This is a genomic window from Rhodoplanes azumiensis, assembly GCF_042682915.1.
Lineage (GTDB): Bacteria > Pseudomonadota > Alphaproteobacteria > Rhizobiales > Xanthobacteraceae > Rhodoplanes > Rhodoplanes azumiensis.
On the sequence record NZ_JBHUIW010000024.1, the window covers coordinates 1 to 57671 of the forward strand.

At 70.9% G+C, this 57671-nt stretch carries 40 protein-coding genes (1 of these 40 running past the window's edge); 15 read left to right on the forward strand and 25 right to left on the reverse strand.

What is annotated here, in order from left to right; translation table 11 throughout:
• Positions 1-196 precede the first annotated feature (196 nt).
• Entirely contained in the window at positions 197-1414 is a 1218-nt protein-coding gene (locus ACFSOX_RS18335; RefSeq protein WP_378479265.1) for an AI-2E family transporter, read from the forward strand.
• Between the two features lie 152 nt (positions 1415-1566).
• On the opposite strand, the gene ACFSOX_RS18340 is transcribed toward ACFSOX_RS18335, so the two are convergent.
• Positions 1567-2742 (reverse strand): vWA domain-containing protein, encoded by a 1176-nt coding sequence (locus ACFSOX_RS18340; RefSeq protein ID WP_378479266.1) that lies wholly within the window; start codon positions 2740-2742, stop codon positions 1567-1569.
• Positions 2743-3043: 301 nt separating this feature from the next.
• Between ACFSOX_RS18340 and ACFSOX_RS18345 the strand changes: the two genes are divergently transcribed.
• From ACFSOX_RS18345 to ACFSOX_RS18355, 3 genes are all read left to right on the forward strand, one after another.
• Entirely contained in the window at positions 3044-5221 is a 2178-nt protein-coding gene (locus ACFSOX_RS18345; protein ID WP_378479267.1) for an SGNH/GDSL hydrolase family protein, read from the forward strand.
• Between the two features lie 358 nt (positions 5222-5579).
• Positions 5580-7583 (forward strand): FAD-dependent oxidoreductase, encoded by a 2004-nt coding sequence (locus tag ACFSOX_RS18350; RefSeq protein WP_378479268.1) that lies wholly within the window; start codon positions 5580-5582, stop codon positions 7581-7583.
• The gene (locus tag ACFSOX_RS18355) at positions 7580-9469 is read left to right on the forward strand and encodes a [FeFe] hydrogenase, group A (protein WP_378479269.1); all 1890 of its coding nucleotides are present in this window, start codon (positions 7580-7582) and stop codon (positions 9467-9469) included. The genes ACFSOX_RS18350 and ACFSOX_RS18355 overlap by 4 nt, the downstream gene beginning before the upstream one ends.
• A gap of 30 nt (positions 9470-9499) precedes the next feature.
• Here ACFSOX_RS18355 and ACFSOX_RS18360 read toward each other — a convergent pair whose 3' ends face one another.
• The gene (locus ACFSOX_RS18360; protein ID WP_378479270.1) at positions 9500-12499 is read right to left on the reverse strand and encodes an autotransporter outer membrane beta-barrel domain-containing protein; all 3000 of its coding nucleotides are present in this window, start codon (positions 12497-12499) and stop codon (positions 9500-9502) included.
• A gap of 305 nt (positions 12500-12804) precedes the next feature.
• Entirely contained in the window at positions 12805-13860 is a 1056-nt protein-coding gene (locus ACFSOX_RS18365) for an NAD(P)/FAD-dependent oxidoreductase (RefSeq protein WP_378479271.1), read from the reverse strand.
• A gap of 169 nt (positions 13861-14029) precedes the next feature.
• Here ACFSOX_RS18365 and ACFSOX_RS18370 point away from each other — a divergent pair, with 169 nt between their 5' ends.
• Positions 14030-14491: an acyl-CoA thioesterase gene (locus tag ACFSOX_RS18370; protein WP_378479272.1), complete on the forward strand. Its 462-nt coding sequence runs from the start codon at positions 14030-14032 to the stop codon at positions 14489-14491.
• 171 nt (positions 14492-14662) lie between these two features.
• Here the strand turns inward: ACFSOX_RS18370 and ACFSOX_RS18375 are convergent, their stop codons facing one another.
• The 3 genes from ACFSOX_RS18375 to ACFSOX_RS18385 form a co-directional block, all read right to left on the reverse strand.
• Positions 14663-14983 carry a 2Fe-2S iron-sulfur cluster-binding protein gene (locus tag ACFSOX_RS18375; RefSeq protein ID WP_378479273.1) on the reverse strand — a complete coding sequence of 107 codons (321 nt, stop codon included), beginning with the start codon at positions 14981-14983 and terminating at the stop codon, positions 14663-14665.
• A gap of 401 nt (positions 14984-15384) precedes the next feature.
• Positions 15385-15783, reverse strand: coding sequence for an Hpt domain-containing protein (locus ACFSOX_RS18380; RefSeq protein ID WP_378479274.1), 399 nt, complete (start codon positions 15781-15783; stop codon positions 15385-15387).
• A 254-nt stretch (positions 15784-16037) separates the two neighbouring features.
• Positions 16038-16181 (reverse strand): hypothetical protein, encoded by a 144-nt coding sequence (locus ACFSOX_RS18385; RefSeq protein ID WP_378479275.1) that lies wholly within the window; start codon positions 16179-16181, stop codon positions 16038-16040.
• A gap of 651 nt (positions 16182-16832) precedes the next feature.
• On the opposite strand from ACFSOX_RS18385, the gene ACFSOX_RS18390 reads away from it, so the two are divergent.
• A complete protein-coding gene (locus tag ACFSOX_RS18390; protein ID WP_378479276.1) occupies positions 16833-23231 on the forward strand; it encodes an apolipoprotein A-IV repeat region-like domain-containing protein in 6399 nt (2132 codons plus the stop codon).
• A 445-nt stretch (positions 23232-23676) separates the two neighbouring features.
• Here ACFSOX_RS18390 and ACFSOX_RS18395 read toward each other — a convergent pair whose 3' ends face one another.
• The 3 genes from ACFSOX_RS18395 to ACFSOX_RS18405 form a co-directional block, all read right to left on the reverse strand.
• Positions 23677-24525, reverse strand: a complete 849-nt coding sequence (locus tag ACFSOX_RS18395) for an MlaD family protein (protein WP_378479277.1) — start codon at positions 24523-24525, stop codon at positions 23677-23679.
• A 91-nt stretch (positions 24526-24616) separates the two neighbouring features.
• Positions 24617-25399, reverse strand: a complete 783-nt coding sequence (locus tag ACFSOX_RS18400; protein ID WP_378479278.1) for an ABC transporter ATP-binding protein — start codon at positions 25397-25399, stop codon at positions 24617-24619.
• A 151-nt stretch (positions 25400-25550) separates the two neighbouring features.
• Complete coding sequence (locus tag ACFSOX_RS18405; RefSeq protein WP_378479279.1) at positions 25551-26693, reverse strand: ABC transporter permease; 1143 nt, start codon at positions 26691-26693, stop codon at positions 25551-25553.
• A gap of 109 nt (positions 26694-26802) precedes the next feature.
• Between ACFSOX_RS18405 and dgcA the strand changes: the two genes are divergently transcribed.
• Entirely contained in the window at positions 26803-27786 is a 984-nt protein-coding gene (dgcA, locus tag ACFSOX_RS18410) for an N-acetyl-D-Glu racemase DgcA (RefSeq protein ID WP_378479280.1), read from the forward strand.
• 85 nt (positions 27787-27871) lie between these two features.
• Complete coding sequence (locus ACFSOX_RS18415) at positions 27872-28423, forward strand: hypothetical protein (protein ID WP_378479281.1); 552 nt, start codon at positions 27872-27874, stop codon at positions 28421-28423.
• Here ACFSOX_RS18415 and ACFSOX_RS18420 read toward each other — a convergent pair.
• Positions 28360-29454, reverse strand: a complete 1095-nt coding sequence (locus tag ACFSOX_RS18420; protein ID WP_378479282.1) for an MFS transporter — start codon at positions 29452-29454, stop codon at positions 28360-28362. The genes ACFSOX_RS18415 and ACFSOX_RS18420 overlap by 64 nt on opposite strands.
• Before the next feature lie 261 nt (positions 29455-29715).
• On the opposite strand from ACFSOX_RS18420, the gene ACFSOX_RS18425 reads away from it, so the two are divergent.
• The gene (locus tag ACFSOX_RS18425; protein ID WP_378479283.1) at positions 29716-32649 is read left to right on the forward strand and encodes a hypothetical protein; all 2934 of its coding nucleotides are present in this window, start codon (positions 29716-29718) and stop codon (positions 32647-32649) included.
• A gap of 168 nt (positions 32650-32817) precedes the next feature.
• Here ACFSOX_RS18425 and ACFSOX_RS18430 read toward each other — a convergent pair whose 3' ends face one another.
• From ACFSOX_RS18430 to ACFSOX_RS18440, 3 genes are all read right to left on the reverse strand, one after another.
• Complete coding sequence (locus ACFSOX_RS18430; RefSeq protein ID WP_378479284.1) at positions 32818-33813, reverse strand: threonine ammonia-lyase; 996 nt, start codon at positions 33811-33813, stop codon at positions 32818-32820.
• A gap of 185 nt (positions 33814-33998) precedes the next feature.
• Entirely contained in the window at positions 33999-34688 is a 690-nt protein-coding gene (locus ACFSOX_RS18435) for a class I SAM-dependent methyltransferase (protein WP_378479285.1), read from the reverse strand.
• Positions 34689-34858: 170 nt separating this feature from the next.
• Entirely contained in the window at positions 34859-35656 is a 798-nt protein-coding gene (locus ACFSOX_RS18440; RefSeq protein WP_378479286.1) for a UDP-2,3-diacylglucosamine diphosphatase, read from the reverse strand.
• A gap of 158 nt (positions 35657-35814) precedes the next feature.
• Between ACFSOX_RS18440 and ACFSOX_RS18445 the strand changes: the two genes are divergently transcribed.
• Together ACFSOX_RS18445 and ACFSOX_RS18450 are read left to right on the forward strand one after the other, a co-directional pair.
• A complete protein-coding gene (locus ACFSOX_RS18445; protein WP_378479287.1) occupies positions 35815-36945 on the forward strand; it encodes a ceramide glucosyltransferase in 1131 nt (376 codons plus the stop codon).
• Positions 36946-37402: 457 nt separating this feature from the next.
• Positions 37403-38182 (forward strand): SDR family oxidoreductase, encoded by a 780-nt coding sequence (locus ACFSOX_RS18450; protein ID WP_378479288.1) that lies wholly within the window; start codon positions 37403-37405, stop codon positions 38180-38182.
• 196 nt (positions 38183-38378) lie between these two features.
• Here the strand turns inward: ACFSOX_RS18450 and ACFSOX_RS18455 are convergent, their stop codons facing one another.
• The 6 genes from ACFSOX_RS18455 to thiM form a co-directional block, all read right to left on the reverse strand.
• The gene (locus ACFSOX_RS18455; RefSeq protein ID WP_378479289.1) at positions 38379-39608 is read right to left on the reverse strand and encodes a LeuA family protein; all 1230 of its coding nucleotides are present in this window, start codon (positions 39606-39608) and stop codon (positions 38379-38381) included.
• A 347-nt stretch (positions 39609-39955) separates the two neighbouring features.
• Positions 39956-40822 carry a fumarylacetoacetate hydrolase family protein gene (locus tag ACFSOX_RS18460; protein WP_378479290.1) on the reverse strand — a complete coding sequence of 289 codons (867 nt, stop codon included), beginning with the start codon at positions 40820-40822 and terminating at the stop codon, positions 39956-39958.
• 162 nt (positions 40823-40984) lie between these two features.
• Entirely contained in the window at positions 40985-42061 is a 1077-nt protein-coding gene (locus tag ACFSOX_RS18465; protein WP_378479291.1) for a TRAP transporter substrate-binding protein, read from the reverse strand.
• A 299-nt stretch (positions 42062-42360) separates the two neighbouring features.
• Positions 42361-43206 carry a bifunctional hydroxymethylpyrimidine kinase/phosphomethylpyrimidine kinase gene (gene thiD / locus ACFSOX_RS18470; protein WP_378479292.1) on the reverse strand — a complete coding sequence of 282 codons (846 nt, stop codon included), beginning with the start codon at positions 43204-43206 and terminating at the stop codon, positions 42361-42363.
• On the reverse strand, positions 43203-43862 hold the full coding sequence (gene thiE / locus ACFSOX_RS18475; protein ID WP_378479293.1) for a thiamine phosphate synthase: 660 nt from the start codon (positions 43860-43862) through the stop codon (positions 43203-43205). Before thiE ends, thiD begins: the two co-directional genes overlap by 4 nt.
• Positions 43863-44612 (reverse strand): hydroxyethylthiazole kinase, encoded by a 750-nt coding sequence (gene thiM, locus ACFSOX_RS18480; protein ID WP_378479294.1) that lies wholly within the window; start codon positions 44610-44612, stop codon positions 43863-43865.
• A 327-nt stretch (positions 44613-44939) separates the two neighbouring features.
• On the opposite strand from thiM, the gene ACFSOX_RS18485 reads away from it, so the two are divergent.
• The gene (locus ACFSOX_RS18485; protein WP_378479295.1) at positions 44940-45176 is read left to right on the forward strand and encodes an Lrp/AsnC ligand binding domain-containing protein; all 237 of its coding nucleotides are present in this window, start codon (positions 44940-44942) and stop codon (positions 45174-45176) included.
• Positions 45177-45188: 12 nt separating this feature from the next.
• Here the strand turns inward: ACFSOX_RS18485 and ACFSOX_RS18490 are convergent, their stop codons facing one another.
• The 4 genes from ACFSOX_RS18490 to ACFSOX_RS18505 form a co-directional block, all read right to left on the reverse strand.
• Positions 45189-46133 carry a DMT family transporter gene (locus ACFSOX_RS18490; RefSeq protein ID WP_378479296.1) on the reverse strand — a complete coding sequence of 315 codons (945 nt, stop codon included), beginning with the start codon at positions 46131-46133 and terminating at the stop codon, positions 45189-45191.
• Between the two features lie 452 nt (positions 46134-46585).
• Positions 46586-47506: a c-type cytochrome gene (locus ACFSOX_RS18495; protein WP_378479297.1), complete on the reverse strand. Its 921-nt coding sequence runs from the start codon at positions 47504-47506 to the stop codon at positions 46586-46588.
• Positions 47507-47512: 6 nt separating this feature from the next.
• Positions 47513-47965 carry a c-type cytochrome gene (locus ACFSOX_RS18500; RefSeq protein ID WP_378479298.1) on the reverse strand — a complete coding sequence of 151 codons (453 nt, stop codon included), beginning with the start codon at positions 47963-47965 and terminating at the stop codon, positions 47513-47515.
• 222 nt (positions 47966-48187) lie between these two features.
• Positions 48188-50491: a xanthine dehydrogenase family protein molybdopterin-binding subunit gene (locus tag ACFSOX_RS18505; RefSeq protein ID WP_378479299.1), complete on the reverse strand. Its 2304-nt coding sequence runs from the start codon at positions 50489-50491 to the stop codon at positions 48188-48190.
• A 119-nt stretch (positions 50492-50610) separates the two neighbouring features.
• Between ACFSOX_RS18505 and ACFSOX_RS18510 the strand changes: the two genes are divergently transcribed.
• Complete coding sequence (locus ACFSOX_RS18510; protein ID WP_378479300.1) at positions 50611-50958, forward strand: hypothetical protein; 348 nt, start codon at positions 50611-50613, stop codon at positions 50956-50958.
• Between the two features lie 191 nt (positions 50959-51149).
• Here ACFSOX_RS18510 and ACFSOX_RS18515 read toward each other — a convergent pair whose 3' ends face one another.
• Together ACFSOX_RS18515 and ACFSOX_RS18520 are read right to left on the reverse strand one after the other, a co-directional pair.
• Entirely contained in the window at positions 51150-54332 is a 3183-nt protein-coding gene (locus tag ACFSOX_RS18515; protein ID WP_378479301.1) for an efflux RND transporter permease subunit, read from the reverse strand.
• 10 nt (positions 54333-54342) lie between these two features.
• Entirely contained in the window at positions 54343-55536 is a 1194-nt protein-coding gene (locus ACFSOX_RS18520; RefSeq protein ID WP_378479302.1) for an efflux RND transporter periplasmic adaptor subunit, read from the reverse strand.
• 417 nt (positions 55537-55953) lie between these two features.
• Here ACFSOX_RS18520 and ACFSOX_RS18525 point away from each other — a divergent pair, with 417 nt between their 5' ends.
• The gene (locus ACFSOX_RS18525; RefSeq protein ID WP_378479303.1) at positions 55954-56871 is read left to right on the forward strand and encodes a S1C family serine protease; all 918 of its coding nucleotides are present in this window, start codon (positions 55954-55956) and stop codon (positions 56869-56871) included.
• A 208-nt stretch (positions 56872-57079) separates the two neighbouring features.
• On the forward strand, positions 57080-57671 hold the start of the coding sequence (locus ACFSOX_RS18530; RefSeq protein ID WP_378479304.1) for an ankyrin repeat domain-containing protein. 1241 nt of this gene lie beyond the right edge of the window; 592 of the gene's 1833 nt are visible here — the first part of the coding sequence; its start codon is at positions 57080-57082; its stop codon lies off the right edge, out of view.

The window sequence follows — 57671 nt, forward strand, 5'->3', positions numbered from 1 at the left end:
CACCCGCCCAGGGAATCCCCCGGCGATTCAGCCACACCGAAAACCGCTCTAGATCGCGGCCGCGCCGCTCCGGCAACGGGCGTTTGCGGGTCGTCCGACATGCCGGAGACTGCCGGATGCGGTGCACTGTGAGGTCGGCTATTCTCGCGCCGCCGCCGCGATCGTCGCGCCGGCAACGCGACCGACGAGCCCCCCGATGACGACCCCGAAGGATCCCGCCCACCCGGACGCCTCCAAGGAGGTGCTGGCCGCCAAGCTCGCCTCGACGGCCAGCCTGATCGAGCGGATGACGGCGCTCGCCGTCTTCGTCGCACTCCTGCTCGGCGTGTTCCTGGTGGTGAAGCCGTTCATCACCGGCATCCTGTTCGGCGGCATTCTCGCCATCGCGACCTGGCCGTTGCGCGACCTGCTGGTGCGGCACGGCTCGTCGACCGTGCTGGCCGCGAGCCTCCTGCTGCTCGCCGCCATCGCCACCATCGGGCTACCCGCCGTCTTCCTCGCGCCCGGCCTCGCCGAGCGGCTGGTGAAGGGGCTGCAGCAGGCACAGACCTATTTCGCCGGGATGCCGGAGCTGCCGACTTGGCTCGCCAACATCCCGTTCGTCGACGAGCCGATCCGCCGCATCTGGACCGACCTCGCCGATCCGAGCAGCATCGTCCAGGAGGTGTTCAAGTCCTACTCGGCCGAGCTGCAGCGGGCGCTCGTCGAGATCGCCAAGGCGTTCGCCGACGGCATCTTCCAGGTGCTGGTGTCGCTCGCGGTGGCGACGCTGCTGTGGCTGCAGGGCGACACCATCGGCCACGCCATCCGCGACGTGACGGTGCGGCTCGGCGGCGACACGGCCGGCGCGGCACTCGACACCGCGGCCGACTCGGTGCGCGGCGTCGCCTACGGCATCGTCGGCACGGCCGCCATCCAGGCCGGGCTGATGACCTTCGGGCTGCTGCTCGCCGGGGTGCCGGGCGCCGCCGTGCTCGGCTTCGTCTCGATGCTGATCGCGCTCAGCCAGTTCGGCATCCTGCTCGCGATCATCTGGGGCGGCGCCGGCTGGTGGCTGTTCACGCTCGGCCACACCGGCTGGGCGATCTTCATCATCGCCTGGGGCATCATGGTCTCGACCGTCGACAACGTGATCCGGCCCTGGCTGGTGAGCTTCGGCGCGGCGCTCCCGCTCACGCTGATCATCTTCGGCGTGCTCGGCGGCTTCCTCGCCTTCGGCTTCCTCGGCCTGTTCATCGGCCCGACGCTCTTGGGCGTCTTCGTCAATCTGCTCGATGCCTGGCGCCGCGCCACCGCCCCGCCGACGACGCCCGCCACGGTTCCGCCCTCCGGCCCCTCCGCGCTCGCCCAGGGCATCGGCACGGCCGTGCCGACCACGGCCGCGACGAAGGACGCGCTGGCGCCGGGGGAGTGAGGAGAGCGCACTCCGGGGAGCGGCTCTCCCCGTCGTGGCCGGGCCGGCCGAAGGCCGTGACCCGGCCATCCATCCCTTCACAAGAACGCTTGTCGCGAAACGGATGGATACGCGGGTCTTCGCCCGCGCATGACGAAAGATGCGGCGGTTCGCTACCGCACCAGCTCCCGCATCGCCCTGTCCAATCCCTCCAACGTCAGCGGGAACATGCGGCCGCCCATCAGCTGGCGGATCATGCGGATGGAGGACGTGTACTCCCACTGGTCCTCGGGCACCGGGTTGAGCCAGACGCAGGCCGGGTAGGTGCGGGTGACGCGGTCGAGCCAGACCTGGCCGGCCTCCTCGTTCATGTGCTCGACCGAGCCGCCCGGAGTCACGATCTCGTAGGGGCTCATCGAGGCGTCGCCGACGAAGATCACCTTGTAGTCGTGCGGATAGGTGTGCAGCACGTCGAAGGTCGGCGTGGCGTGGTCCCAGCGCCGCTTGTTCTCCTTCCACACGCGCTCGTACAGGCAGTTGTGGAAGTAGTAGTGTTCGAGGTGCTTGAACTCGAGCCGCGCGGCCGAGAACAGCTCCTCGGTCAGCGAGATGTGCCAGTCCATCGAGCCGCCGACGTCGAAGAAGGCCAGAACCTTCACGGCGTTGTGGCGCTCGGGCCGCATGTGGATGTCGAGATAGCCCTTGTGCGCCGTGCCCTTGATGGTGCCGTCGAGATCGAGCTCCTCGGGCGCGCCGGTGCGCGCGAATTTTCGCAGCCGCCGCAGCGCGATCTTGATGTTGCGGGTGCCGAGCTCGACCGTGTCGTCGAGATCCTTGAACTCGCGCCTGTCCCACACCTTCACGGCGCGAAAGTTGCGGTTGGTCTCCTGGCCGATACGGATGCCTTCGGGATTGTAGCCGTAGGCGCCGAACGGCGAGGTGCCGCCGGTGCCGATCCACTTGTTGCCGCCCTGGTGGCGGCCCTTCTGCTCGGCGAGGCGCTGCTTGATCGTCTCCAGGAGCTTGTCGAGCCCGCCCAGCGCCTCGATCTGCGCCTTCTCCTCGTCGGTGAGGTATTTCTCGGCGAGCGTCTTGAGCCAGTCGGCCGGGATCTCGGCCGTGATCGCCTCGGCCGTGCTCTCGAAGCCCTTGAACACGGTGCCGAACACGCGATCGAACTTGTCCAGGTTGCGCTCGTCCTTCACCAGGAGCGCGCGGGCCAGATAGTAGAAGTCCTCGACCTTGCGGCCCGCGAGGTCGGCGTCCATCGCCTCCATCAGGGTCAGATACTCGCGCAGCGTCACCGGCAGCCCGGCGCTCTTGAGCGCGTGGAAGAAGCTGATGAACATCGGGCTCTCCGGCCGGGACGACGGGCCACGTCGTCCCTGGCGGTGTGGATGGCGCAGTATAACGCCCGCCGGCGACCGGTCGAGCCGCGACCGCCCGACCGCCGCAGCCCCGGCGGCGCAGCCCCGGCCGGCGCAGGCTCGGAGGCGCAGGCTCGGAGGCGCAGGCTCGGAGGCGAGCCGGACCTGGCGTCTCGACCCGACGATTCGTCCCACCGGTCACGCTTTTGCCCTGTTGTCGCCGCGCCGCCGTATAGAACGAGGGCGAGGCCTGAGCCGGGCGGGCGGCCGACGGGAGACGACGATGCGGTGGTGCGACGGAACGGCGACGGGAGCACGTGCGGCAACGCTGGCGGCTGTCCTCGCGGCGGTGCTGCTCCAGCCGGTGAACGCCCAGACGCCGCTCCAGCTGCCGACGTCCGGCGGCGAGTCGGGGCGGCCCTCGATCACGGTCCATCCCGACCCGAACGCCGCGCCGGCCGTCGCGCCCGCGCCGCTGCCGGAGCCGGCGATCGGCGCGACCATCGACTGGCAGGTGAAGAACCGGTTCCGCCTGTTCCGCGACGAGAAGGATTTCCTGCGCCACGTCACGGCGGCGGCCGGGCGCAGCGTGCTGGCGACCGAGCAGGCGCTCGCCGCCGAGACGGACGGGCGCGGCTGGGCGCGCGACACCGTGGTGCGGCTGTGCACCGACGCGGCCGGGCGGGTCGCCGACGAGTGCCTGCGCGACGGCGTGCGCGAGTCGTATCTCGCCCCGGCCGATCATCGCGTCGAGGCGCGGCTCGCCGGCGCCGTCGATCCGGCCGCCCGATGCACCTGGACGTTCGAGGACGGCGACTCGCTGCCGCGCAGCGTGACGGCGCCGTGCGCCGAGCCGGTGAATCTGCGCGTGGTGTTCGGCAAGCCGACCATCGCGGTGGTCGACATCGTGGCACCCGACGCGGCGACCTCCGGCCAGCCGCCGCGCCGCGCCACCACGGAGATCCTCGTCCAGGATCTGCTGATCGCCGGGCTCGGCGACTCGATCGCCTCGGGCGAGGGCAATCCGGACCGCCCCGTGGTGCTGTCCGACGAGGGCTTCTGCTTCCGCCGCTTCGGCGGCGGCGGCCGCAACGAGTTCTTCCGGCCGGGCCGGCAGGGCTTCAAGGGCGACAAGGCCTGCGAGTCGGGCGGCGGCAGCGCCGGCAGCGACGGCGACCGCGCCGAATGGGCGCGCCTCTCGGCGCGCTGGATGAGCGCGCCCTGTCACCGCTCGCTCTACGGCTATCAGCTCCGCGCCGCGTTGGCGCTGGCGGTCGAAAACCCGCGCATCGCCGTCACGTTCCTGCCGCTCGCCTGCACGGGCGCCACGATCGAGACCGGCCTGTTCGCCGGCCAGCCGTCGCGCGAGCTCAACTGCGGCACCAGCGGCTCGGCCTCCTGCCCGCGCCAGATGCCGGGCCAGATCGCGCAGCTCCGCGACCTCCTCGCCAAGGCCCGGAAGGCGCACCCGCAGCGCGGCCTCGATCTCGTGTTCCTCACCGTCGGAGCGAACGACGTCGATTTCTCCGGGCTGGTCGCCGACGTGATCATCGACGCCTCGGCCGAGCGCACGCTGTTCCGCCGCGCCGGCGTGATCGGCAGCGTCGAAGGCGCGCAGCGCGCCATCGACACGACGCTGCCGACCGGCTTCCACCGGCTGCGTTCCGCCCTCAAGCCGCTGCTCGGCGGCAGCCTCGACCGCCTCGTCTATGTCTCCTACGGTCATCCGGCGCTGGCCCCGCAGGGCGGCGCCTGCCCGACCAGCCGCGACGGCTTCGACGTGCATCCGGCCTTCGGGGTCGACGGCGACCGGCTCGCCCGCATCTCGCAGTTCGTCGAGCGCGGCTTCTTCCCGCGCCTGAAGGCGCTCGCGACCTGCACGGGCGGCGTCGCCTGCGCCGACCCGACCCGCGACCGCATGACCTTCGTCGACGCCCACCAGCCCGTGTTCGCCGACCACGGATTCTGCGCCCGCTCGGCCGAGGATCCGCCGTTCGACCGGGACTGCTTCGCCACCGACGGGACGAGCTTCGCGACCAGTCCGGTCGAAGGTGCGACCGCCCCGCTGACCTGCGCGGCGCGCCCTGCCGACTTCCGTCCCTATGCCCCGCGGGCGCGCTGGATCCGCACGGCGAACGACAGCTATTTCGCCGCCATGACGTTCCCGGAGGGGGTGTCGCCGACCATGCAGCCGAGCGACCTGCACGACGCCACCTGGGGCGTGCTCTCCGCCGTCTACGGCGGCGCCGTCCATCCGACTGCCGAGGGCCATGCCGCCATGGCCGACGCCGCCCTGCCGGCCGCCCGCACGGTGCTGGGCCTGCCGCAGCCGGACACGACGATCACGGCCGAGCCGCTGCCGCCCGCCCTGCCCGCTTCGGGCGCAGCCGGTCAAGCCGGTCCCTTGCCCGTCGCTCCGGTGCCGCAGACGGCCGGCTCGGGCGCCCTGCCCGGACGCTGACGGTCCACGCGCATCGGCGCACGCAACGACCGCCCGAGAAGGTCGGCGCGTCACGAAACTGTCGTGCCAAGTCGGGCGCGGGCGCATGCTCCGGCCGCATGGCCGCTCCTGCAACGCGGCCTTGCGGACGGCACGACTTGTCGCGCCGCGAGTCGCCCGGCACGTTTCAGCGCACCCCCAAAACGTCCCGGAAGCGGACGACCGCTCCATCGTGCGAGCCTGTGACCCGGCCCGCCGCGACCGTTAGGTCGCGCGAGGACGACCGCGGGTTCCACCGGATACTTCGGACGGATCGGTGGAGTACGATGGCCATGGCCGGCGCACCCCCGCTCTCCGACCCCAGACAGTGTGGGCAGCCATGACCGAGGTCAGCTACGGCGTCTGGGACGGCATCGTCTTCGACAATCGCGACGGTGCCTCCCCGTTTCCGGCGAGCGGTTTTCCCGAGCTCGCCAACGTCGACGATTTCGATCCGAAGAATCGCATCAGGGCCTTCTTCGGCGACCGCGGCTTCTTCATCTTCGACCCGACCGTCAGCCTCGTCGACGCGCTGTGGCGCCAGATGGTCGAGGCCGCCGACCAGTCCTGCGGCAAGTGCACGCCCTGCCGGATGGGCACCGTGCTGGTGCGCGACGCGCTCGACGCGCTGCGCCAGGGCCGGCCGAGCCCGCTCGGCCTCGCCGAGATCGAGCGGCTCGCCGAGCAGATGACCGCCACCTCCATGTGCGGCCTCGGCCAGACCTGCGCGAGCGCGCTGCTCGACGCGCTGCGCGGCTTCCGCGACGTGATCGAGGCCGAGATCGCCCGCGGACCGCAGCCCGAGCAGCACGGCATGGCCTACATGACGGCGCCCTGCATCGAGGCCTGCCCGTCGCGCATCAACGTGCCGCGCTACATCGACTACATCCGCGACGGCAAGCCCGAGCACTCGCTCGGCGTCATCCTGCAGAAATACCCGATGGCGGCGACCTGCGGGCGCGTCTGCGTGCGCTTCTGCGAGATGGCGTGCCGGCGCAAGTTCGTCGACGAGGCGGTCGGCATCAAGACGCTCAAGCGCTATGTCGCCGACCAGCAGACGGGATCGCGCGCCCTCACCTTCGGGCGCGAGCTGATCGCCCAGCCGCTCGGTGCCGACATGCGGGTCGCCGTGGTCGGCGCCGGCCCGGCCGGCGTCTCCTGCGCCTATCATCTGCTGCTGCACGGCTATCACGTCGACATTCTCGAGGCGATGGGCGAGGCCGGCGGCATGGCGGCGATCGGCATCCCGTCCTACCGCCTGCCCAAGTCGGTTCTGCGCAAGGAGACCGACATCATCACCGAGCTCGGCGGCCGCTTCCTGTTCAACCGCGCGCTCGGCCGCGACTTCACCATCGACGACCTGTTCGCCCGCGGCTACCGCGCCGTGTTCCTCGCCATCGGCTGCCAGCAGGGCATCCGGCTCGGCGTCCAGGACGAGGATCCCTCGATGCCCGGCTACAAGTCCGGCATCGGCTTTCTTCTGGAGGTGCACGACCACGTCGCCGGGCTGAAGACCGTGTCGCTGTCGGGCGAGGTGATCGTGGTCGGCGGCGGCAACGTCGCCATGGACTGCGCCCGCTCGGCGCTGCGCATGGGCGCCGACAAGGTCCACGTCGTCTATCGTCGCACCCGCGAGGACATGCCCGCCGACAGCGAGGAGGTCGAGGCGGCGATCGCCGAGGGCGTCGTCTTCCACTTCCTCACCAACCCGGTCCGCATCGTCTCGGCGGACGGCCGCATCACCGGGGTCGAGCTCGCCACCATGCGCCAGACCGAGCCCGACCGGCACGGCCGCCGCGGCGTCGAGGCGGTGCCCGGCACCGAGCGCGTGATGCCCTGCGTGACCCTCATCGCGGCGATCGGCCAGCAGGTCGTCAAGGGCGCCCTGACGGCGGACGACGGCATCGCCTTCGACCGCTGGAACTGCGTCGCGATCGACACGTTCGACCTCTCCACGTCGCGCCCGGGCGTGTTCGCCGGCGGCGACTGCGCGTCGGGTCCGTCCACCCTCATCCACGCGATGGCGAACGGCCTGAAGGCCGCCCGCTCGATCGACGACTGGATCCAGAAGGGCCACACCTGCTTCCAGGCGCGCACGCGCATGCGCCAGATTCTCAACGACAACAAGATGCTCGCCGACGACGCCGTCGAGGTGCCGGTGAAGCCGCAATACCGCGTCCACCATCCCGAGCTCGACCCGACCGTGCGCAAATTGATGTTCGAGGAGGTCGAGCAGACGATCAGCCCCGAGCAGGCCTATCGCGAGGCCAAGCGCTGCATGCGCTGCTATCGCACCTACTCGGTGATCACCGAGCGCGCGATTCCCGAAGGAGCCTCGCCATGAGCACGACCGACACGGCTCCAGCCGACATGGCTCCAGCCGACATGGCTCCGACCGGAGTGCCCGCCGCCGATGCCGCGCCCCTGACCGCGACCATCAACGGCAAGGCCGTGACGGGCCGGCCCGGCGAGACGATCCTGGAATGTGCGCGCCGCAACGGCGTCTACATCCCGACGCTGTGCGAGCTGCACGACATCGACCACGCGCCCGGCACCTGCCGGGTCTGCCTGGTCGAGATCAAGATGCCGCACGCCGACAAGACGCATCTGGTCGCCTCCTGCACGACGCCGCTGCAGGACGGGCTCGCCGTCAACACCCGCACGCCGCAGCTGCGCGAGATGCAGCGCCTGCAGGTCGAGCTTCTGCTCGCCGACCACGACCAGGACTGCGCCACCTGCATCCGCCACGGCAAGTGCGACCTGCAGGACGTCGCCCAGTTCGTCGGCCTGCGGCAGAATCGCTTCTTCGATCCGGCCCGCGTCGCCGCGCGGCCGATCGACGAGTCCTCGCCCGCCCTGATCCGCAACATGAAGCGCTGCATCCGCTGCCAGCGCTGCATCGCGATCTGTCGCGACGGCCAGGGTGTCGACGCGCTCATCCAGATCAACAGCGGCCTCGACACCGCGGTCGGGCTGCGCCACGGCCTGACCCAGAAGAACTCGGCCTGCGTCACCTGCGGGCAGTGCGTCCTGGTCTGCCCGACCGGCGCGCTCGGCGAGCGCGACGAGACCGACCGGGCGCTCGAGATGATGTACGATCCCGAGCTGATCACGGTGGTGCAGTTCGCCCCCGCCGTGCGGGTCGGCTTCGGCGAGGAGTTCGGCCTGCCCCCCGGCACCAATGTCGAGGGCCAGATCATCACGGCGCTCAAGCAGCTCGGCGCCTCGATCGTGCTCGACACCAACTGGGGCGCCGACCTCGTGATCATGGAGGAAGGCACCGAGCTCCTGCACCGGCTCAAGGAGAGGAAGAGGCCGACCTTCTCGTCCTGCTGCCCGGCCTGGATCAACTTCGTCGAGCGGCACTATCCCGACATCATGCCGTCCCTGTCGTCGACCAAGTCGCCGCAGCAATGCGTCGGCGCGCTCGCCAAGACCTACCTGCCGGAGAAGATGGGCATCGATCCGGCGCGCGTCCGCGTCATCTCGATCATGCCCTGCATCGCCAAGAAGGACGAGATCGTCCGCCGCCAGCTGGTCCACGACGGCGTGCCGGAGGTCGACGTCGTGCTCTCCACCCGCGAGTTCGCCCGCCTGCTGCAGCGCGAGCGCATCGACCTCAAGACACTGCCGCCGTCGACCTTCGACAATCCCTACATGAGCGAATATTCGGGTGCCGGCGCGATCTTCGGCACCACGGGCGGCGTCATGGAGGCGGCGATTCGCACCATGTACTACGTGGTCAACGGCCGCGAGCTGGAGCATGTCGAGATCGAGCAGCTGCGCGGCTTCGAGGGCGTGCGCACCGCGACCGTGGAGCTCGGCGGCGACATCGGCGCCGTCAAGATCGCCATGTGCCACGGGCTGAAACCCACCCGCCAGATCGTCGAGCAGGTGCGCTCCGGCAATTCCGATCTCGACTTCGTCGAGATCATGGCCTGCCCGGGCGGCTGCGTCGACGGCGGCGGCACGCTGCGCTCCAAGAAGGCCTATCTGCCGCATGCGCTCAAGCGCCGCGAGACGCTGTTCGGCATCGACAAGAATCGGGCGGTACGCCAGTCGCACCGCAACGAGCAGGTCCAGGCGCTCTATCGCGACTATCTCGGCGCGCCGAACTCCGAGAAGGCGCACCACCTGCTCCACACCTATTATACCGACCGCAAGATCGAGATGACCCAGACGGTCCGCGAGGTGTGGGCCGACATCAAGATGACCGGCAAGGTGTACTGACGTGGACGGAGCCGCGGCGCGGGCGGCGGCTCACCACACCACCGCCACCGAGCCCATGCCGCCGTAGATCTGCGTGCCGGCCGCGAACTGGCCGTCGAAGCTGCCCCGCAACGTGACGCCGCGGAAAACCTTCAGCTCGGCGCCGGCGGAGACGAGGGCGGAGTCGCCCGGCAGCGTCGCGCCGAACACCGTGAAGCCGGAGCCGGCGAGATTGACGAAGCTCGCGTCGAGCGCCCGCTCGGTGGTGAACTCGTGCGCCCAGGCGAGCCGCCCGCGCACCGTCAAGGCCGCGTCGGCGGAGCGCCAGGCGGCGGCGTCGAAGCGAGCGCCGAGCTCGCTGCGGGTCGCCGTCGCGGTCGTCTCGGCATAGCGCAGCGCGAAACCGGCGAGGCCCGACGCATCGGCTTCGGCATAGCTCGGCGTGTGGAAGGCCTGCACCCGCATCGCCGCGAACGGCGTGATCCCGATCCCGCTGGTCGCCACGGTGCGCCAGCCCGCCTCGACCCGACCGCCGACGGCGTGGCCGGAGTAATCGCCGAGCAGACGGTCGGCGACGCCGGGCAGCGCGACGAGGCGGTCGGTGCGCACATCGTGCCAGCCATACGAGACCGCACCCGACACATAGGCCGGACCGGCCCGCCAGCTCCCGTAGCCACCGAGCTGCAGCGTGTCGGCGCGGCCCGAGCCGAGCCCGCCGAGCGAGAACGACGTCTCGCCGCCCGCCAGCGCGACGCCGAGCACCGCGTCGGGCGAGACCCGGTAATCGGCCCCGCTGGCGAGCCCCCAGTTGCGCGCGCCGAGATCGTGGCTGCCGATCGCCGCGCGACCTCCATGGGTCGCGTCGGCTCCGAAGGCACCGGCCCAGAGCCGCCAGCGCGGGCCGACATCCGGCACCAGCGGCGCCTTCACGGCGCGGTCGATCGCCGCGGCGCCCGCCCCGCGCGCGGCTCCGGCCGGCGGCGCCGACGCATAGGCGAGCGCCGGACCGCCGTGCGCCGGACCGCCCGCGGCGCGCGAGCCGGCGAACGGGTCGAGCATCAGCTCGAGAAACTGGTCGGTCTGGCGGAACCCCGCGGTCGCCGCGCCGGTCGCGATCTCGCCGGAGAGCTGGGTCAGCGCATAAGGGATCGACGGCGCGCCGAGCACGGTAGCGAACAGGCCGCCGAGCCCGGGCCCGGTGTTGTAGGCGCGGTCGAGGGTGCGGCCGACCTGCCGCTGGTTCTCGTTCAATCCCGCGAGGCCGGCGAGCGCTAGTTCGATGTCGAGCACCACGTCGTTGCCGACGATGCCCACCACGGCCTTGTACCAGGGCGGCAGCCCGGCCGACGACATCCCGGAGAACGACCCCGTCAGACCGCCGGCGGCAGTGAGGATCGTATAGTGGCGCGCCGCCGTTTCGCCCGGCAGCAGCGTGATCGCGACCGTTCCGGCGAGCGCCGCCGTGCCGGTGACGCGGGTGAAATCGGACGCCGTCGACGACAGCTCCACCGCATAGACGCTGCCCGATCCGAAGGTGAGGTTGCCGGCGATCGTGACGGTGCCGATCGAGTTGCCGGGCGCGAGCGTCCCCTCGATGGTGGCCGAGGGCAGCGCACCGGTGCCGCCGATCGCCGCCCCGTCGGCGACGACCAGGCCGCTCGACGAGGCGATCGAGCCGTTGACGATCAGGGTGCCGCCCGTCACCAGGGTCGAGCCCGTGTAGGTGTTGATGCCGGCGAGCGTCAGCGTGCCGGTGCCGACCTTTTCCAATGAGCCCGGCCCCGGCGTGCCGCAGCCGCAAGCCGAGTAGTCGGCGATCCGGCCCGTCACGGTGGTCGACTGGTCGTTGCCGCCGACCACCAGGGTGTTGCCGCCGCCGATGTAATAACGGCCGCTGCCGGCGATCGAGCCGGCCGTGACGCGGCCGTTGCCGTCCGGTCCGGTGGTGCCGCCGAAGTCGACGACGCCGGTCCCGTTGGTGACGAAGGCGGCGAGCCCGCCGGTCGCGAAGTCGTAGAAGTCGGTGCGGCCGCCCGAGTTGGTGACGATGGTCGCGCTGCCGGCCGTGCTCCAGGCGTTGAAGACCGTCTCGCCGCCGGAGTTGTTGACGATCGTGGCGTTGCCGGCGGTCGTGTGCGACCAGAACAGCGTCGTGCCGCCGTCGTTGACGATCCGGGCCGAGCCTGCCGACGTCGTCTCGGTGCCGTAACCGAGCCCGAAGCTCGTGAATCCGATCGCCTGGTTGGTGATGGTGGCGGAGCCGGCGGTCGCGTCGCCCGTGAAGGCGAGCTGGCCCCACTGGCTGTTGGTGATGGTCGCATTGCCGGCCGTGCTCGTGTCGCCGAACTGCAGGCCGGAGTATTGCGTGTTGGTGATGGTGGCGGTGCCGGCCGTGGTGGACGCCGCGAACAGCATGGTGCCGTAGTTGGTGTTGGTGATGGTCGCCGCGCCGGCCGTGGCGGTGCCGTAGAACTGAAGGAGCGAGCCGTCGTTGGTGATGGTCGCGCTGCCGGCGCTGCTCGCCCCGGTGAAGCTGAGCGTGCTGCTGGAGGAATTGACGATGGTGGCGCTGCCGGCCGTGCTGCCGTGGTCGAAGGTGAGCGCCCCGGTGAAGAGGTTGTAGGTCGCGTCGCCGGCGCTGCTCGCGTTCTGGAACACGATCAGGCCGCCGCCGAACACGTCGAAGGTCTGAACGGCCGACGAGTTGTTGACGACCCCGGCGCCCGTGATGTCGAACCCGGCCATCACGTTGATCAGGTAGGCCGGCGCGTCGCCGGTGAAGACGATCGTCTCGATCGAGGAGGCGACGTCGACGACGGCGACGGTGTTCGGGGTGTTCGGGAAGGTCGCCGTGGCGGTCGGCACCCCCGCGGTCCAGTTTGCCGGGTCGCTCCAGTTCGCGGTGGTGCTGGACGCCCCCGTCCAGTCGGCGTTCTGAGCGCGCGCCGCCGCCGGCAGCACCAGCAGCGCCGTGCCGGCGAGCAGCGCCGCTGCGCGGCGCTTGGCGAGGACGTGCGGTCCGGAGCGGCTCCGATCCCGCGTCTCGATCACGCTGACCGTCGCGCCCGGCGACTCCTTTGGCTCACGATCCACACCACGCCCCCCGTGACGCAGGGCGGATGCACGGCCCGCCCCACATCGCGGCCGGGCGCCCTAGCCCGACCGCGCTATACGGGTCATTACGGACCAAAATCGCCGATAAGCACAACTGGGGAAAAATGGGTGGACCGCCACGTCCCGCCGGAATCGCGCCGCGCGTGTCGTCACGACAACACATCTCGGCGACGAGCAGGATCGTCGCACCAATCAAAAAAATACCGATACGTCACAGAACGTTATACCGCCGGGGGACGACGTCAGCTCACCCCGAGCTTCTTCTGCAGGCTGGTCGAGGAGGTGGTGTACTGGAACACCACCCGCTTGTCCGGGAACACATAGCGGGCGGCGGCCTGGGCCATCAGGGCGCCCTCGTGGAAGCCGGAGAGGATCAGCTTCAGCTTGCCCGGATAGGTGTTGATGTCGCCGATGGCGAACAGGCCAGGCTGGCTGGTCTCGAACTTCTCCGTGTCGACGGCGACCAGCCCGTCCTTCAGCTCGACGCCCCAGGTCGCGACCGGGCCGAGCTTCATGGTCAGCCCGAAGAACGGCAGCATCGCCTCGCACAGCACCTCGATCATGCGGCCATCGGCGGTCTTCACCAGCGCCGCCTCCAGCGCCCCGCCCTCCCCGGCCAGGTCCATCACCTGGCCGATGATCAGGTCCATCTTCCGGTCGGCGACGAGCGCCCGCATCTTGTCGACCGTGGCGGGCGCCGCCCGGAACTCGTCGCGCCGGTGCACGAGCGTGATGCGATGGGCGATCGGATGCAGGGCGACGACCCAGTCGAGGGCGGAATCGCCGCCGCCGACGATCATCAGCCGCTTGTCGCGGAACGCCTCCATTTTTCGCACGGCGTAGAAGACCGCGGAGTCCTCGAACGCCTCGATGCCCTTGATGGGCGGCCGCTTGGGCTGGAACGAGCCGCCGCCGGCGGCGATCACCACGACCTTGGCCTCGAACACGGTGCCGCGGTCGGTGGTGCAGCGGAACAGCGGGTCGCCGATCCTCTCCACCGTCTCGACCATCTCGCCGAGCGTGAAGGCGGGACCGAACGGGGCGATCTGCTCCATCAGCGCATCGACGAGGCCCTGGCCGGTGATCCGCGGCACTGCCGGGATGTCGTAGATCGGCTTCTCCGGATAAAGCTCGGCGCACTGGCCGCCGACCTTGGGCAGGACGTCGACCACATGCGCCTTGATGTCGAGAAGCCCCAGCTCGAACACGGCGAACAGGCCACAGGGGCCGGCGCCGATGATCAGCGCGTCGGTCTTGATCGGGTCGGTCGGGATCGGATCGGTCAGCGGATCGCTCATGGTGCCTTCGATGCGGCGGACGGGGGATGTGCCGGCGCGCGGCGCCGCGCAGACCACGGCTGCGCGCGGGCGGCTTGCGGCGCGCCCGGCGGCGCCGCACAACAGGTCGCCGCGACCGCGGTGGCTCGGGGTCCGAGCCTGTAAGCCACCCCCGTGAGGACTGCAACCCGTGACCGACGAGAGGACCGCGCGCCGGCGCCAGCCGCCCCGGCCGGACGATTTCCCCCACCGGGTCGTCCACACGATCAGGTTCCGCGACCTCGACGCGCAGAACCACGTCAACAACGCCGTCTTCCTCACCTTCTTCGAGGGCGGCCGGGTGCCGCTGCTGCGCGATCCCCGCTACGGGCTGTGGGTCGAGGGCGCGGCCTATGTGCAGGCCAACCTGACCATCGACTACCTGGCGGAGATTCACTATCCGGGCGAGGTGGTGATCGGCACCCGCGTGGCGCGGGTGGGGACAAGCTCGCTCATCTTCGATCAGGCGGTGTTCAACACGGACCGCTGCGCCGGTCTCGCCCAGTCGACCCTGGTGCTGATCGACCGGGAATCGCGAAAACCACGGCCGTTCCCGCAGGACATCGTCACGCGCCTGCGCGCCGGCGGCGGTGCCGTGCCCGAGGTGGGGTGAGACCGGTCGCGACCGAGCATTGCGCCGTCATTCCGCGGCGCGGCGAAGCGGCGAATCCGGAATCCAACCGCAAGCTCCGTCGTCTCGGCTGGATTCCAGGTTCGGCGCGAAGCCTGTGCTCGGGCGGCGCGAAGTGCCGACCCGAGTGCGTCGCCCCGGAACGACCGAAATTCACGCCTGCCGCTCGGGCGTCTGCACCACGAGGCCGTCGAGCTCGTCGCGGACCTTGATCTGGCAGGACAGGCGCGAGTTCGGCCGCACGTCGTAGCCGAAGTCGAGCATGTCCTCCTCCATGGCGGTCGGCGGGCCGACGATCTCGCGCCACGCCTCGTCGACATAGACGTGGCAGGTGGCGCAGGCGCAGGCGCCGCCGCATTCGGCGTCGATGCCGGGCACGCCGTTCTTGATGGCGGCCTCCATCACGGTCGCGCCGGGTTGGGCCTCGACCGTGCGGGACGATCCGGTGAAGCTGACGAAGGTGATCTTGGCCATCGGGAGTGTGGGACGCTTTGAAATGGTCGTTCGGGGGTTCGAGATCGGCCCGGCGCGGCGCCGGACCGGAGGCTGTGCTGGACGCCCTCTATAGAGTCTCCGGAGAACCGAGTCTCGGGCGATGGTCGAAGTGGCCTCCGTCGGTGCCGAACACCGAGCGGCCGCGGACCGTCGCGAAGCCCCGTCGCGAAGCCCCGTCGCGAAGAGTCGTCGCGAAGAGCCGCAATCCGGCCCCGCAGAATCAGATGGCCCCGGCTTTGGACCGGGGCCACTGTCGGCCGGACGATTGTGAGGGGGGGAGGGGGGCTCGTCCAGCTTCCGACTCGACATGGGGGCGGCGGCGCAGTTTGCAAGGAGCAGGCGAAGCTTCGCCCTGCCCCGCTTCACTCTGACGCACGATTTCACTCGGCTGCACGATCCTGGCGCAGCCGGGCGATCGCGGCGCGGGCCTCGGACCCGGCCCGATCCATGGCGGCGAGCGGACCGTCGACCGCCGCGCCGGTCGCGACGGCCGCCTCGATCGCCTCGGCCGCCGTCACGATGGCCCAGGCGCCGACCCCGCGGGCCGATCCTTTCAGCGTGTGGGCGAGGGTCGCCATCGCGGCCGGCGGGGCCGCGTCCATGCGGGCGACCAGGAGCGCGATCTGCTGGTCGAACAGGTCGAGCACCTCGGCCTGCAGGCGGGCGTCGCCGAGCGTCATCCGGAACAGGTGCGCGAGATCGATCGGCATCGCATCCGGATCCGCCGCCGGCAGCGGCAACGACACGGCGGGAGGCTCGACGAGGAAATGGCTGTGCATGGAACGCCCCGGTCTTGGTTCGACGCCCGACCTTGTTGTCGCGCACTGTGGCCGGCCGACCGTCACTCCCGGGTAAACGCGAACGCACGCGGGCGCCTGCGTGGCGCCCCCGCAACAGGTGGATTCACGAGCATCATCAATGGTGGATTAACCCGGCGTCGCGACATGCACCGGGACGCACCGATCGCCGAGACGCAACGATCCCTCGCGCCGGCGCGCGTCCTCCGCACCGGACGGTGCCGAGCCGCCTCGGCTCAGGCCTTCGGCGGCTCGCGGCCGATCGCCCGCCAGCCCGCCTCGGTGAGCCGGCAAACCAGCCAGTCGGGCTTGAGCGGGTTGTCGAACCACGGCCTCGCCCAGCCGTGGGCCACACAGGCCTCGACGGTCTTGCGCGGCACGGCGCGGCCGTCCCGGTCGAAAAGCGGGAGTTTTCCACCCGGCTCGTTAACGCCTCGTTCGAGATAGCGGCGCTGCGGATCGGTCGGCCGCAGAGCCGCCGCATTGTCGCCCCCAAGATGAAGCGGCTGGTCCAGGGGGAGGTGGTCGTCCGGGAGATGGTCGTCCGTGCGACGGTCGTCCGTGCGACGGGGCCGAGCGGGCATGGCTGCTGGCATGGGCGCACCCGTTAACGATGATTAAAAAAGGGTTACCGAACTTGGTTTCCCTGGGGCTTCCACCTCTCTAGGATAGTCACACCACGGGCGGGAATCCCAGCGGCATCGTCAGTCCCGCCTGCGGCAGCGTGTCCGAGACGGCGTGCGGTGGCACGCCCCGGGCACCTTATCCACAGGGCCTCAGTCCTGTTCAGCGTAGCTTGCGAGGCGACGAGCGACATGGCGAACACTCCGAAAAAGGCCAAGGATCCGACAGAAGTTGCTCTGTCGGCCATTCAGGAGGCCCTGAATGTGGGCGGCCCCGGGCCGGCCCCGTCCCCTGCTTCGGACTCTCCCGCGATCCAACCCGACGACCGGCGCGACCGTTCGCCGCCGCCTTCGCTCGCGCCCGAGCCGCTGCCGCCGCCCGGCTTCCAGGATCCAATCGCCCGCCGGATGGACGAGCCGCTCACCGTCCCGGCCAACGACGACCGCGAGACCATCGGCCAGGTATTGCAGTCGCTGCAGCGCCGTCCGGCCCGCACACCCTACCTGGCGGCCGGCCTGTTCAGTGCCGCCTGGGCGATCTCGGCGCTCGGCCTCGTCCTCGCCTACTCGGCCGAGATCGGCGTGCTGATGAGCCAGGGGGCCGTCGCCGTCCCGCTGGTGTTCGGCATCGTCTCCGGCATCGCCGCGCCGATCGTCTTCTTCTTCGTGCTCGCCAACATGGTGTCGCGTTCGCAGGAGCTGCGCATCGTCGCCCAGGCGATGGCGCGCGCCGCCATGCGGTTCGCCGAGCCGGAGAGCGTCGCCTACGACAGCGTCGTGAACGTCGGCCAGGCGATCCGCCGCGAAGTCGCCGCCATGGGCGACGGCGTCGAGCGCGCCATCGCCCGCGCGGTCGAGCTCGAGACCCTGGTCAACAACGAGGTCGCCGCGCTCGAGCGCGCCTACAACGACAACGAGGTGCGCATCCGCAACCTGCTCGACGGCATCGCCCAGCAGCGCGAGACGCTGGTCGGCGAGGCCGAACAGGTGCGCAACGCCATCTCCAACGTCCATCTCGACCTGTCGCACGACATCTTCACGGTCTCCGAGGTGGTGGGCGAGCGCTTCAACGAGGTGGCGGGCCGCATCACCCGGGCGCTGGCCGACAAGGGCGAACACATCACGCTGGCGCTCGGCACCGCCGGCGACTCGATGATCGCGGCGCTCGCCGAGCGCGGCGGCGACCTCCTGGAGCGCCTGGAGCGCACCAGCGACGAGGCGACCCGCGCCATCGAGGCGGTCAGCGATCGCCTCGCCGACAGCCTCAACATCAAGACCGGCCACCTCAACGACGCCATCGTCGAGATCGCCGACAACATGCAGGACATGCTGGGCGGCCGCCTCGACAGCGTCGCCGACGAGTTCGCCCAGAAGACCATCTCGCTCGTCGAGCTGATGGAGAACCGGTCGCGCGAGATCACCGCCATGGTGATGGAGCACACCGACACCATCTCGGGCACGCTGGTCGACACCTCGAGCCAGATCGCCGAGACCATCGCGGCCCGCGTCGACGAGGTGAACAACACCCTCAAGGCGACCGGCGACTCGATCGTCCTCGACCTCAGCCTGCGCGGCGGCGACATCGTCTCCAAGCTGGAGGAGACCGGCACGGCCATCACCGACACGCTCGACCAGCGCGGCGGTGAGATCGTCGCCCGCCTGGAGGAGACCGGCAGCACCATCACGGTGACGCTGGAGGAGCGCGGCGAGACCTTCACGCGCACCCTCACCGACAGCGCCCATGCGCTGGCCGAGGCGGTCGGCACCCGCGGCGACGAGGTGCGCGAGCTGCTCGCCGCGCGCCTGCGCGCCTTCGAGGAGATCCTCACCACCGGCAGCGGCGAGCTCGCCGAGCAGCTCGGCTCGCGCGGCGACCAGGTCCGCGACATGCTGTCCGAGCGCCTGCGCGCCTTCGAGGAGATGTTCACGACCGGCGGCAGCGAGCTCGCCGAGCGCATCGGCCGCGACAGCGCCACGCTGGCCAGCCTGATCACCCGCCACCTCGCCGAGTTCGACCGCACCGTGAAGACCTACGGCGGCGATCTCGTCGAGCGCATCGGCGAGCGCACCCAGGAGATCAACGAGACCCTCAAGGTCTATCTCGACGGCTTCGACACCCGCGTCGGTGCCAAGTCGACCGAGGTCGCCGACCTCCTGGAGACCCGCCTGATGCGGTTCCAGGACGCGCTCGACCAGCGCACCCTGACGATCGGCGAGACGCTGACGACCCGCGTCGCCGACATCAGCAAGACGGTGGGCGAGAGCAGCAAGGAGGTCGTCGCCGCGCTCGATCGGCGCGTCGAGGCGATCACCGGCCTGATCAACGCCGGCGGCCAGCAGTTCATCGACGCCGTCGGCGGCAAGATGAGCGAGATCGACGGCACGCTCGCCACCCGCTCGAACGAGGTCGCGACCGCGCTCGACGGCCGCATCGCGCGGCTGGAGGAGCTGCTCGTCACCCGCGCCGCCACGCTCAGCGGCGAGATCGAGAGCCGCAGCCAGGCGGCCGCCGAGCTGCTGCTCGGCCGCGCCGAGAGCCTGACCGCCTCGGTCGAGGCACGCAGCAAGGCCGCCGCCGAGGAGATGCTGGCGCGGGCCGAGAGCCTGACCAGCGAGGTCGAGACGCGCAGCAAGGCGGTCGTCGACGCGCTGGTCGATCGCACCCAGGCGGTCACCCACGAGATCGAGATGCGGACCCGCTCGGCCGCCGACACCCTGCTCGGCCGCGTCGAGACGCTCTCGTCCGACATCGAGACGCGCAGCACCGCCGCCATCGAGGGGCTGGTCGGCCGCCTCGGCACCGCCACGGCCGACATCGAGACGCGCACCCGCTCGGTCACCGACCTGCTGGTCGATCGCGCCGCGACCGTGACGCAGGAGATCGAGACCCGCACCCTGTCGGCCGCCGACCTGCTGGTCGGCCGGCTCGGCACCGCCACGGCCGACATCGAGACGCGCGGCAACGCCGTCGCCGACACGCTCGTCGCCCGCATCGGGGCCGCGACCGTCGACATGGAGACCCGCACCGGTGCCATCGCCGACCAGCTGCTCGGCCGCGCCGACATGGTGACGACCGACATCGAGGTCCGCACCCGGGCCGCCGCCGACCGCCTGGTCGAGCGCACCGCCGCGGTGGCGAGCGACATCGAGCAGACCGCCGGCACGGCGGCCGAGGGCTTCGCGGCCCGCATCGACCGCCTCGCCGCCGAGATCGAGGGCCGTAGCAGCGCGTCGGCCTCCTTCCTGCTCGACCGGTTCGACGGCTTCGCCCGCGACATCGAGGTGCGCAGCAACACCGCCGCGTCGTTCCTCGGCGAGCGGATGGACACCTTCGGCAGCGAGCTGGAGGCGCGCTCCGGCACCATCGTGACGGCGCTCGCCGAGCGGGCCCAGACGGTGGCCCATACGGTCGAGAGCCGCACCGGTACGGCCGCCTCGCTGCTGGTCGAGCACGCCGAGCGTGCCACTCGCGCCCTGGAGGAGCGCAGCACCGCCGCCACCGAGCTGCTGACCAGCCGCTTCGAGACCGCCACGCGCGACGTCGAGGCCCGCAGCAACGCCGCCACCGAGACGCTGGCGACGCGGCTCGAGCAGGCGACCCGCGAGATCGAGCATCGCAGCCGCGAGGCGACCGCGACCCTCGCCGGCCGCATCGAGGCGCTCGCCGAGGCCGTCAAGGTCAACACCATGGAGGCCGAGATCGCGCTCGAGCGGCTCGGCGAGACGACCGCCAACACGGTCCGCAGCAGCGCGGCCGACGCCGAGAGCAGCATCCTGCGCGCCTCCGGCGTGTCGACCGACCAGCTCCGCACCGTGGTGAGCGACATCCAGGAGCTGCTCGCCACCGTGTCGTCCGGCGTCGCCGGCACCCTCAAGCAGGACGCCGTCGATCTCGAGCGGCTCCTGACGACCACCTCGTCCAACGTCAGCGGCGTGCTCAAGCAGGACGCCGCCGAGATCGAGCGGCTGCTGCGCTCGCTGTCGTCCGGCGTCTCGGCGACGCTGCGCCAGGACGCCGCCGAGGTCGAGCGTTCGCTGTCGACCGTCACGGACGGCATCACCAAGACGCTGCGGCACGACGCCGGCGAGTTCGAGCGCAGCCTGACGGCGCTGTCGACCGGCATCTCGAGCCGCTTGCGTCAGGACACGGCCGAGGTCGAGCAGGCCCTCACCGGCCTGTCGAACGAGGTCAGCGGAACGCTGCGGTCCGACGCCGCCGAGGTCGAGCGCTCGCTCACCGCGGTGACGACCAATCTCGGCGAAACGCTCAAGCGCAGCGCCGCCGAGGTGCAGCAGTCGCTGACCGGGCTGTCGAACGAGGTCGCCGCGACCTTCGTCGGCAAGGCCGACGAGATCGCCGGCGCCATCGAGAAGCGCTCCGGCGAGCTCAACCGCGTGCTCGACGAGAAGAGCAGCGGCCTGCTCTCCGCCATGACGGCGAAGAGCAGCGAGTTCACGGCCGGCATGGGCCGGGTCACCGACCACGCCGTGAAGTCCATCGAGGCGAAGGCCTTCGCCTTCACCCAGACCATGATGGACAACTCCAACGAGCTCGCCCGCGTCATCACCGAGGCCAGCACCAAGGCCACCGACACGGTCAACAAGAGCCTCAAGGATCTGCAGGAGACGTCGCGCGTCGCCGTCACCGACTCGGCCGCGGCGCTGACCAAGCGCATGCAGGATTGGCAGGAGATCACCCGCTCGACCGTCGCCCAGTCGGCCACCGGCCTGACCCAGAAGCTGCAGGAGCTGCAGGAGGTCACCCGCACCACGGTCGCCCAGTCGACCACGGCGCTGGTTCAGAAGGCGCAGGAGCTGCAGGAGGCGACCAAGAGCGTGGTGGCACAATCCACCGCCGCCCTCGCGCAGGCGACGCAGGAGATGCAGAAGGCCGCGACCGCCACGGTGGCGCAGTCGACCGCGACCCTCACCCAGAAGACCCAGGAGCTGCAGGACACCACCACACGCCTGGTCGGCCAGTCCGGCAACGTCCTGTCGGCACGCGCCCAGGAGCTGCAGGCGGCGACCCGGCTCGCCGTCGAGCAGTCGACCGAGTCGATCCTCGGCCGCATCGAGGAGCTGCAGAAGGTCTCGCAGGAGGCGATCGACCAGTCGAAGCAGACCGCCGTCGCCACCGTCTCCGAGATCCTCGAGACGCACGGCATGCTGCGCTCCGACACGACCGCGCTGTTCGAGCGGCTGCGCGAGGCGAACGGCCTGATCCAGGAGGTGCTGGGCGGCGCCCAGGACAATCTCGGCGCCATCGAGCAGGGCCTGTCGGCGCGGGTGACCGAGTTCGTCACCACGATGAACGAGCTGCTCGCCCGCACCAACCAGACCACCGACCGGGTGAACGAGCATATCGGCACGTTCCAGGACATCTCCGGCCGCGTCATGAGCGAGCTCGGCGAGATCGTCACCCAGTTCGACAGCCACGGCCGGTCGCTCACCGACATGGTCGAGCTGATCGAGGGCTCGAACCGGCGCAGTGAAGAGGTGCTGTCCGAGCGGCGGGCCGAGCTCGAGAGCATCGTCACGACGCTCGACGGCCGCACCGAGGATCTCGACCTGCGCCTCAAGCGCTTCTCGGATCTGCTCGAGGAGTCGCTCGGCGCCGCCGAGGGCCGGGCCCGCGACATCGCCCGCATCGTCGCCGAGGCCTCGTCGCAGGGCGCCCGCGCCATCGCCGAGAACCACGAGCGCGTCCGCTCGACGGCCGAGGAGGAGCGCCAGCGCACCGCCGAGAGCCTGCGCGGCGTCTACGAGCAGGCCTCGAACGAGGCGCACGCCCTGTTCCGGCAGACCGCCAACGAAGCCGAGTCGATGCTGCAGACGGCGACCGAGCGCTTCACCGAGGTGCTGTCGAACATGAAGCACATGACGGCGGAGATGCAGCGGGAGCTGGAGGGCACCCGGCAGGAGCTGCGCCGCGGCATCCTCGAGCTGCCGCAGGAGACCGCCGAGAGCGCGGCCCAGATGCGGCGCGTCATCGTCGACCAGATCGAGGCCCTGGCGGAGCTCAACCGCATCGTCGCCCGTCACGGCCGCACCCTCGACACCACCGCGGCCGAGCCGGCCCGGCGGGTCTATCGCGAGGAGCCCGAGCTCGCCGTCGCATCGGGCGGCGGTGGCCGCAGCCAGCCGGTCGCCCGTGGCCCGATGCGCGAGCCGCCGCAGGCGCCCCGGGCCGAGGCGCCGATGGGTCCGCCCGCGCCGCCCCCTGCCCCGCCGCAGGCGCCGGTCGCGCGGCGTCCGGTCGAGCGCATGCCGGCCCCCGAGCCGCAGAGCCCGGCGCCGCCCACCGCCCCGACCAACGGCGGCCGCGGGGGCTGGCTCTCCGACCTCCTGAGCCGCGCCTCGCAGGACGACGACGACGACCAGCCGCTGCGCCGTGGCGGTGACGGTCGGCCGCAGCCTCCGGCGTCGCGGGGACCGGCCCCGGCCGACGACCGGGCGACCCGCTACACGATCGAGTCCCTCGACGCGCTGTCGGTCGACATCGCCCGGATGATCGATCACGACGCCGCGGCCGAGCTGTGGGATCGCTACAATCGCGGCGAGCGCAACGTGTTCACGCGCCGGCTCTACACCCTGCAGGGCCAGAAGACCTTCGACGAGATCCGCAATCGCTACCGGGCCGACCGGGAGTTCAAGCAGACTGTCGACCGCTACGTCGGCGAGTTCGAGCGGCTGCTCGAGGAGGTCTCGCGCAACGATCGCGGCCAGGTCGTCGCCCGCACCTACCTGACCTCGGAGACCGGCAAGGTCTACACCATGCTGGCCCACGCGGCCGGCCGGTTCGACTGAGCCGCACGACCGGACACGAACGAGAGGCGTCCGAACAGTCGTGACAAGCGACAGGACGACAGGCGGCGCCCCCGGGCGCCGCCTTTTTTCGTGCGGTCATGGCGACGGCGATGGGATCGGCACGCTCCCGTGCCCCGAAAACGGGGCAGTGTCCCCTCGGTCGGGCACGCGCGCCGGCCCGACCCGTCAGACGACGGTGACCAAGGACTCCTCGACCAGCATCTTTCACCTCTCCCGGGCAGAAGCCTCTGCAGACGTGCTCGGTCGTCCCGGGGCGGCGCGCCGGCGCCGAGCCCCGGATCCCGTCGCCCCGGTCCTTCGTGAATCATGGTCGCCGGTCGTATGGATCCCGGGCTCCCGAACCTTCGGTTCGCGCCCCGGGATGACGGATCATGCGCTGCGCGCCGCACCGACCCGACGGCGATCGTCGTCGGGTCGCCCGGCCCTACCGCGTGGCGCGTCGGCCGGCGGGCTCCGCGGGAGCGCCGCCGAACAGGAGGCGGCTCGGGTTCTGGTCGATGTTCTTGACCGCCTGCTCGAGCGTCGAGATGGCGCGGCGGCCGTCGACCGCCAGACGCTCCCATTCGCGCAGGCCGGTCTGGCTGAACCGCGTCAGGCCGCTCGACATCTGGCTGATGTTCTTGTCGAGATTGTCGGCGAGCGTGCGGATCGAGCGGGCCGCGGCGGCGACGTCCTCGAGCTTGCCCTCGGCGCCGGTCATCACCGATTCGGCCTTCGCCACGATGCGGTCGATGCGCTCGGAATTGTCGGCGAGCGTCTGGGTGAACGACTCCATGTTCCGCAGCGTGTTGCGGAACGACGCCTCGTTGTCGGCGACGAGCGAATCGAGCCGGCGCAGCACGCTGCGCGCCGCCGAGGTGACGTCCTGCCCGGCCGTGAGGTCGGCACGCAGGATCGGCGGGTCGAGCACCGGCGCGGTCGCCGAGCCGCCGCGCAGCGACACCGAGGCGAAACCAGTGAGGCCCTGGAAGTCGAGCCCGACCTGGGTGTCGGTCCGCAGCGTCACGGCGCGGTCGACCGCGATGCCGACGATCACCTGGCGGGGCGCGTCGGGATCGATGCGCACCGTGGTCACGTCCCCCACCCGGATGCCGTTGAACAGCACCCAGGAGCCGGGCCGCAGGCCCGAGACCGCGCCCTCGAACACGACGTCGTAGCGCTTGCGGTCGAGGCCGCCGGGCGGTGCGCTGAACCAGTAGACGAACGTGAAGGCGCCGACCACCACGGCCAGCGTGAACAGTCCGACCAGGATGTAGTTCGCTCGCGTTTCCATCGTCGACCTGCCCGCCCTCGAACCCGCCCGTCCCCGAACCTGTAGCCGTCGTCGCCCCGACCGCGGCGCACGCCGCGACATTCGTCGCCGGTCAGGCGACCGCGGCGGCGGCGCCGACCCGTGACCGCACGCCCCGGAAGTAGGACCGGATCCACGGATGATCCGACGCCAGCATGGCATCCATCGGGCCGACCGCGACGACGGTGCGGTCGGCCAGCACGGCGATCCGGTCACAGACCGCGTGCAGGCTGTCGAGATCGTGGGTTACCATGAAAACCGTGAGCCCCAAAGTCTGCTGCAGGGTCTTGATCAGGTTGTCGAACTCCGCAGCCCCGATGGGATCGAGCCCGGCCGTCGGCTCGTCCAGGAAGACGATCTCCGGATCGAGCGCCAGCGCGCGGGCGAGCGCGACGCGCTTGATCATGCCGCCCGACAGCTCGGACGGGATCTTGTCACAGACGCTCGCGTCGAGGCCGACCATCTCCAGCTTGGCGATCGCCACCTCGTCCATCAGGCGGCGCGACAGCGCGAGATGCTCGCGCATCGGGAACTGGACGTTCTGCAGCACGGTCAGCGAGGAGAACAGCGCCCCCTGCTGGAACAAGACGCCCCAGCGCCGCTCCAGGGCGCGCCGCGCCCGCGCGCCGAGCCGCGCCGGATCCTCGCCGAACACCGCGATGGTACCGGAGCGCCGCGGCAGCAGGCCGACGATGGTGCGCAGCAGCACCGACTTGCCGATGCCCGACGCGCCGACGCAGCCGAGGATCTCGCCGCGCGCCACGTCGAGCGACACGCCGTCCAGCACGGTCGCGTCGCCGAACCCGCTGACCAGGTCGCGCACGCCGATGACGATCTCGCTTGCGGGCGCCAGCATGGTCACGCTCCCGCCGGGCCCTGGTCATTCCGGGACGGCGCGCCAGCGCCGGACCCGGAATCCAGCCAGCACATCCGAGATCGTTGGTGGATTCCGGGTTCACGGGCTGCCGCCCGTGCCCCGGAACGACTGGTGGGGTCTGCCAGCATGGTCACATCCCGATCGTCGCGAAGAAGACGGCGAACAAGCCGTCGAGCCCGATCATCAGGAAGATCGACTTCACCACCGAGGCGGTGGTGTGCAGGCCGAGCGACTCGGTCGAGCCCTTCACCTGCAGGCCCTCGACGCTGGCGACGACGCCGATGACCAACGCCATGAACGGCGCCTTGATCATGCCGACCGCGAAGTCGTCGAGCGAGATGGCATCGTGCAGGCGCGACAGGAACACGTCGGGGCTCATGCCGCCGTAGAGCCAGCAGACCAGGAAGGCGCCGTAGAGCGCCGCCATCGAGCCGATGAAGCTCAACGCCGGCAGCGCGATCACCAGGGCGGCGACGCGCGGCAGCACCAGGATCTCCAAAGGGTCGAAGCCCATGGTGCGCAGCGCGTCGGTCTCCTCGCGCATCCGCATGGCGCCGAGCTCGGCCGTGTAGGCGCTGCCCGAGCGGCCCGCCACCATGATGGCGGTCATCAGCACGCCGATCTCGCGCAACACCAGGATGCCGACCATGTCGACCACATAGGTGTCGACGCCGAAGCGGCGAAAGTGAAACAGCCCCTGCTGCGCGATGATGCAGCCGATCAGGAAGGTCATCAGCAGGATCACCGGCACGGCGCGCCAGCCGACCCGGTCGAGATGATGCACCGTGGAGGTGAGGCGGAACGTCCACGGCATCGCGGCGGTGCGCAGCGCGACGACGGCCAGCTCGCCAAGCATCTGGACGATCAGCAGGAGGTCGCGGATCAGGCCGACGACCGTCTCGCCGAGCCGGGCCAAGGCCTCGGCGATCGGGTTCGGTCGTCCCCGCGCCGGCGGCGTGCGGTTCGCCGTGCGGACCACGTCGACCAGGGTGCGATAGCGCGGCGGCAGGTCGACGACGGCCGCCTCGCGGCCGGTCGCGTCGAGGCTGCGCACCAGCCGCTCCAAGAGCCACGCCCCGAAGGTGTCGAGCCGCTCGATGCCGCCCATGCGGATCTCGACGCAGCGGCTCTCGGCCGGCACGCCACGGGCGCGACGCAGCGCGCTCTCGACCAGGCGCTCGAGATCGCCGGCCCGGTCCGCCGTCCACGATCCGGCGGCGGCGAGCTCGAGCCGCCCGTCTGTGACGCTGGCATCGAGCAGGCGGTCGCTCATCGTAGGCTCCGGGGGTGCGATACGGGATCCTCCCGATTCGCCGCCCCTGATACTTGACACCGCAGCGCCGGCCTGTCGAGGTCCGACCGAACCGCATCGGGGCCGTTTCATGGCATTGAAACTCTCTGCAACATCAGAAACTTGGCCGATTGCCGGGAGGTTCGCGATCAGCCGCGGGGCGAAGACCGAGGCGTGCGTCGTCGTCGCCTGCGTGTCGGACGGGACACACCTCGGACGCGGCGAATGTGTCCCCTACCCGCGCTACGGCGAGAGCGCCGAGAGCGTGCTGTCGGCGGTCACGGCGATGGCGCCGGCCCTGAACGCCGGCCTCGATCGGACGGCACTCCGGGCAAAAATGCCGGCGGGAGCCGCCCGCAACGCGATCGACTGCGCCCTGATCGACCTCGACGCGAAGCGCGCCGGCGTGCCGGCCCATGTGCTGCTCGGCTTGCCGGGGCCGCAGCCGCTCCTCACCGCCTACACGATCTCGCTCGGCACGCCCGACGCGATGGCCGCCGCGGCGGCGGCCGCGGCGCACCGTCCGCTCCTCAAGGTGAAGCTCGGCGGCGCGGACGATCCGGCCCGCATCGCCGCGGTGCGGGCCGCGGCGCCGGCCGCGACCCTGATCGTCGACGCCAACGAAGGGTGGACGCCGGCCGATCTCGAATCGAACCTCGCCGCCTGCGCGGCGGCCGGCGTGCAGCTCGTCGAGCAGCCGCTGCCGGCCGCGGACGACGCGGCGCTCGCCGCCGTGCCGCATGCGGTGCCGATCTGCGCCGACGAGAGCGTGCACGACCGCGGAACGCTGGCGCAGCTCCGCGACCGCTACGACGCCGTCAACATCAAGCTCGACAAGACCGGCGGCCTCACCGAGGCGCTCGCCGTCGCGGCCGAAGCGCGCGCGCTCGGCTTCGAGATCATGGTCGGCTGCATGGTGTCGACCTCGCTCGCCATCGCGCCGGCGGTGCTCCTCGCCCAGGGCGCCCGCTTCGTCGACCTCGACGGACCGCTCCTGCTTGTGGACGACAGGCCACACGGACTGACCTTCGACGGCAGCATTCTCCATCCCGCTACCGACGTGTTGTGGGGCTGAGACTTTCCGGATTGAGGGAACAATCCTCCGCAGGTACGAATCCTGCAAGGCCGGTCGGGGGACGGCTCTCACGGGGGATTGGAGCATGCGGATCGCAACCTTGTGCCTCGGCGCGTCGCTCGCCGTCGGAGCAATCGTGCCCGCCGCCGCCGACGTGCTGATCAGGTCCGACACGGGCGGCATGATCGGTGACTACGTGACGCGCTGGCAGCGCGTCCGTGAGAGCGGTGAGCGAGTCGTGATCGACGGCACCTGCCTGTCCGCCTGCACCATCGTGGTCGGCATGATCCCGCGCGACCGGATCTGCGCGACCCGCAACGCGGCGCTCGGCTTCCATGCCGCCTGGCTGCCCGACCAGGCCGGTCGCCGAGTGACCAGCCCGGTCGCGACCCGGGCGCTGTGGGGCCTCTATCCGGGCAGCGTGCGGCGCTGGATCGCGCGGCGCGGCGGCCTCACCCCGACCATGCTGATGATGCGCGGCCGTGATCTCGCCGCCGTGGTGCCGCCCTGCGAAGGCACCGCTCGGCGCGTGGCGTCGGCGCCGCGGTCGGCCGGCAATGCGCCGCCGCGCAGCTATCGCCGGGCCAGCAGGGCGATCGCGACACCGGCCGTCGCCGAAGCCGCCATGGCCAGATAGGCGAAGCTGCCGAAAGCCGTCACCAGGAGCCCGGAGGTGCCCATCGTCACGGCGAAGACGACCGAGACGACGCTCGCATAGTCGCCCTGGGCGGTGGCGCCGCGGTGCTCCTCGGCGAGGAAGTGCATGGCGCCGAGATGCGCGGCGCCGAACGACAGCGCGTGCAGGCCCTGCAGCCCCGGCAGCAGCACAGCCGGCGGGTCGAACGCCATCACGGTCCAGCGCAGCACCGCGCCGGCACCGCCGAGCATCAAGAGGTCGACCGGGCGCAGCCGCGCCGCGACCCGCCCGGAGACGGCGAACAGCACGATCTCGGCCACCACGCCGATCGCCCACAAGCCGCCGATCTCGAGCCCGTCGAGGCCCTTGGCGGCCCATTGCAGGCTGGCGAAGCCGTGCAGCACCGCGTGGCTCGCCTGGATGAGGCTCGCCGCCACCACGACGGCGACGAAACGCGGCGAGCGCCACGGGTTCGGCCGATCCGCCGCCGGGCCGACACCGTCGGGATGCGGCAGGAGCGGCCGCAACAGGCTCGCCGTCACGGCAGCCGCCACCAGGGCGGCGGCGAGCGACCACACCACGTTGGGCGGCCCGAGCCGCTCCAGGAGCAAGCCGCCGGCCAGGTTGGCGACGATGAAGCTCGCCGAGCCCCACAGGCGCACCGGGCCATAGGCACGGCCGCGCTCCGCCAGGCCCCTCAACGCGAAGGTGTCGGCGAAGGGCAGGATCAGCGCCTGGGTCAGCGACGCGACCGCATAGGCGACCAGGATCGCCGAGAAGCCGCGGGACTGCTCGAGCAGCACGAAGGAGGCGACCGTCACCCAGCAGGCGGCGATCAGCGGCCCCTTCAGCCAGCCATGCCGGTCGGCCAGCCGGGTGGTGAGCGGCACCACCACGGGCCGGGTCGCCATGGCGAGCGCCAGGACGAGGCCGATCTCGCGGGCATCGAGCCCGCGATCGGCGAGCCACACCGGGAGGAACGGGAGCTGGATGCCGGCGAAGACGAAATAGGCGGCATAGAAGGCGCCCATGCGCCGGGCGAATCCGTCGTCCGGCAAAGTCCTGTTAAGTAAAGGCATCTCGCGGATTGCGCTCCGGTGGCGAGTCGGGCAGAGCTTTAGATCGCGGTCGCCGACGTGAAAACCGGTTTCGCATCCGGCTCCGCGCAACGCTCCGCCCCGGGACTCGACGCCCGCGGGCGATGTCGGTTCTTGCCGGTCCGTTCCTTGCCGGTCCGCCCCGTCAAGGGCCGGCATCGGCCTCGCCGGTTCGACGAGTTCCGATCGCACCGGGTGACCATGTCCGACGCGCTCTCCGCCTACCCACCGAACCCGGATCCCGATCCGGCCGAGCCGCCGTCGCCGGACGAGATCGAGTATTCGGCGATCGCGGCGGCGCTGGCGGAGACGCGGCGTGGCCGCTGGTTCCTGGAGGAGCACGCGCGCCGGACCCGGCTGGAGGAGATGGATCTCCTCGCCCTCATCCTCGGCCGCATCGAGGTCGCGGTCGCCGACTTCCGCGACGAGACGGTCGCCAAGCTCGCCGAGCCCGTCGTGCCGCCGGCGCTCCTCGACGCCCTGCCGCAGGCGCTCGGCCGCATCGAGGAGCGGCTCGCCGCCCTGCCCGTCCCGCCGGCCGACCGCACCGACGAGGTGCTGGGCGCCCTCGAGCGCGTGCAGGAGGCGGTGGCGGCGCGCCCCGAGCCGGCCCCGACCGTCGACCCCGAGGCCGTTGCGGCGGCGCTCGCCCGCATCGAGGCGGCGATCGCCGAGCAGAAGTTCCCCGAGCCGGAGATCCGCGCCGAGGATCTGTTTCCGCTGCCGCGCATCGAGGCGGCGCTGGGCGATCTGCACGCCACGCTCGCCGCGCAAAAGAGTCCCGAGCCCGAGGTGCGGGCCGAAGACCTCGCCCCGCTCGGGCGGATCGAGGCGGCGTTGGCGGAGCTGCGGGCCGCGGTCGCCGCGCAAAAGAGTCCCGAGCCCGAGGTTCGCGCCGAAGACCTCGCCCCGCTCGGGCGGATCGAGGCGGCGTTGGCGGAGCTGCGAGCCGCGGTCGCCGCGCGGACGATTCCCGAACCCGAGGTTCGCGCCGAAGACCTCGCCCCGCTCGGGCGGATCGAGGCGGCGTTGGCGGAGCTGCGAGCCGCGGTCGCCGCGCGGACGATTCCCGAACCCGAGGTTCGCGCCGAAGACCTCGCCCCGCTCGGGCGGATCGAGGCGGCGTTGGCGGAGCTGCGGGCCGCGGTCGCCGCGATCGCCGCACAGACCATTCCGGAACCCGAGGTCCGGGTCGCGGACCTCGCCCCGCTGGCGCGGATCGAGTCCGCGCTCGACGACCTGCAGGCGTTCCTCACCGCCCCGCGGGCCGAGGAACCGCCCGCTCACCCCGCCGACACCGCGCCGCTCGCCCGGATCGAGGCGACGCTCGTCGCCTTGCACGGCGCCGTTCAGACGGCGCTCGCCGAGCCACGCCCGGCACCGCCGCTGCCGGCGGTGAGCCCCGAGGATCTCGCGCCGCTCGCCCGGATCGAGGCGGCGGTCGCCGAGCTGCAGTCCGCGGTCGCCGGCCGGAAGGCGACCGAACGGACGATCGGGCCCGACGATCTCGCGCCGCTCAGGCGAATCGAGACGACGGTCGAGGCCCTGCACGCCGCGGTGCCGCCGACCGGCTGGACCGACGACCTCGTCACGGCGCTAGGGCGGATCGAGAAGGCGCTCTCCGAGGAGCGCGCCCCGCCGGCCCTCACTGGAATTCTTGAGGATCTGGTCGCCGCGCTCACCCGCATCGAGGCCGTGGTGATGCGCGAGCCGGACGCCGAGGGCGCCGCCGCGCGGGTGCGCAAGGAGGTGTTCGCCGCCGTCGACCGCATGGAGAGCCTGGTCGAGGCGACACTCGGCCCACTCCGCAAGTCGCCGGTCGTCTCGGAGATCCGTGCCGAGCTCGTCTCGCTCGCCGGTGCCGTCGCGAGCGTCGGCACCACGGTCGCGGCGCTCTCCAGCGAGCCCGGCCGCGCCGCCGCGCAGACCGAGGCGATGGCGGCCCTGCTGCGCGAGCAGAACGAGTGGCTGCGCCGGCTGGTGGACATGGTCGGGCGGCTGCCGTCCGCGCCCGCCGTGCCGGAGACGCCGCCTCCGCCGGCCTGGTCGGAGGCCGCCGCCCCGGCGCCGCCGGATGCGGTGACGTCGCCGGAGGCGATCGTCGCTGCCCCGACCTCCCCGCCTGCGGACTTCGACCGTCTGGCTGCGACCGCATCGGCCGAGGTCGCCGCCGAGATCGCCACCGAGATCGCGACAAAGATCGAGACGGACGCCGCGCTGCCCGACACCACGCTCATGGGCGCCGAGATCACGGCTGCCGAGATCGATCACGCCGCGGCCGCCGAGGCAGCGACGGCGCCGGCGGACGAGACGGCCGCGGCGCTGGTGATCGTGCAGCCGCTCGCCGACGTGGTGGTGGTCGAGATCGCCGCACCGGACGTCGACACGGCAGGGCCCGAAGCCGTCTCGCCGGAGCCGGAGGCCCACCCCGCCGAGCCGAAGACGCCGGCAGCGTCGGTCACGGCCGCGGTGCCCCTCGTCGCCGACGTGGTGCCCGAGGTCGGCCCGATCCCGGTGATCGACTTCGATTTCGCCGCGGCGCCGGCCGTCGTGACCGGGCCCGCCGAGGAACCTGCCGCATCGCCGGAGGGCGAGCCGGCCGTGCCCCCCGTGAGGGCCGCCGACGGCCCCCCCGATGCGGCGCCCGGACACGAGGCGCGGAGCGCACCCGGTCCCGCGCCCACGCCGGAGCGCGAGCCCGAGAACGCGCCGGCGCCCGAACTCCTCGACGCACCGCGCGGCACCATCACGACCGGAATCACGCCGTTCCACGTTCCGTCCTGGCTGGTCGGCGACGACGCCGCGGCGGCCGCCGCGGCGGGTGGGATCATGCGCCCCGCGGTCGCCCTGGAGCCGGAGCCGCTCCCCGCCCGCACCGGCCCCGACCCGGTGAGCGCTTATCGATTCTCGATCGGCGATGTGGCCGCCGCCGGGGCTCGCACCGCGGCCCTGCCCCCGGCCCTCAACCTGCTCGCCCGCATCAAGGAGGCGCAGGCGGCCGACGAGGCGGAGGCGGCGAGAACGGCCGCGGCCCCGGAGCCGCCGCCGCCCGTACATACCGTGCCGATCGATCCCTTGGCGCCGTTGAAGACGCTGACCGAGGAAGAGAAGATCGCGCTGTTCAGCTGAGCCGTGTTCACAGCCACGGCCTGATCATCTCGGTCATTCCGGGGCGCGGCAAAGCCGCGAACCCGGAATCCAGCCCGGGTCACGGAGCTCGCCACTGGATTCCGGGTTCGCGGGCTGACGCCCGCGCCCCGGAATGACGACCGCAACAATTCTATCTGGACTGGCCTCTCAGCCGATCAGCCTGCAGAACATCTCGGCGTCGACATTGCCGCCCGACAGCACGACCACGACGACCTTGCCGCGCGCATCGACGCGGCCGGCGAGCAGTGCCGCGAGCCCGACGGCCCCGCCCGGCTCGACGACGAGCTTCAGCTCGTGGAAGGCGAGCGCCACGGCGCGCCCGACCTCGGCGTCGCTCGCCGTGACGCCACGGACCCCCAGGCCGAGATTGAGCGGGAACGTCACGGCGCCGGGTGTCGGCATCAGGAGCGCGTCGCAGATCGAGCCGCTGGTTCTCTCGTTGCGCTCGCGCTTGCCGCTCACCAGTGAGCGGGCGTAGTCGTCGAAGCCCTCCGGCTCTGCCGTGACGATCTGCGCCTGCGGCGCCTTCGCCTTGACGGCGATCGCCGTGCCGGCCGTGAGCCCGCCGCCCGAGGCGTTGACGAGCACCATGTCGGGCGAAAGCCCCAGCGCCTCGAGATCGATCATGATCTCGCGGCCGACCGTGCCCTGCCCGGCGATCACCAGCGGATGATCGTAGGGCGGCACCACGAAGGCGCCGCGCTCGCCCGCGATCCGTCGCGCGATCGCCTCGCGATCCTCCTTGTCACGATCGTAGAGCACCACCTCGGCGCCGTAGCCGGCGGTGCGCACCTGCTTGCTCTTCGGCGAGTCGGCCGGCATCACGATCGTCGCCGGCATGCCGAGGAGCTGGGCCGCCGCGGCGACGCCCTGCGCATGGTTGCCGGACGAGAAGGCGACGACGCCGGCGGCGCGGCGCTCCGGCGGGATCGACGCGCAGGTGTTGTAGGCGCCGCGGAACTTGAACGAGCCGGTGCGCTGCAGCGTCTCCGGCTTGAGGAAGACTTTTGCGCCGGTGAGGCGGTCGAGCACCGGGCTGGCGACCAGCGGCGTGCGCACCGCGACGCCCTCGATCCGGGCGGCGGCGGCGGCGATGTCGGCGATGGTGGGCGGAGCGAAGGACGAGGCGGGGTCGGTTGTCATGGCGCGCGACCCTAGCCCGCACCGCCCGGAGCGACAAGATGTGCGCCGGATGTCCCCGGCATGCCGGAAAACAGCCTCGGCACCGGCCTCCACTGATCCCCACGCAAGCGGGGATCCGGACGGCTCGGCCATGTCGCCCCTGGATCACGCGGCTTCGCGCGGACCAGCGGATCCTGGCGCAGTCGCTAGGCCGCCGCGCGCTGGGCCGCGTCGGGGAGACGGCGGAAACGCACCAGCGTGTAGACGCCGAGCGGCTTGATCGGCCGGCGCTCGATCAGCGCGACGGCGCCGTGCCGCTCCGCCCAGGCGGCGAGCCGCGCGAACGGAAACTCCGGCCGCAGCCCCATCTTGCGCGCCGGCCGCGCGACCAGACGCTCCAGCACGGCGGTGAGCCCCTTCTCCGAATAGAGATGGTTGACGAGAATGATCTCGCCGCCGGGCCGCACCACCCGGGCGCACTCGTCGAGCACGCGCTCGGGATCCTCGACCAGCGTGATCACGAACTGCGCGACGACGCAGTCGAACGAGCCGGCCCCGAAGGCGAGGTCGGTCGCGTCCATCACCATCACCGACTCGACATGCGGGAACTGCCCGGTGGCGAGTCGCGCCTTCGCCTTCGCGACCATCGGGGCCGACATGTCGATGCCGACCACCCGGGTCGCGTGATCGTAGTCCGAGAACGAGAGCCCCGTCCCCACCCCGACCTCGAGGATGCGGCCGCCGACCTGCCGGGCGGCTTCCGCGGCGGCACGCCGTCCGCTCTCGAAGATCGGCCCGCACACCATATCGTAGAGCGGCGCCCAGCGGGCATAGGCCTTCTCCATGACGTGACGTTCGGGATCCGCGATGGTGTCTGGATGGGGCGACAAGGCCATGTGCTGCTCCGAAGGATCGTTGGCGTTCTTGTTGCGACGTCGTTCTTCCGGCGCGACGCACCTCGTTCCGGGCGCTCTCACCGACACGCAAAACCGCCCCGCCCCCGAACGGCTCCGGATCAGAGCCGCTCGGGACGAGGCGGAACGTGGACTTACATCGTCACCCCGGCTCACGCCGCCTGGGCGGCGACCGGAGCGGGCTCGGGCTCGATGCTCTCGAGCCGCTTCGTCCAGGTGATGATCTCGAAGCGGCCGTCGAAATGCTCGGCCACGGCCGTGCAGCTCTCCACCCAGTCACCGCAATTGATGTAATGGGTGCCGAAACTCTCGTGCATGACCGCATGATGGATGTGGCCGCAGATCACGCCGTCGACGCCGTGGTGCTGCGCCTCGGCGGCGAGCGTCTTCTCGAAGTCGCCGATGTAGTTGACGGCGTTCTTCACCTTCAGCTTGGCCCACTTCGAGAACGACCAGTAGCCGAAGCCGAGCCGCCGCATCAGCCCGTTGACGAGGCGGTTCATCGTGATGGCGAGGTCGTAGGCCTTGTCGCCGAGCAGCGCCAGCCAGCGCGCCTGGGAGATCACGAAGTCGAACAGGTCGCCGTGGATGACCAGATAACGACGGCCGTCCGGCGTCTCGTGGATGGCGTGCTCCACCACCTCGATGCCGCCGAAATGCGTGCCGTAATAGCCGCGCAGGAACTCGTCGTGATTGCCCGGCACGTAGATCATGCGGGCGCCCTTGCGGCCCTTGCGCAGGAGCTTCTGGACGACGTCGTTGTGGGCCTGCGGCCAGTACCAGCTCGACTTCAGGTGCCAACCGTCGACGATGTCGCCGACCAGATAGACCGTGTCGGCCTCGTGCCAGCGGAGAAAGTCGAGAAGCTTGTCGGCCTGGCAGCCGCGGGTTCCGAGATGGACGTCCGAGATGAACAATGTGCGGAAGCGCCGCAATCCGTTGTCCGTCACGCCGCGCCCCCTTCAATGATCGCATCAATGATCGTGAACATTTCCGGGTTCTGACAGAGTCCTGTTGCGGTTCGATGACGCACCGCACCGGGCCTGGGAACCGACCCTGCGCGCCCCTTCGTCATCGCTTCGTCATGCGGGCGTTGTAGTCGCCGGACATGACACTCCTCGGACTCGCTGTCGCCTTTTGTGGCCTCACCGTGCTCGTGCATGTCGCGAGCGTCGCCATCGCCGCTTGGCGTTGCCGCGTGCGGTCGGGCACCATGGCGCCGAGGCCCGGCACGCCGCCCGTCACCATCGTGCGGCCGGTGTGCGGCATCGAGAACTTCATCGAGGAGACGCTCGCCTCGACGTTCCGGCTCGACTATCCGACCTACGAGATCCTGTTCTGCGTCGCCTCGCCGGCCGACCCGGTGATCCCGGTGGTCGAGGCGCTGATGGCACGGCACCCGACCGTGCCGGCGCGGCTGTTGATCGGCAACGATCCGGTCAGCAGCAATCCCAAGCTGAACAACTGCGTCAAGGGCTGGCACGCGGCCCGCCACGACTGGATCGTGCTCGCCGACTCCAACGTGCTGCTGCCGATCGACTATCTGCAGCGGCTGCTGGCGACCTGGCGGGCCGACACCGGACTCGTCTGCGCCCCGCCGATCGGCAGCCGGCCGGACGGCTTCTGGGCCGAGGTGGAATGCGCCTTCCTCAACACCTATCAGGCGCGCGCCCAGTATGTCGCCGACACGATCGGGCTCGGCTTCGCCCAGGGCAAGACGCTGTTCTGGCGCCGCGTCGTGCTGGAGGCCGGCGGCGGCATCAAGGCGCTCGGCGCCGATGTCGCCGAGGATGCCGCCTCGACCAAGGTGGTGCGCGGGCTCGGCCTGAAGGTCCGCCTGACGGACGCGCCGTTCGAGCAGCCGCTCGGCCGCCGCCGTCCGGCCGAGGTGTGGCGCCGGCAGTCGCGCTGGGCGCGGCTGCGGCGGGCCTGCTTCCCGGGCTACTTCCTGCCCGAGATCCTCACCGGCGGGCTGTTTCCGGGTCTCGCCTTAGCGATCGCGGTCGGCGAGCTCGGCGGCCCGGTGCTGCCGCTGCTCATGCTGTTCTGGCTCGGCTGGTACGGCGCCGAGATGGCGCTGGCGCGCGCCGCCGGCTGGCACCTTTCCCGCTGGTACCCGCTGCACGGCCTGTTGCGCGACCTGATGCTGCCGGCGCTGTGGCTCGACGGCCTGCTCGGCCAATCCTTCGAATGGCGCGGCAACGAGATCCGCGTCGAGGCCGACGGACGCGCCGTCTGAGGGCGGCGCCGACCACGCGCCGGCCGGGCGCCTGAATCCGGCTCTCCGCGCCGAGGCGTCCGCCGCCGCTCCGTCCCGTATTTCCCGTCGCACGGAACCTGTGAGACGGGCCGGCTCGGCCGGTCGGGACGGCCTTCCATCGGACGGGAGCGACCCGTGCCGGCCACCGTCGACCGACAACATTCGACCCGAACGATAGCGGCCCGAACGATCGCGGCCCGGACGACCGTGCTCGCCGCCCTCGCTCGACGGCATCGGCATGGCCGACATCATGACCGGCATCGCCGAGCAGCGGCACCCCACGTCGTCCGGCACACCGGCGCGCCGCGCCCGCTCGCCCGGACCGGCGCGCCGGGATCCGCCACGCCTCTTGCGGCGGGTCGTCTCCTGGTGTCTGGTCCCGGCATCGTGGCGCGGCGCGCCCGATCGCCAGGATTCTCGCCCCAGGACATCCGCCATGGATCTCGGACTCGCCGGCCGCAACGCCATCGTCTGCGCCTCCAGCCGCGGGCTGGGACGCGCCTGCGCGCAAAAGCTCGCCGAGGCGGGCTGCACCGTGGTGATCAACGGGCGCGACCGCGATCACCTGACCGCCGTCGCATTCGAGATCGCCGAGCGCACCGAGGCGGCCGTGATCCCGGTGGTCGGCGACGTGGCGACGGCGGAGGGCCAGGCGGCGCTGCTCGAGGCCTGCCCGGCGCCCGACATTCTCGTCAACAACAATGCCGGCCCGCCCTTCCGGGATTTCCGCGAGCTCGACCGCGAGGCGATCCTGACGGGTCTCGTCGCCAACATGGTGGCGGCGATCGAATTGACCCAGACCGTGATCGACGGCATGCGGGCGCGCCGATTCGGCCGCATCGTCAACATCACGTCGGGCTCGGTGAAGATGCCGCTGCCGGGCCTCGATCTCTCCTCCGGCGCGCGCGCCGGGCTCACCGCCTTCATGGCCGGCGTCGCCCGCACGGTCGCGGCGGACGGTGTGACCATCAACGCGCTGCTGCCCGGCATCTTCGAGACCGACCGGCTCAAGGCCATGATCGCGGCGACGGCCGAGCGGCGCGGCGTCACGCCCGAGGAGGTCGCGGCCGAGCGGCTGGCCACCGTGCCGGCGCGCCGGCTCGGCACGCCCGAGGAGTTCGGCGCCGCCTGCGCGTTCCTCTGCTCGGCCCATGCCGGCTACATCACCGGGCAGAGCCTGCTGATCGACGGCGGCGCGTTCCCGGGCGCGTTCTGATCATGGTCCGCGCGGCGCTCGGCCCGTTCTGATTCCCTCATGGCCGGGCTCGTCCGGGCATGACGGCGCCGAGAGCCGTCGGCCCGAACCACGAAAACGGGCGCCCGCAGGCGCCCGCTCTTTCTGGACAGGTGTTTGTCGTCCGGACGAGCCGCCCGGCGGCGCGCCCGCCGGACCTCCCGGAGCCGGCGGCTCTTCAGGCCGCCTTGCCGAGGACGCGCTTCGCGAGGTCGCGGAACTCGCCCTTCGAGAGCATCTTCTTGTTCTTCAGCGAATAGGCCTTGACGGCCTGCAACACCGTCATGGCGTCGTCGTCCGACACCTGCATGCCGAGATCCTGCAGCCAGATGTTGACCGAGTCGATGCCCGAGCCCTTGCCCATCACGATGTCGGCGGGCGGCTGGCCGACCGCGTCCCAGCGGATCGGGAACAATTCGGTCGCCATCTGCTCGCCGCAGTTCTTGAACCAGCTCGCGATGATGCCGGACTCGATCTGATAGAGGCCGGAGCCGACGATCGCCTTGTTGCTCGGCACCTGCACGCCGGCCAGCCGCTGCACCAGATTGGCGAGCGGCGTGAGCTTGGTCGTGTCGATGCCGATGTCCTGACCGTACATGGTCTTGAGCGCCATCACGACCTCTTCCATCGGCGTGTTGCCGGAGCGCTCGCCGATCCCCAGCACGGTCGTGTGCATCACCTCGACGCCCTCGGCGAGCGCCATGATGGTGTTGGCGACGCCCATGCCGAAATCCTGGTGGAAGTGCGCCTCGAGCCGCACGTTCAGGCGCTTCTTCACCTCGCGGGCGAAGTAGCGGGCGGCGTGCGGCGACAGCACCCCGAAGGTGTCGACCAGCGCCACCGCGTCCATATGGCCTTCCTTGCCGACGCGCTCGATCAGGTCGATCGCCCATTTCAGCTCGGCGCGCGAGAAGTCGATCGGGAAGAACACCACCTCGAGCCCGTTGTCGTGGGCGTAGCGGGTCGATTCGATCGAAGTCTCGATCGCCTTCTCCATCTTCCAGCGATAGGCGTTCTCGACCAGATGCATGCTGGAGGGGATCTCCATCACGACGCCCTTGACGCCGGTGTCGATCGCCCGCTTCACGTCGTCGACCATGCAGCGCGCGAAGGCGAAGATCTCGGGGCCGAGATTGCGCTTCACGATCTCCTTGATGGCCTCGTTGTCGGACGCCGAGACGACCGGCATGCCGGCCTCGATGCGATGCACGCCGGCTTCCGCCAGCGCCTCGGCGATCCTGATCTTCTCGTCCTTGGAGAAGATCACGCCGGTCTGCTGCTCGCCGTCGCGCAGCGTGACGTCGTGAACCTTGATCTGCTTGGCGAAGTTCAGATCCTTGACGGCCTCGTCGGCGTAGTTCCACGGGCTCACGAACCAGTCCTTGGCCTTCCACGGCTCAGTCGCCATCTGGCTGCTCCTCTCGCGCTGCGTCTCGTTGATCGGCGCCGTTGCTCGGCGCCTGTCGGCCGCTGCGGCCACGCCTTTCGGCGCGGCCGTCGTTTCGCTCCTCGGGCCGGTACTCTACAGAGTTTGATTCCGCGCGCGCCGGAAAAGTCGGGCGATCTCGTTGCTCAATCCTCCGATCAGTCATGCAAAAGACGCCGGACATGGGGCCTCTGCAAAAGCCGCAGAGCCGCGAAAGATCGCGGCCGGCGGGCGTCGATACGCGCAACGCGGCGCGGCGTCGCAGCGAGCCTGCCGCAGTGCAGCACGTCTGTGGCCTCGCCGGTCCGGGTGACGAAACGCGGGTGATGTCAGGCGATCGGATTCGTCAGTGCGCCGATGCCCTCGATCGACACCGTGACGACGTCGCCCGCCACCAGATAACGCGGCGGCCGGAACCCGATCCCCACACCGGCCGGCGTGCCGGTGGCGATCAGATCGCCCGGCTCCAACGTCACATAAGCCGAAACGGTGGCGATGATGGTCGCGGTGTCGAAGATCATGTCGGAGAGCGGCGCCGATTGCCGCCGCTCGCCGTTGACCACGGTGGTGAGCATCTGCCCGTCGAGCGGCCCCATCTCGTCGGCCGTCACCAGCCACGGGCCGACCGGGCAGAAGCCGTCCAGGCTCTTGCCGAGGAACCACTGCTTGTGGCGTTGCTGCAGGGTGCGGGCCGTCACGTCGTTGACCACCGTGTAGCCGAACACGTGGTCGAGCGCCTCGGCGGCCGTCACCTTGCTGCAGCGCCGGCCGATCACCACGCCGAGCTCGCCCTCGTAATCCACCGTGCCGGTCGGATCGGCGGAGGCCGGCACCGGCTGGAGCGGATCGGCGAGCGACGACGTCGCCTTGGTGAAGACCACCGGAAATTCCGGGCTCTCCTGCTTGTCGCCCGACTGGTCGACGCCGCTCTGGGCGAATTCCTTCGCATGTTCGTGATAGTTCTTGCCGACGCAGATCACGTTCTTGGTCAGCGGCCCGACCGGCGCGGCGAGCGTCAGGCTCGACAACGGCGTGGCGGGACCGTGGCGGAGCGCGTCGGGCGCGCGGTCGAGGAGCGTGATCACGTCGCGCAGGTCGACGGCGGGGGCGCCGTCGATCAGGATCGGTCTAAACTCGTCGTGCGCGACGGTGCCGAAGATCTTGCCCTCGGCGGCGTGAACGGCGGCGATACGCATGATGTCCGGGCTGGGCCTTCCTGCCGGGCCGGGAGCGGCCGGCTTCCCTCGGCCGCGGCACGGCCGATCGGGCCGGATGGTATGACAAGTGGTCCGACCGGGGAAGGCGCGGCACGCCCAGGCTCGCGGCGATGCACACCGTCCTGCTGCGATGCAGCAGGCTCAGGCCCCCCGGGCCTCCAGGACGGCCCGGATCGAGACGCGGGACCAGCCGGCGACGCGGTCGCGGAACGCCGTGTAGGAGTCGTGGACCTTCTTGGCGAGCGGATTGCGCCCCGCGACCTCGGCGAGAATGTCCACGGCCTGGCCGCGCGCCGCCGCGACGATCTCGTCCGGGAAGGTCTCGAGCTTCACCTTGTGGCGCTCGATCAGCGCGGCCAGCGCCTCGGCGTTGAGCCGCTCCATCTCGGAGAGCGCGAAGGTCGCCTCGGTCGCGCAGGCATGGGCGACGATCGCCTTGAGGTCGGGATCGAGGCTGGTCCAGGCGGCGAGCGAGACCAGGCATTCGCCGGTGCCGTTCGGCTTGTTGAAGCCGGGACCATAGTAATGCGGCGCCACCCGGTAGAGGCCGAGCGCGATGTCGGTGCCGGGCCCGACGAACTCGGCGCCGTCGAGCACGCCGGACTGAAGGCTGGTCAGGATCTCGCCCGGCGCTGTCGTCTGCGGCGTCGCGCCGAGCCGGCGATACACCTCGCCGCCGAGCCCGAGCGAGCGCACCTTGAGGCCCCTCAGATCGGCGAGACCCTTCAGCGTGGTGCGGAACCAGCCGCCCATGCAGACGCCGGTGTTGCCACCCATGAACGGCTTCACCCCGAACGGCGCGTAGAGCTCGTCCCACAGCGCCTGGCCGCCGCCGGCCTCGACCCAGGCGACGTGCTCGGCAGGCGTCAGGCCGAACGGCACCGTGGTATAGAACGCCGCCGCCGGCTGCTTGCCCTGCCAGTAGAACGCCGCCGTGTGGCCCATCTCGACGACACCGCCCCCGACCGCGTCCAGCACCTCGAAAGCCGGCACCACCTCGCCGGCGGCATGGACCGTGATCTGCAGCCGACCACCGGACATCGCGGCGATGCGCTCGGCGATGCGCTCGGCCGACATGCCGGGACCGGGCAGCCGCTTCGGCCACGACGTCACCATCCGCCAGCGCCTGGTCTGCGCCCGCGCCACCGCGGGCGCGGCGACGGTCGCCGCGGCGCCGAGCGCCCCGCCGGCGAGACGACGTCGGGTGAGGTTCTTCATCTCGGACTCCTGAACACATGACGTCCGTCGTTTCGGGTGGCCGCACACTCGTATCGAATGATGATCCAGCTATGCAGCGGCCTTCGTACCCTCTCCCTGAGGGAGAGGGTCGGGCGCGAGCAAAGCTCGCGACCGGGGTGAGGGTTTACGGAGTTTGTCGGAGAACTCGGCACCCCCTCACCCGGATCTCGCGCATCTGCGTGAGATCCGACCTCTCCCCGGCGGGGAGAGGTGAACCGGAGAATGCCGCCAGCCCGGAGCTTCACGACGGATGCATCAAAACAGGCCATTCGTCGCGTTCACCACCACCGGTGAAAATGATGGATCGGGCCGAAGCCGGTGCCGATGGTCAGGCGGTCGGCGGCCGCGATCGCGGCGGCGACGTAGTCCTTCGCGGCGCCGACGGCATCGGCGAGCGGCTGCCCCTTGGCGAGGCCGGCCGCGACCGCCGAGGAGAGCGTGCAGCCGGTGCCGTGCGTGTTCCGCGTGGCGACGCGGGGCGCCGCGAAGCGGGTCACGCCCTCACGCGTCACCAGGAGGTCGGCGCTCTCCGCGCCTTCGCCATGACCGCCCTTGATCAGCACGGCGCGGGCACCGCGCGCGAGCAGCGCCTCGCCCTGCCCGCGCATCTCGGCCTCGGTCGTCGCGACGCCCGTGTCGAGCAGCGCCGCCGCCTCCGGCAGGTTCGGCGTGATCAGATCGGCGCGCGGCAGCAGGAGGCGGATCAGCGTGTCGACCGCCTCCGGCGCCAAGAGGCGCGCCCCGCTGGTCGAGATCATCACCGGATCGAGCACGACGTTGCGAGCCCGATGCTGATCGAGCCCGGCCGCCACCGCGACGATCGCGGCCGGCACCGACAGCATGCCGATCTTCACGGCCGTGACGGCGAGATCGGAGAACACCGCGTCGATCTGCGCGGCGATGAACTCCGGCGGCACGTCGTGGATCGCCGTGACGCCGCGGGTGTTCTGCGCGGTCAGCGCGGCGATCACCGAGGCGCCGTAGACGCCGAGTGCCGAGAAGGTCTTCAGGTCCGCCTGGATGCCGGCGCCGCCGCTCGAATCCGAGCCCGCGACCGTGACGGCGATCGGCGTCTTGGCGATCGGCGTGACGGTGAGCGGCGTGACGGGGAGCGAGGTCGTCACGCGGCGCGCTCCGCCAAGACGCCGTCGACGATCGCCCGCAGCGTGCGGGCCGCGGCCTCCGGATCGGGCGAAAGCGACAGCGCCGAGATGACGGCGACGCCGTCGGCACCGGCCGCGACCACCGGGGCGGCGTTGCCGATCGCGATGCCGGCGATGCCGACCACCGGCATCGCCGGCGCCCGCCGGCGCAGCACCGCACGGATCTTCGCGAGCCCCTCCGGACCCATCGGTGGGGCGGGATTGTCCTTCGACAGGGTCGTGTAGACGCCGCCGACGCCGGCGTAGTCGAGGAGGTCCAACGGCACCCGCTCGGCCTGGTCGAGCGTCTTGATCGAGTGGCCGACGATGGCGCCCGGTCCCAGGACCGCGCGCACATCCTCCACGGTCATGTCGTCGGGGCCGACATGGACGCCGGCGGCCCCCGCCGCGAGCGCCACGTCGACGCGGTCGTTGATCACCAGTGGCACGCCGAACGGCGCCAGCACGTCGATCAGCGCACGCGCCGCCTCGACCATGCGGCGGGTGCTGCCGTGCTTGTCGCGCAGCTGCACGAGCGTCGCCCCGCCCGCCGCCACGGCGCGGGCGAGATCGACGAGCGGGCGCCCACCGGCCCGCTCCGGATCCAGGATGGCGTTGAGACGCACGTCGACGGTCATTCAGCTCACCTTCGCCTGCTCCAGCAGATCCTTGCGATCGAGATCGAACAGCGTGTCGAGAAGCCGCACGGCAAGCGTGCCGGGGCCGCTCGACACCACCGCGCCCCGCTCCGCCGCGACACCGAGCGCGACGAGCGCCGCGACCGTGGCGTGCCAGGGATCCTCGTCGACGGCCGCGAAGGCGGCGACCAGCGCCGCGCCGGCGCAGCCCATGGCGGTGATACGCGCCATCCAGCGGTGGCCGTTGGCGACCGCGGCGCACCGGGCCGCGTCGGCGACCTGGTCGGTCTCCCCGGTGAGCGCCACGACCGCCTGATTCTCGCGCGCGAAGCCCGGGAGATGGTCCGCCTCGGCCGACAGGCCGGACAGCGCGGCGAACTCGGCCGGGTTCAGCCGCAGCACGCTCGGGCGCATGGCGAGCAACGCCTTGCCGAAGGTGGCGCGGCCCGGCGAGCGATCGACGAACACCGGATCGAGCACCCAGGGGATGCCGGCCTCGGTGGCGGCATCGATGGCGATCCCGATGGCGGTGCGACGTGTCTCGTCGAGCGTGCCGATGTTGACGACGAGCGCGTCGGCGCCGGCCACGAAGGCGGCGATCTCGTCCGGCGCGATGGTCATCGACGGGACCGCGCCGGCGGCGAGCAGCAGGTTGGCCGTGTAGGTGTGGGCGACCGTGTTGGTGATGCAGTGGACCCGCGGCCGCTTCGCCCGCAGCGCGTCGAGCGCGTCGGCGGCGCGTGCGACCAACTCGCCTGTATCGGGGCGCCCGTGGACAGGGGCGTCGTCGCCCGTTCGCGTCATCTCGAGATCCCTCCGCCGGCATGACCCGGATCAGGTTCGACGGGTTGGCACGCCGGCCCGCAGGAGCCGGCTCCGCCTCTCAGCCCGGACGCGGATTCGGCCGGACACCCCGCTGAGATCAAAGGCGAAACTAGTCCCTCCCCCGGCCCCGCGCAAGGCGGCCGCGCCGCCCGTCTCGCTTGTCAAATCGGTCCGGTTTTGCTCGATTGCGGCGACCGTGCCGCGGCGCGGCGCGATAGGCGGCGCAGCGCCGCGGGGCCCGAGGGAAAGCCGATGATTCCGTTCTTCGTGCAGATCAAGTGCAACCTCGGCAAGTCGTACCAGGTCGCCAACCAGCTCGCGGACGCCGAGATCGCTTCCGAGATCTACTCCACGGCCGGCGACTACGATCTCCTGGTGAAGTTCTACGTCGAGCCGGGCACCGACATCGGCCACTTCGTCAACGAGAAGGTGCAGACGATCCCGGGCATCGTCGACACCAAGACGATCATCACGTTCAAGGCGTTCTGAGCCGCGCCGCGCTCACGCGGCGTCGTCGGGCTTCGCCGGCTCGTCGGGCTTCGCCGCCTTGCGGCGCTGGGCGGCGAGGCGACGCTCGCGCCAGATGACGAACAGGCCCGACAGCACCACGATGCCGGCCCCCGCATAGGCCCAGCCGGTCGGGATCTCGCCGAACACGACCCAGCCGATCAGGAAGGCGAACAAGAGCGCCAGATAGTCGAACGGCGCCATCACGGAGGCGGGCGCGTAGCGGTAACTTTCGGTGAGCAGAAGATGCGACGCACCGCCGAGGAGCCCGACGCCGATCAGCGCGACGAGCTGCGGCAGCGACGGCGTGATCCACACGAAGGGCAGCACGACACCGCCCGCGATCGTGCAGATCAGCGAGAAGTAGAAGACGATCGACGAGGTCGTCTCGCTGTCGGTCAGGCGACGCGTCTGGATCACCGCGAAGGCGTTCGAGAAGGCGGAGGCGACCGCGCACATCGCCCCGACCGTCGCCGCTGCCGAGGCCGCCGTGACGAGCCGTCCGAGCCCGAGATAGGGCCACAGCATCACCACGACGCCGACGAAGCCGACCCCGACCGCCGTCCAGCGATAGGCCCGCACCCGCTCGGAGAGCACGATCGCCGCGAGCGCGACCGTGATCAACGGCGCCGCGAACGTGATCGCGGTCGCGTCGACCAGCGGCAGCCGCTGCAGCGCGGCGAAGTTGAGGAACATGCCGGCCACCCCGATGCTGCCGCGACCGACATGGCCGAGCAACCGGCTGGTGCGCACCGCCGCGCCGATCTCGTTCCGGGCCGCGTAGAGGGCGATGATCAGGACCAGCGCGAACAGGCTGCGGAAGAACACCACCTGGCCGAGCGGAATCCCGGCCTCGCCGAGATAACGGACCAGCGCCGACATCACCGCGAACAGCAACACCGAGACGATCTTGACCAGAATGGCGGCGTGCAGGCTCATACCAGCAGCCTCGGACTCCGACCCGTCATCCCGAGGTGCTCGCGAAGCGAGCCTCGAAGGATGCTGCCCCTGCACGGGCCGTCATCCTTCGAGGCCCGGCGTGGCCGGGCACTACAGGCCCGGCGCGGCCGGGCACCGCAGGGTGACGGAGACCGTCGGACTCGTTGGCCGTGGAGATCATGGGTGGGGGCGGGTGGCGACGCGACGCGGGCCTCCCTTGTCGCACGGTCCTCGGGTTCCGAAAACAACTCATGGCGCGAGGCGGATGTGCGGGGCCGACGCGAGAGGCGCCGTCGTGCTCCGCGATTGCGAAGGCTTTGCAGAGTTCGTCATTCCGGGGCGCCGCGAAGCGGCGAGCCCGGAATCCATACCCCCGGTGTCGTGGCCTACGAGAGACAGGGGTTATGGGTTCCGGGCTCCGGCCTTCGGCCGGCCCCGGAACGACGGGCCTGTCACTTCCGCTCCGGGCGCGGCGGGCCGTCGACCGCGGGCAGCGACTTCAGGTACTCGGCCATGGCGGCGCGGTCCTCGGGCGTGAGCTTCGCGGTGTTGCGGACCACGGCCGCCATGGTGCCGCCGACCGAGTCGCCGTCCGGCAGATCGCCGGTCTCCAGCATGTAGGCGACGTCGCCGGCCGACCACTTGGCGAGCCCCTTGCCGGTGATGTTGGGGATCCACCCCTCGCCGTCCGGGTTCGGGCCGCCGGCGAAGCGCTGCGCCTCGACGAGACCACCGAGCATGTTGCGCGGCGAGTGGCACTCGGCGCAGTGGCCGGGGCCGTTGACCAGATAGGCGCCGCGGTTCCACGCCGCCGACTTCGACGGATCGGGCCGGAACGGCCGGCCGTCGAGATGGAGCATCTTCCACAGGCCGACGGCGCGCCGCACCGAGAACGGGAACGGCAGCGCATGCTCCGGCGCCCGGCCCGCGACGGCCGGCAGCGTCCGGATATAGGCGAAAAGATCGCGAAGATCGCCCGTCTCCATGCGCTGGTAGGACGTGTAGGGGAAGGCCGGGTAGTAGTGGCGCTCGTCGGGCGAGGTGCCGTCCTGCATGGCGGAGACGAAGTCGGCCTCGCTCCAGCGACCGAGGCCGTCGGCCGGATCGGGCGAGATGTTGGGCGCGTAGAAGGTGCCGAAGGGCGAATGCAGCGGCGCGCCGCCGCCGAGCCGCGTCGGGTCGTCCTTCGACGACGCGTGGCACGAGGCGCAGCCGCCGGCGAAGAACATCGCGCGGCCGTTGTCGAGGTTCGGCGTGTGCGGACCGAGCGAGGTCGCGGCGACGCGGGTCGGCTCGGTGAGGACGAAGAACACCGCGACGCCGGTCCCCAGGACCAGCGCCGCGGCGATCGCGAGGATGCGCAGACGGCGCACCGGCGATCAGCCCTTCTTGGCCCGGTAGAGCTCGTGGCAGCCGGAACAGGTCTGGCCGATGGCCCCGACCGCCTCCTTCAGCCCGTCGAGGCTCTTGGCCTTCGGCGCGTTGGCGACGATCTCGGCCTTCATCTTGGCGAGGCGGGCGTCGAAGTCGGCCTTGTTCTCGAACGCCTTGGCATTGGCGAAGTAATCGGCCTCCGGCGACTGGCCCCGCGCGTTCGGCGGATAGAGGGTCTGCAGCTTCTCGGCCGATTCGAGCAGAACTTTCATGGCCGCATCGACCTTGGCCTGATCGTAGGCCATGCGGCCGCGAGCCATGCTGTTGAGCGTCGCGTAGAAGGCTTCGCCCTGCTCGTACATCAGCATGGCCCGTTCGCGCACGACGTCGGCCTGGCCGAGGGCTGTGCTCAGCCCCAGCCCGAGCACGGCAGCGGCAAGGATCAGACGCTTCGTCATGAGGTCTCCTGCTTGGTGTGATCGAAGTCGTTCGACACCGGCGGGGAGCCGGCCCGGGCGATACGCCGACCGTGCGGCGGCCCGGGCACGAGGTGTACTGACAAATACGTACCGTGGCACGACAGGGCGTTCCAGCCTCGGATCACGACTTCGCGACGGTGTCTTGATGACGCAGGGGCCGGACCGTGGCGTCACGGCCGCAGTGGCGTCCCCCTCGGAGCATCACAGCGTGTGCATGCGCGCGGGGTCACGCAGCGACGCCCAGATCGCCTGCGGACTCGCCGGCATGTCGATCTCGCGGATGCGATGGGCGCGCCACAGGGCGTCGACCACGGCGTTGATCACGGCCGGGGCCGCCCCGATGGTGCCGGCCTCGCCGGCCCCCTTCACGCCGAGCGGATTGGCGGTGCAGCGCACGTTGCGGGTCTCGAACGTGAAGGCGGGAAGATCGCCGGCGCGCGGCAGGGCGTAGTCCTGCAGCGTCGCGGTGACGAGCTGGCCCGAATCCGAATCGTAGACGGTGTTCTCGAGCAGCGCCTGGCCGATGCCCTGCGCCGCGCCGCCGTGGATCTGGCCTTCCAGCAGCAGCGGATTGAGGGTCGTGCCGACGTCGTCGACGATGACGTAGCGGACGATCTCGACCGCGCCGGTCTCCGGATCGATCTCGACCTCGGCCAGGTGGGTGCCGTTCGGATAGGTCGCGGCGGTGGGGCGGAACGTGTCGGCGACGGTGAGACGCGCGGGGGTCGCGGCAGGCGCCGTCGCCACGCCGGCGAAGCTGATCGTGCGGTCGGTGCCGGCGATGCGCACCACGCCGTCGGCGAGTTCGATGTCGGCCGGTGCAGCCTCCAGCGCGTCGGCCGCGATGGCCTTGACGACCTCGGCGAGCTTCCGGGCGGCGCCGTCGAGGGCGACGCCGCCGCACGGGATCGAGCTCGAGCCGCCCGTGCCGGCGCCGGTCGCGATCGCGTCGGTGTCGCCCTGAACGACCCGCACCCGCGACGGCGGCAGGCCGAGATGCTCGGCCACGATCTGGGCGTAGGCGGTCGCGTGGCCCTGCCCGGTCGATTGCGACCCGATCAGCACGGTGACGACGCCGTCGCGGTCGAGCCGCAGGGTCGCGGTCTCCGGCCCGACCGTGCCGCAGGCCTCCACATAGGTGGCGAGCGCGATTCCGCGCAGCTTGCCACGATGGCGCGCGATCGCGGCGCGATGCGCGAAGCCCGTCCAGTCGGCGATCTCCTGGGCGCGCGCCATGTGGGCGGCGAAGTCGCCGGAGTCGTAGACCTTGCCGGTCGCGGTCGTGTAGGGCATCGCGCCCGGCGCGACGAAGTTCTTGCGCCGCAGCGCGTCCGGCGCGACGCCGAGGTCGCGCGCCGCGGTGTCGACCAGCCGCTCGATCACGTAGGCCGCCTCCGGCCTCCCCGCCCCGCGATAGGCATCGACCGGCACCGTGTTGGTGTGGACGCCGCGGATGCGCACATGACACGCCGGCAGCGCGTAGACGCCCGGCAGCAGGCCGGCGCCGGCGAACGGGATGTAGGGCGCGAAGCAGGAGAGATACGCGCCCATGTCGCAGATCATGTCGACGTCGAGCGCGAGGAACCGGTGATCGCGATCGAGCGCCAGCCGCGCCGTCGTCACGTTGGCGCGACCGTGGCTGTCGCCGACGAAGTGGTCGGCGCGGTCGGCGACCCAGCTCACCGTGCGGCCGAGCCGCTCCGCCGCGACGGCGGCGAGCGCGTATTCGCGATACGGAAACAGTTTCGTCCCGAAGCCGCCGCCGACATCCGGCGTGATCACCCGCAGCCGTTCGGGCGGGATGCGCAGCACCTGGCCGGCCAGGATGTCGCGCACCGTGTGCGAGCCCTGGCTGCCGAGCGTCAACGTGATGCGGCCGTCGGCGCGGTCGATCGAGGCCGTGACGGCGCGGGTGTCCATGTAGTTGGCGACGAGGCGCTGATTGACGAGCTTCAACTCGACGACGTGCGCCGCCTGCGCGAACGCCCTCGCGGTCGCCTCGGCGTCGCCCAGCGTCTGTGTGTAGGCGACGTTGCCGGTGCGGCCCGGCCACACCGGAGGCGCATCCGCCGCCACGGCCGCGGCGGGATCGACGACGTGCGGCAGCGGCTCCCAGTCGACGACGATCGCCTCGGCGGCGTCGCGGGCGCGATCGAGCGTGTCGGCGACCACGAAGGCGACGGCGTCGCCGACATGGCGGACGACGTCGCCGACCAGCACCGGGCACGGCGACGGTGCGACCGAAACGCCGCGCGGAATCCCGAGACACGGCAGCGGCCCGAGATCGGCGACGTCGTCCGCGGTCAGGATCAGGCGCACGCCCCGCATCGCCCTGGCCGCGGCCGTGTCGATCGCCCGGATGCGGGCATGGGCGTGCGGGGCGCGCAGCACGACGGCGCGCAGCGCGTCACCCGGCACGAGGTCCGCCACGTAGCGCCCGGCGCCGCACAGGAAGGCTTGGTCCTCGCTTCGGGTGACGGCCTGCGACAGTCCGAACTTCATCATGGAATCCCCGCCTGCGTCCGCGACGCCAGATTGTATCCCATACGGGCCGTGATAGGGTGCGGATCAATGCCGGACGCCCCCGGTCACGCGCACGCGGACACGTCGTTTCGGAGGGTTACATGCATCCCGTCGCATCCGAGCACCGGCCCCGGCGTTTCGTCGCATGCGGTCTCGCCGCGGCGCTCTCGATCCTCGTCGTCCCCACCGCCGTCGCCCAGGCTCCGGGCGGGACCGCCGCCGATCCGCCCGCGGCGACGGCGCCGGCCGCCGCCGATCCGGCGCCAGGTCCGGCCGCCGGCCCCGACAAGAAGGCGGCGAAGAGCAAGACCCGCAAGGCGAAGCGCAGCCAGGCGGCGTCCGAGCAGCAGGCGATCCGGCGCGCCAAGCAGTACCTGCCGCCCGAGTACCACCAGTATCTCGGCGGTGGCGGCGGCACTGGAGGCGGCTACGGCGGCTACGGGCGCTGAGGTTCGCGCGAGAAGGTTTCGTGTCCCGGGCGCGGCGCAACGCCGCGAACCGTGATCCTGGGCGACGCATTGAAGCGCGGGCCTGCCGCCCCTGGGCCTGGGCTCGGCGGTGAATCAAGCCTTCGGCCTGCCGCGCCTTGCCCGGGGCATGCTATCGAAAACCGGGAGACGCCCGAAGCTCGACCGGCGGATCACTCCGCCGGCTGGCCGCTGGGCGTGCCGTGCGGAGCGGACGCCTCGCGGCGCCCGCCGGTCAGGCCGGACAGCCAGCTTCCCACCACGTAGAAGGCCGGCGTGAAGATCAGGCCGAACGTGGTGACGCCGATCATCCCCGAGAACACCGCGGTGCCGAGCGCCTGGCGCAACTCGGCGCCGGCGCCGGTCGCCCACACCAGCGGCACCACGCCGAGGATGAAGGCGAGCGACGTCATCAGGATCGGCCGCAGGCGCAACCGCGCCGCCTCGACGGCGGCGGCCCGGCGGTCGCGGCCCTCGTCCTCGAGCTGGCGGGCGAACTCGACGATCAGGATCGCGTTCTTGGCCGCCAGTCCGATGAGCACGACGAAGCCGACCTGGGTGAGGATGTTGTTGTCCTGGCCGCGCAGGATGACGCCCGTGATCGCCGCGACCAGGCACATCGGCACGATCATGATGACGGCGAGCGGCAGCGTCAGGCTCTCGTACTGGGCGGCGAGCACCAGGAACACGAACACGACGCCGAGCCCGAAGGCGAACAGCGCGGTGTCGCCCGCCTTGAGCTGCTGATAGGCGAGGCCGGTCCACTCGTAGCCGATGCCGGGCGGCAGCGTCTCGGCGGCGAGCTTCTCCATGATGGCGATCGCCTGCCCCTGCGAGGTGCCGGGCGCGGAATCGCCGTCGAGCTCGGCGGCCGGATAGAGGTTGTAGCGCGGCACCCGGTAGGGTCCGGAGATGTCGCGCACCGTGGTGAACGAGCCGATCGGCACGGTCTCGCCGCGCGAGTTCTTCACCCGCAGGGCGAGCACGTCCTTGGCCTCCAGGCGATGCTCGGCATCGGCCTGCGCCTGCACCCGGAAGGTGCGGCCGAACAGGTTGAAGTCGTTGACGTAGGACGACCCGATATAGACCTGCAGGGTGCTGAACACGTCGGCCATGTTGACGCCGAGGAGCTGCGCCTTGGTGCGGTCGATGTCGAGATAGAGCTGCGGCGTCGAGGTCTCGAACAGCGAGTAGACCTGCTTGAGGCCCGGCGTCTGCGCGGCGCGGCCCATCATGGCGTAGACGGCACCGAGCAGCGCCTGCGAGCCGACGCCGTCGCGGTCCTGCACCATCATGCGGTAGCCGCCCGCGTTGCCGATGCCCTGCACGGGCGGCGGCAGCACGACGACCATGAAGGCGTCCTGGATGGCGGCGAGTTTGCGGAACAGCGCGGTCTGGATGCCGGTCGCGCTCTTGGCCGGATCGTCGACCCGCTTCTCGAACGGCTCGAGGATCAGGAACATGGCGCCGGCATTGGGGGCGTTGGTGAAGGTCGCGCCCGAGAAGCCGACGATGTTGATGGCGTGGCCGACGCCGGGCGTCTCCAGCGCCAGGTCGGCGGCGCGCTTCATCACCGCATCGGTCCGCTGCAGCGAGGCGCCCGGCGGCAGCTGCGCGGCGACGATCAGGTAGCCGCGATCCTGCTGCGGAATGAATCCGCGCGGCGTGTGGCTGAACTCGTTGAGGCCGAAGGCGAGCACGCCCGCGTAGGCGAGCAGCATCAGCACGGTGAGGCGGACGACCCGGCCGGCGAGCCAGGCGTAGCCGTTCGCGACCGCGTCGAAGCCACGGTTGAACAGGCGGAAGAAGCCGTGGACGGGCTTCTCGAACCAGCGCTCGTGGTGGCGCGGGTCGTGCGGCTTGAGGAGCAGCGCGCACAGCGCCGGCGACAGCGTCAGCGAGACGAGCAGCGAGATCAGGGTCGAGCCCGCGATGGTGAGCGCGAACTGCTGGTAGAACTGCCCCGAGATGCCGGTGATGAAGGCGGTCGGCACGAACACGGCGGAGAGCACGAGCGCGATGGCGACGAGCGCGCCGCCGACCTCGTCCATGGTCTTGTGGGCGGCGTCGCGCGGGCTCATCCCGGTCGAGATGTTGCGCTCGACGTTCTCGACCACGACGATCGCGTCGTCGACCACGATGCCGATCGCCAGCACCAGGCCGAACAGCGACAGGTTGTTGAGCGAGAAGCCGAACAGGCTCATCACGAAGAACGTGCCGACGAGCGAGATCGGAATCGCCAGGATCGGGATGACGGCGGCCCGCCAGGTCTGCAGGAACAGGATCACGACGAGCACGACCAGGATGGCCGCCTCGAAGATCGTCTCGACCACGGCGCGCACCGACTCGGCGATGAACAAGGTCGGATTGTAGATGATGGCGTGCTTGACGCCCTGCGGGAAGCCGGGGGCGAGGCGCTCCATGGTGGCGACGACGCCTTGGCCCGTGGTCAGCGCGTTCGAGCCCGGACGCTGGAACACGCCGAGCGCAACGGAAGGCTGGCGATCGAGATAGGAGGTCGAGGAGTAGTCCTGCGCGGTCAGCTCGACGCGGCCGATGTCCTTGATGCGGACGACGGCCGTCTCGGTCTGCTTGACCACGACGTTGGCGAACTCGACCGGGTCGGACAGGCGGCCGAGCGTGCGCACCGCGACCTGGAAGGCGAGCTGCTCGGGCACCGGCGGCTGGTTGAGCACACCCGACGCGACCTGGATGTTCTGCGCCTGCAGGGCCGCCGTGACGTCCTGGGCCGTAAGGTTGAGCGACTGCAGCCGGTCGGGATCGAGCCAGATCTGCATCGCGTAGTCGCGGCTGCCGAACACCGTGATCGAGCCGACGCCGTCGACGCGCGACAGCACGTCCTTCACCTGGATGTTGGCGAAGTTGGAGATGAACAGGGTGTCGCGCGAGCTGTCGGGCGAATAGAGGTTCACCACCATCAGGATGTCGGGCGAGGCCTTGTTGACCGTCACGCCGATCTGCTGGACCTGGATGGGCAGGCGCGGCTGCGCCACCGCGACGCGGTTCTGCACCTGCACCTGGGCGATGTCGAGATTGACGCCGATGTTGAACGTCACGGCGATCGAGAAGCGGCCGTCGGCGGTCGAGTTCGAAGAGATGTAGAGCATCCCCTCGACGCCGTTGATCTGCTGCTCGATCGGCGCCACGACCGTCTCGGCGACCGTCTCGGCGCTGGCGCCCGGATACTGGCCCGTCACGTTGATGACGGGCGGGGCGATCTCCGGATACTGGGCGACGGGCAGCCGCAGATACGCGACCGCGCCCAGGATCACGATGACGATCGAGACGACCGACGCGAAGATCGGCCGCTCGATGAAAAAATGAGTGAGCTTCATCGCGGGTCGCTCACTCGGCCTTGGCCGCGCCGCCGGCCGCCGCCTGCGGACCGGCCGGAGCAGGCCCCGCGATCGGCTCCTCCTTCGGCGTCACCTTGATGCCGGGGCGCGTGCGCGCCATGCCGTTGACGATCACCAGGTCGTTCGGACCGAGGCCGTCCTTGATCACCCGCAGCTTGCCGTCGAGCTGGCCGAGGGTGACGAACTTCTGGCGCGCCGTGTTCTCGGCGTCGACCACGAACACGTATTTGCGCACCTGCTCGGAGCCGATCGCGACGTCCGGCACCATCAGGGCGGTCTGCGGCTGCGAGGCCGGCACGCGTACGCGGGCGAACATACCGGGCGTGAACAGCCCGTCCGGATTGGGCAGCACGGCGCGGCCGCGGATCGTGCCGGTGGTGCGCTCGATCACGTTGTCGACGAAGTCCATGCGGCCCTTGTGGCCGAAGTCCTTCTCGTCGATCAGCTTGAGACCGACCTCGAGGCCGCCGGCGCGGTTCGCCGGACCGTCGGTCGTCATCCGCTGGTAGCGCAGATAGGCGGCCTCGTCGTAGGTGAACTCGAAGCGGATCGGATCGTAGGTGACGATGGTGGCGAGCAGCGTCGTGGTGCCGCCGGTGCCGCCGGTGACGAGATTGCCGATCGACACGCGGCGATCGCCGATGCGGCCGGTGATCGGCGCCTTCAGCTCGGTGAACTCGAGGTCGAGGGTCGCCTGCCGCACCGCCGCCTCCTGGGCCGCGACGGACGCCTCGGCCACGCGCTTCGCCTGGGTGCGCTGATCGAAGGTCTGCTCGGTGATGGTGCGATCGCGCACCAGCTGCTGGGCACGCGACAGATCCGCCTCGGTGAAGGCGAGGTTCGCCTTGGCCTGGGCGAGGTTCGCCTTGGCCTGGTCGAGCGCCGTCTGGAACGGCCGCTTGTCGATGGTGAACAGGAGATCACCCTGCTTCACCAGCTGGCCGTCCTTGAAATGAATCTGTTCCAGATAGCCGGACACGCGCGCCCGCACCTCGACCGAGTCGACCGGCACGAAGCGGCCGACATACTCGTCGTAGTCGGTCACGGTGCGCTCCACCGGCTTCGCCACCGTCACCTGCGGGGGCGGCGGACCGCCGGCCTGCGGCTGCTTCGTCTCGCCGCCGCATCCCGCCAGAACGACAGCCGCACCGACGGCCACGAGGCGCGCCCACTTCGAACTCATGACAGCTCCGGAATGTCTAGGGACCGTCGACATCGCGCATCCTGCCGGCCTTTGTGTGGCCTGCCCGGGGAAGAAACCTAGGCGCCCACGCGATGTCTCGATGGTCTTCCATAACCGCGTGGCATCCCCATATCCGCCCGTGCCATGCAAGTAAATCGACTAAATGATCGAACCCGGAGTTCGCCATCCGATCGAACTCCCGATCGGACTCCGAGTTTTCCGTCGGCACGAGGGTATCGCAGCGTCGGTTACGATAATCTGGATTCGAGATTACAAAGCCGTAACGTCGTCGACGTCGCCGACACGAGCAACATCGCGCCGCAGGACGGCGTCAGCTCGAACGATAATTCCCGTCCGACACCGGAAAGCTCGGACGATACTGCGCTGCTCGACGCGTACTCTCGAGCCGTGACCACGGTGGTCGATCGCATCGGGCCGGCCGTGGTGCGGCTCGATGTCGTCGGCCCGCAGGGGCGCGGTGGCTCGGGATCGGGCGTGATCGTATCGCCGGACGGTCTGATCGTCACCAACCATCATGTCGTCGCGGCCGCCGCGGCGCGCCACGCCGGCCTGCGGCTCGCCGTCACCACGGCGGACGGGCTGCGGCTCGGCGCTCGCGTGGTCGGGGCCGATCCCGATACCGATCTCGCTCTGGTGCGGGTCGACGAGAACGTGCTGCTGCCCTCCGCCGCTCTCGGCGACTCGCGAAGACTGCGGCGCGGCCAGCTCGTCGTCGCGATCGGCAATCCGCTCGGCTTCGAGTCGACCGTCACGGCCGGTGTCGTGTCGGCGTTCGGGCGGTCGCTGCGCGCCGCGAACGGCCGGCTGGTCGACGACCTGATCCAGACCGACGCCGCGCTCAACCCCGGCAACTCGGGCGGGCCGCTCGTCGCCTCGCACGGCGAGGTGGTCGGAATAAACACCGCGATCATCCAGGGCGCGCAAGGCATCTGCTTCGCCATCGCGGCCAACACCGTGAAGCACGTGCTCGGCGAGCTGGTGCGGCACGGCCGGGTGCGCCGCGCCTTCATCGGCATCGCGGCCGCCCAGACCACGCTGCCGGCGCGGCTGCGACATCTCGCCGGCGTCGCCCAGGACAGTGCCGTGATGATCGCCGGCGACGAGCCGGGCAGCCCCGCGGCCGCGGCCGGGATCGTCGCCGGCGACGTCGTGCTGGCGATCGACGGCGCGCCGGTCACGGGCGCCGACGAGCTCGTCCGCGCCCTCACCGGCGAGCGGATCGGCCGCGCGCTCGCGATCGAAGTCCTGCGCGGCGGCGAGCGGCATACGGTCGCGTTGGTGCCGCTGGAGCGGCCGCCGCGGACCGCGGCCTGACGCAACCGGTGACCTGCATTGTCGGCCGACCGGGCGCCCGGCGCCACGCCTTCGGGATTGCGCACGCGGATTTGTACTACTTTATGTTTACTTTTCCCAGATCGCTCGTTTAGGTTGCAGTCGCAACCCGCGGGCGTCCGGCCGCCGGGCCGCGCCGCAGCCACGATGCGGCCGGACCGTGTCGCGCGCCCGCCATCGGAGGCCGGCGATGCTGTTCTATGTCCAGATGCGATGGAACTATCAGGGGCGGATCTCGCAGGACCAGCTGTGGGATCTCGAGTCGCTCGAAGGCACCCACGGGGTCGAGGGGATCCGGGGCGGCTTCGTCCAGCTCTACAAGGTGGTGTCCCAGCATCGCATCATCGCGATCGTGAACGCGGCGTCGCTCGAGGATCTCGACCGCAACTCGATGGGCTGGCTGCCGATGCGCGAGTACCTCGACTTCGAGGTGGTGTGGGCGCTGCGCGACTACGAGGGCTTCCTCGCGGACGTGCGGGCCAAGTTCCCGCAGCCCGGCACGGCGGCAGCGCCGGCCCGCCTGCCATCGCCTCTCGCGGGCGACGGCGGAGCGGCTGCGACCGGGCCGGACGCGACCCGTCCGGTGGTCGAGCGCTGGTTCGCGGCCCTCGCCCGCGGCGACGGCGCCGGTGCGCTCGCCTGCCTCGCCGACGACGTCGTGTGGATCAACAATCCCGGCGTGAAGGGCCTGAGCGATATCGTCCCGTGGCTCGGCGAGTATCACGGCCGCGCCGCCGTGGAGCAGTCCTTCGTGATCTGGGGCCAGCTCTCGCAGGTGCGCG

Bases quoted from the DNA above. Each gene is read 5' to 3' on its own strand.
- ACFSOX_RS18515 (WP_378479301.1), bottom strand. From the start codon at position 54,332: ATGAAGCTCACTCATTTTTTCATCGAGCGGCCGATCTTCGCGTCGGTC.
- ACFSOX_RS18350 (WP_378479268.1), top strand. From the start codon at position 5,580: ATGACCGAGGTCAGCTACGGCGTCTGGGACGGCATCGTCTTCGACAAT.
- ACFSOX_RS18500 (WP_378479298.1), bottom strand. From the start codon at position 47,965: ATGACGAAGCGTCTGATCCTTGCCGCTGCCGTGCTCGGGCTGGGGCTG.
- ACFSOX_RS18455 (WP_378479289.1), bottom strand. From the start codon at position 39,608: ATGGCGACTGAGCCGTGGAAGGCCAAGGACTGGTTCGTGAGCCCGTGG.
- ACFSOX_RS18415 (WP_378479281.1), top strand. From the start codon at position 27,872: ATGCGGATCGCAACCTTGTGCCTCGGCGCGTCGCTCGCCGTCGGAGCA.
- ACFSOX_RS18340 (WP_378479266.1), bottom strand. From the start codon at position 2,742: ATGTTCATCAGCTTCTTCCACGCGCTCAAGAGCGCCGGGCTGCCGGTG.
- ACFSOX_RS18460 (WP_378479290.1), bottom strand. From the start codon at position 40,822: ATGCGTATCGCCGCCGTTCACGCCGCCGAGGGCAAGATCTTCGGCACC.
- ACFSOX_RS18405 (WP_378479279.1), bottom strand. From the start codon at position 26,693: ATGAGCGACCGCCTGCTCGATGCCAGCGTCACAGACGGGCGGCTCGAG.
- ACFSOX_RS18335 (WP_378479265.1), top strand. From the start codon at position 197: ATGACGACCCCGAAGGATCCCGCCCACCCGGACGCCTCCAAGGAGGTG.
- dgcA (WP_378479280.1), top strand. From the start codon at position 26,803: ATGGCATTGAAACTCTCTGCAACATCAGAAACTTGGCCGATTGCCGGG.
- ACFSOX_RS18380 (WP_378479274.1), bottom strand. From the start codon at position 15,783: ATGCACAGCCATTTCCTCGTCGAGCCTCCCGCCGTGTCGTTGCCGCTG.
- ACFSOX_RS18505 (WP_378479299.1), bottom strand. From the start codon at position 50,491: ATGATGAAGTTCGGACTGTCGCAGGCCGTCACCCGAAGCGAGGACCAA.
- ACFSOX_RS18395 (WP_378479277.1), bottom strand. From the start codon at position 24,525: ATGGAAACGCGAGCGAACTACATCCTGGTCGGACTGTTCACGCTGGCC.
- ACFSOX_RS18520 (WP_378479302.1), bottom strand. From the start codon at position 55,536: ATGAGTTCGAAGTGGGCGCGCCTCGTGGCCGTCGGTGCGGCTGTCGTT.
- ACFSOX_RS18365 (WP_378479271.1), bottom strand. From the start codon at position 13,860: ATGAGCGATCCGCTGACCGATCCGATCCCGACCGACCCGATCAAGACC.
- ACFSOX_RS18435 (WP_378479285.1), bottom strand. From the start codon at position 34,688: ATGGCCTTGTCGCCCCATCCAGACACCATCGCGGATCCCGAACGTCAC.
- ACFSOX_RS18375 (WP_378479273.1), bottom strand. From the start codon at position 14,983: ATGGCCAAGATCACCTTCGTCAGCTTCACCGGATCGTCCCGCACGGTC.
- ACFSOX_RS18445 (WP_378479287.1), top strand. From the start codon at position 35,815: ATGACACTCCTCGGACTCGCTGTCGCCTTTTGTGGCCTCACCGTGCTC.
- ACFSOX_RS18485 (WP_378479295.1), top strand. From the start codon at position 44,940: ATGATTCCGTTCTTCGTGCAGATCAAGTGCAACCTCGGCAAGTCGTAC.
- ACFSOX_RS18450 (WP_378479288.1), top strand. From the start codon at position 37,403: ATGGATCTCGGACTCGCCGGCCGCAACGCCATCGTCTGCGCCTCCAGC.
- ACFSOX_RS18430 (WP_378479284.1), bottom strand. From the start codon at position 33,813: ATGACAACCGACCCCGCCTCGTCCTTCGCTCCGCCCACCATCGCCGAC.
- ACFSOX_RS18490 (WP_378479296.1), bottom strand. From the start codon at position 46,133: ATGAGCCTGCACGCCGCCATTCTGGTCAAGATCGTCTCGGTGTTGCTG.
- ACFSOX_RS18465 (WP_378479291.1), bottom strand. From the start codon at position 42,061: ATGAAGAACCTCACCCGACGTCGTCTCGCCGGCGGGGCGCTCGGCGCC.
- ACFSOX_RS18400 (WP_378479278.1), bottom strand. From the start codon at position 25,399: ATGCTGGCGCCCGCAAGCGAGATCGTCATCGGCGTGCGCGACCTGGTC.
- ACFSOX_RS18420 (WP_378479282.1), bottom strand. From the start codon at position 29,454: ATGGGCGCCTTCTATGCCGCCTATTTCGTCTTCGCCGGCATCCAGCTC.
- ACFSOX_RS18355 (WP_378479269.1), top strand. From the start codon at position 7,580: ATGAGCACGACCGACACGGCTCCAGCCGACATGGCTCCAGCCGACATG.
- ACFSOX_RS18345 (WP_378479267.1), top strand. From the start codon at position 3,044: ATGCGGTGGTGCGACGGAACGGCGACGGGAGCACGTGCGGCAACGCTG.
- thiE (WP_378479293.1), bottom strand. From the start codon at position 43,862: ATGACCGTCGACGTGCGTCTCAACGCCATCCTGGATCCGGAGCGGGCC.
- ACFSOX_RS18510 (WP_378479300.1), top strand. From the start codon at position 50,611: ATGCATCCCGTCGCATCCGAGCACCGGCCCCGGCGTTTCGTCGCATGC.
- ACFSOX_RS18390 (WP_378479276.1), top strand. From the start codon at position 16,833: ATGGACGAGCCGCTCACCGTCCCGGCCAACGACGACCGCGAGACCATC.